The organism is Enhygromyxa salina, assembly GCF_000737335.2.
Classification (GTDB): domain Bacteria; phylum Myxococcota_A; class Polyangia; order Nannocystales; family Nannocystaceae; genus Plesiocystis; species Plesiocystis salina_C.
On sequence record NZ_JMCC02000001.1, the window covers coordinates 115,344 to 173,014 of the forward strand.

Consider the following 57,671-nt stretch of genomic DNA (forward strand, 5'->3'; position numbering starts at 1 on the left):
CAGCCCCACGTGCTCTTGGCCGTCGGCGACTGTAGCTCGTCGCGTCAGCTGACCGCGCTGCCGCGCGGGTTTGGCCACGTCGGCAGCATGAACGCCGTGCTGCTGATCTCGAGCGAGCACCACGGCTCCGACGCGCGCACCGCCAAGACCTTGATGAAGCTCGAGACCTTGACCCAAGCGCCGCGCGTGGTCGCCGAGGTGCTCGATGTCGAGCTCGCGCGACGCCTGCGACGCCGGGGCTCTGGCCGCGAAGCCGCGCGTGTGCGCGTCTACTCGATCCAAGAATTGCGCGCGTTTTTCATGTTCCAGGCCGTGGTCGTGCCCGCCTTCGACATGGTCTACACCGAGCTCATGGGGCCCTGGGGACAGAGCTTCGTGCGCATGACGATCGATCCAAGCGCGGGCCCCATGACCGGGGTGTGTAGCTTCGAGGAGCTGGCCAACCATCTGTCTCTGGAAGACCGCGTGCTGGTCGGCGTGGTCGTGTGTGACCAGAGCACCAGCGACGGATTTCACGAGCACGGCCCTGACTGTCGGACTGTCTTGCACGTCGCTGGGCCGGGTGGCGCACGCGGCGTCGATCTCAGTCGTCTCGTTGACCTGTGGGTCATCTCTTGAGTCGAGCGCGCGAATCCACGCACTTTTGGCCGCGAGGACGGGCCCTTCACCGTACCGTAGCCGCGGTCTGCGGCGACGAATGTGTGGTGTTTAGCCCCACTGGGAATAGTGATAGTGGCGTTTTGGACAATGTGCTGTCCTTAAGGACATGTATTGATTGATCGTTGGTACGGTGCGCGATCTTTAGACCATGATCTGGATGTCACAACCCCACCAGTAGCGTTCTAGCGAGAACTTCAGGTGTGAACGGAAAATCACAATGCAAAAAAGACGTAGGCTGGAAAATGGTCTGAGCGAGGGCTAAAGTCTCGGCGATGGCGGTTGCTGCCACCAGTCCAATGATCACCCAGCTCGAGTCTCCTCATTGCGAGGTGGCGCTCGAGTTGATCGATGATCATTTTCCGCTGTTGCTGGTCCGATGGGCCGGCCGGCTGCAGGCGCAGCACGTGCTCAAGCTGATCCGCTTCTGCGACGTGCACGGCGCGGTCGCGGCCAGTGAGGGCAGGCGCCTGGTCCTCATCCTCGACGCGCGCGAGGCCGCGCTTCCCAACTCGTTGGTCCGCGACATGCTGATCGACTGGCTGAGCGATCGGCCCCGCACAAACGCGGGCGGCAAGCCACGCAGCTACGTGATCGCAACGGACCCACTGATCCGTGGGGTCGTGGCCTCGCTCAAGTGGGCGACCGGCCGCGGCGAGGGCATCCAGGTGGTGAAGACGCTCGAGCAGGCGATCGCGGGCGCGCGCGAGACCTTCGAGGCCTCAGGCGTGGAAGTGCCCGAGATCCTGCGCGACGAGTGATCCCCTACACAGGGACGGGCGCGGTTGCGATCAGCTCGCGGACCAACTCCTGCGCCAGCGCGACCTGGTCACCGCTGCCAGCTTGAGCCGGCACGATCCGGTGCGCGAGGGCAGGCACCGCCAGCTCTTGCAGATCATCAATGCTGACCTGCGCCCGCCCACCAAGCAGCGCCCGCGCACGCGCGGCGGCGACCCACGCGAGGGCGCCGCGGGTGCTCACGCCCAGTCGGATCTCTGGGGTCTCGCGGGTGGCTTGAACCAGCTGCTGCGCGTAGCGGGCCAGATCGGGGTGCAGGTGAACGCCGGTGGCCGCGGCCTGCAGCTCGACCAACGCGGCCGGTGAAGGGACGGGGCTGGCCTCACGCCCGCCGGCTTCGCGCTTGCGCGGCGACGCACCGACGCCGCCGCTGAGCAGCAGCGCCGCTTCGACCTCGGCGTTGGCGTAGCCCATGCTGAGCCGCAGCAAGAAGCGATCGCGCTGGGACTCGGGCAGCGGGTAGGTGCCGTGGTGCTCTTCGGGGTTTTGCGTGGCGATGACGACGAAGGGGTTGGGCAGCGGATGACTCACGCCGTCGATCGACACCTGCGCCTCGCCCATGGCCTCGAGCAGCGCGCTCTGGGTTCGCGGCGGGGCGCGGTTGACCTCGTCGGCGAGCACGAGGTTGGCGAACATGGGGCCCGAGCGGAACTCGAACTGCTCGCGGCTGGCCAGCCACACGTTGACCCCGAGCAGATCCGCGGGCAGCAGATCACTGGTGAATTGGATGCGGCTGAAGCTGCCACCGATCGCGTCGGCGAGCGCGCGGGCCAGCGTGCTCTTGCCGACGCCGGGGATGTCTTCGATCAGCAGGTGGCCGCGCGCGACCAGGCAGATCAACGCGAGATCGATGACTTCGTCTTTACCGTGGATGCGGGTCGCGACTGCGTCGCGGATGCCGGCGAGGGTCTTGGCGTGATCGGCGAGCGTTGCGAGCTTCGCGGCCGGGGGAGGGGTAGTACCGAGCACTGCGTCCACGTGGGCGCGAGCTTAACCAGTTATTGCCCCGGCTGCACGCTCACGCGCGCTTGCGGCAGAACATGATCCCGTCGCGGACTGACAACAGCACCTGCTCGACGCGGGGCTCGTTCTTGACGTGCTCGTTGAAGCGCACGATCGCGCGGTCGCTGTCCGACTGCGGATCGATCACCCGGCCGCTCCACAGCGTGTTGTCGGCCAAGATCACGCCGCCGATCGGCAACATCTCGAGCGCGAGCTCGAAGTAGCGCACGTAGCCGGACTTGTCGGCGTCGATGAACACGAGGTCGAAGCGCTCGTTCGCGGCCGCGAGCTCGCTCAGGGTCTGCTTGGCGTCACCAAGCCGCAGCTCGATCTTGGATCCCCACGGGCTCTCGTCCCAGAAGCGGCGGGCGATCTTGGTCGCGGCGGGGTCCACGTCGCAGGTGATCAGCTTGCCGCCCTCGGGCAGGCCGGCGGCCATGGCCATGGAGGAGTAGCCGCTGAAGGTCCCGATCTCGAGCACCCGCTTGGCCCCGGTCACCTTGACCATGAGCTCGAGGAAGCGACCTTCGACGCGACCCACCTGCATCTGGGGTTCGCTGAGCTTGGCGTAGGTCTCGGCGCGAAGGCGCTCGAAGATCTCGTGCTCGGGCGTTGTGTGATCGTGAATGTAGGTGGTCAGCGCGTCGCTGAGCATGGTCATGTCGGCCATCGCGGGGACTCTACTCGATCGGGGGCTGCACGGTGCGGACCAGCCGACTCGTGTCGTAGCGCTGCGCTTCGAGCCGAGCGAGGATCGCGTCGTAGAGCTCCGGGCTCATGGCTGGCTCGCGGGAGAGGATCCACAGGTACTCGCGGGTTGGATGGCCGACGACGGCGTACTCGTACTCGGGGCCGAGATCGATGATCCAGTAGTCGCCCCAAAATGGCCAAAAGAAGCTGACCTCTAGCTTGGCGTTCGTGGCGGGGTCGACGACGCGGGCGCGGCCCTTGGCTTGGTCGAGGCGGCCGTCGAGCGTGTACTTGCGGCAGCGATTGATCACGTTGACCTGTCCGTCGGCGCGAAGCTCATAGGTCGCGGTCGTGCCCGTGCAGTTTCGCTGAAATTTCTGCGGGTAGCTGGCGATCTCGTACCAGGTGCCGGCGTAGCGCTCGAGGTCGACGTGGTCCACGGTCTGCAGCGGCGGGCGATCCTGCTGGTCCTTCATGGTCCCCGCGCACGCGGAGGTGAACAGGGTCACGAGCAAGGCGATGAGGCGTTTCACGATGAACATGTGATCCACGTTGGGGGTGGTTTCAATCTCGCGATCCAAATCCAACTGAGTTCGATGCCCAGGGTGAACCGGTCTACGAAGGCGTCCGCGAGCGGGCGAGGAGCCCTCGCCCGAGCAGAAGACAGCGCTCGTGCGGACGATTTGTCACACCAGCGCCAAGCGTTCGCCGCCGCGTCACGCAGCCGGCGCTGGGTTGTCGCCAGGACCCGTTCTGCTGCCGCTCTCGAGCGGTCTGGGAGGCCGTGGAGTGTTGGGCACACGGATTGCACAAGGGCCCACAGATGCATGACGCGAACCCTGGTCCAGTTCATTGGTTGCTCTCTTTGATGCGTGGGGGCTCTCCACCAGGCCGGCGCGTGCGTGCGGGCGCGCTGGTGGTTGGTGCTGGCCTGCTGCTCGGGGGGGTGTTCGTGGGCGCCAATGTTTGTTCGGCGGATGGCCCTCCTCCACTGTGGACGGCGGAGGATCTGGACACCGAAGTGGCGGATTCTGACAACGGATGGTCCTTGGTCGTGACCGCGAACGATGTCGAGATTCCAGAGCCGCTGCGTGCGCTGATCGAAGCGAGCGATCACGAGGCAGAACAGTTCTGGGCCGACGCGGATCAGCAGGCAGAGGCGCTCCGTGCGTTCTTGGCCACCGGCACCGCGCGTGACGCTAGCGAGCGCTTTGACCTGGCGCGCTCGCGGCCCGAGTTTGTCGACGTCTGCCCGCTCGGCGATCCGTGTCTGGTGGTCGAGTGGCGCGACTTGCATCGGGTCGCCGTGCTCCGGGCGATCGGGCTGGCGACCGCGGGCGATGCTGCGGATGCGAGCTTGCTGCTGCGGGACTTGATCCGAATGGACGTCGCGCATCTGGACAGCGCTCGCGGGGCGTTCAGCTTCTTGGTCGCCCGCGCGAATTTGCAAGAAGCGTTGACGCAGGCGGACCGGCTCGCGCTTCGGCTTGGACAGCGCGAGAGGTCGGCAGCCACGAGCGCGGCGCTGACCGAGCTCGCGCAGGTCGTCCGGGCGGTGGACATCGAGGCGATCAATCTTCAGCGGGTCGTCATCACCGAGTACCTGTTCCACGTTCGAGCGCTCGAGCGCCTCGAGGGCGGGGACGCCGAGCTGCTCGATCGAGTCGATTCGCCACGAGCGATCGGCTGGGCGTTCGACCGCGGGCAGACGCTGCACAGCTTGAACGAGCGGTTCGAAGCCCGCTACCAAGCGGCAGCCGCCCACGACACCGCCGCGGCGCTCGGGGCTAGCGAAGACTCGCCGAAGCAGCAGTTCATGTGGTGGCTGCGCAACCCGGTGGGCAAGCTGTACCTCGACGCGACGATCATCGACTCCGACTGGAAGATCGACGCAAACCTCGAAGAGCTCGGTCGCACCCAGACACGCTTGCTCGCACGCCCGGTGCTCGCCCAGCTGTGACCTGCCGCGCCGGACCCACGCCTGCGAGATCGGAGCAGAACGCCCGGCGTTGCAGGCGAGCCATGCCCACCGCTTGGATCTTGACCGCCGCGTTGTCGCTCGCACCACCAACCCAGACCGACAAGGCATGCGAGATCGGGGTGTCCTCCAGCCAACGCACAGGGTGGAGGTCACCCCGGCCGACCGCCGGTTGCCCGCGTTGGGTCATAATTGGGGAGGACCTGGATATCGACCTGCACCCCGACGGCTACGGTCTCTGGCGCCGGCATCCGTGCGAGCATGTCCTGCTGTGCCCGCGCGCGGGCTTCATCGAACAACTGGTCGTCCAGGCCGCGGGCGTGTGGGTCGGGTAGGATGCGCGGGTGCGGGACCTCGAACCCACCGACGCGGGCGTGCGGCTGCAGGTGCTGGCCGAGGCCATCGAGCCGAGCCTGCGGGCGATCCTCGACGAAGTCGATCGGCTCGCGCCGCGGCCGACCGGGCCTCACGAGGGTGAGATCGTCGACAACGCGGTCGCGGTTGGCGACGGGACCTTCATCGCGTTGACCCCGACACCGCGCCGCAGCGCGACGCAGCTGGTGGTCAACACCGTCAGCGTGGTGATCGGGCTGGGTCTTGGTGCTGGGCTGATGCTCAACGGGGTCGCGCTCGAGTCGGCGTTCGTTGCGGGGGGGATCACGATGGCCGCGCCGAGCGGGATCGTCAGCTTGTGGCTTGGCGCGCGCCAACGCGCCGGCACCAAGCACACCGGGCTCCTGTGCCTGCCGGACCGATTGGTGATCCGCTATCCCACGTTCATCTCGGTGCTGCCGCGCAGCGCCGTGCTGTCAATCGAGGAGCGCATGCACGAGGAACCGGGCAGCCAGTACGAAGGCCCGTCCACGGTCTACTCTGGCGTCGTCGTGTTCAACAACAGCAAGCGCGAGCGGCAGGAGCTGGCCATCGTCGACGCGCGGGCAAAGGGCGAGGCTGGACTCAGCCTGCGGGCCAGCCACATCGAGGGCCAGTACGTGACCGCCGTCGTGCGGTACTTGGTTCGCCGCTGGCTGAAGAACGACCCCGCCGAGCGCACAAAGCGATGAGGAATCCCCGGCGTGTGTGTGGCCCCCGGGCAGGGGCCGCACGAGGTACGGAGACATTTAGCCAATGTTCGGACACAAGGCGACGGGCAGCGTCGCGTTGTTGTCCTCGATGCACTCGTTGAGCGCGCCCTCACCCATGCCGTCATCGTCGACCGTGACCGTGACCGTGAAGGGGTTGTCGTGCGGCGCGGGCACGGTCAGCAGGACCTTCTCGCAGGTGCCCGCAATGATCGCGCCGTCGGTGAATTCGACCCCGAGCAGCCCGGCGTCCTGGTCGAAGAAGCTGACCGCGACGCCGGGACCGACGCCCAGGCAGCCCTGGTTGCACACGCGCACGCTCAAGGTCAGATCAGGCTGGCAGGGGCCGACCGCCTGGATGTCTTGCGGGACCAGATCGGGCGCGCAGTTCTCCACGCCGCCTTGCGAATTGCGGCGGTAGGAGTTCTCGGGGTTGCCCATGGGCGACAGCCAATTCGACGCTTCGATGAACGGGATGCCGCCCTTCGCGTCGACGTTGGTCACGTGATAGGTGTGCTGATTCCAGATCGGCAAGGTTGCGACCCAGTTGTCGAGGCGATCCTCGAACACCTCGATGCCGGCGTCACCAATGTTGCCTTGGCCGCTCCAGTTGTTGGTCGCAACGACGATCTCGGCCTTGAAGTCGCCGTCGACGTCGGCGACGACGGGATACTCGCTGCGGGTCTGCGACGAGTTGATGTCGATGAACAGGATCTCGGCGTCGGTCATGATCCCGTCGCAGGCGGGGCCCGGCACCATCAGGGCGCAGTCGGGCTCGACGCCCGGGTAGATCCGCAGGTACCACTCGTCGAAGTACACGACCTCCGAGCGGCCGTCGCCGTCAAAGTCGAACACAGAGGAGCCCGTGCGGCTCGACGAGCCGTCCTTGGTGTCGGCGCGCCACAGCTCGGTCAGGGTGTCGAGCCCGTCGTACTGCACGACCACATAGAAGTTGCCGCCCGCGAGGCCAATGTCCGGGAGCCCGTCGCCGTCGAAGTCGGCGATGTTGGGGGGCCCGCCCGCGCCGCCGCCTGGGATCTGGATGCTGGCCACGGTCGTTCCGTCGATCGCGTCGAGCACGTCGATCCAGCCCGAGCGCACGACCACGACCTCGGGGACGCCGTCGAGGTCGAGGTCGCCGAGCCCACAGTAGCCGTCGGCGCCGTGCTCGGTGTTGTTCCACAGCACCGAGCCAACGAAGTCGACGCCGACCGTGCCCGTGAAGTCGTAGGCGGTGCCGCCGGCGATGAGCTCGGGACGGAAGTCGTCGTCGATGTCGGCCACGCACGAGAGCTTGCCGACGCTGCCGTTGTTGCCGTGCGAGTTGGAGCCTTGCCACAACAGCGCGCCGTTGCTGTCGAACACCGCCCGGCCGTAGGCGATCTCGGCGTTGCCCTGGCCGTCGAAGTTGGCGATGCTGACCCCGCCGGACTTGCCCCCGCCCGTGTAGTTGTCGGACTTCCACAGCGGTGTGCCGTTGGCAGCGAACGCGAGCAGGTTGAGGCCCTCACCCGGGGTCACGATCTCGGGGACGCCGTCGTAGTCGAGGTCACCGATCGCCGCGCTCGCGGCCGAGTCGGTCTGCCACGCGGGATCGTCAATCGTCCACACCTTGGCGCCCGTGTCCCCACGAATGACCCGCAGCACCCCGTTCTCGGTGTAGTTGGGCGGCGCAAAAGAGTTGAACACGATCTCTGGGATGCAGTCGCCGTCGAGGTCACCGACCACCGGCGTGGCGACCGACTGCACGGCGGCGGGGAGGTCGTCGGGTCCGGGGTCGAGGTGGGGCCAGGTCACCGCGCAGGTGCCCATGTCACAGATTTCTTCGGTCTGGCAGTCCGTCGCCGCGTCGACGCAGGGCCGGACCTTGCGCGCGCCCCAGGTGAAGCGCGGGACCGGATCGAACACGCCGGTCTCGGGCTGAAACACGCAGGTGTCATCGGCGAGATCCGGGACGCAGGCGCCGAGGTCGGGATCGCAGACTTCTCCGGTGCCGCAGACCGAGCGGGTGTCCGTGGCGCAGCTCGATGGCTGGCAGGGATCCCCCGGAACGATGCAGCCGCCAGCGAAGCAGACTTGGTCGGCGCTGCAGCACTCGCCTGGATCGCTGCCACACACAGGATCGCCGCCGCAGTCGAGCACGCAGGAGTTGGTGTCGAGATCGCAGACCTCGCCGGCATCGCAGCACTCGCTGCCGCAGGTGATCGCACACGGATCTCCGTCGCCGTCTCCGGCGGGGTCGCCGTCGCCGTCGCCCAGCGTCGAGTCGGACTCTGCGGAGCCTGACTGGCTGGCCATCGTGACGCCTGTGCCCTCTTCGTCGTCGACGGCCGGGGAGTTGTCGCTGCAGGCGACCGCGAGGATGGGGAGCAGCAATGAGGACAGGATCAAGGGCGAGCGGCGCATCGTCGCAGCATACGGCGCCGGGTTCGGGCAGGGAACGGTGAACGTCTGGCGTCACCACTCCGGGACGCGATCATCGTAGTCGGTCACGATCGACACATAGCGCCCAAGCACACGCACCGCCTCGCGCAGCTGCTCGGCCCCGCGCTGGGTGATTCCCGTTCGCCACAGCGTCATCCCCCACAAGGTCGAGCTCCCTTGCAGCAGCCCGATCGCCCCTGCGGCGTCGATCTTGGTCCCAAGCAGCGACAGCTCCTCGAGCGCGGGCAGCCGCGCCAACGGCGACAGGGCCTCGCTGTTTAGCGCCGGGTTCTCGTCGAGCACGAGCTGGCGCAGCTTGGGCGGCATCGCGTTGGCCAGCGCGGCGATCCCGGCCGCCCCGATCTCGCAGCGGGACACGAACAGCCGCTTGAGCCCGGCGATCAGCGGCGAGCCAGCCAAGCTCGCCAGCCCTTCGTCGCCGATCGGGTTGTCGTCGAGGCCCAGACACTCGAGCCCGACCAGCGGCGCGGCGCTGGCCAACACCCGCGCCGTCTCGGGACCGAGGCCGGCCTTGCCCGTGATCAAGACTTGGACGTCGACCGACGCGGGATCCAGAGCGATCTCTCGAACGCGCGCAGCCGACAGCGGCTCACGTCTGTGGATCGCATGGTTGATCTTGCGTTGACGGTCGCTCATCCAAGACCCTCGGCCCGAGTCTGCCACGTTTTAGAGCGGTTCGGCGCGATATGGTTGCCAGTCGGCGCTGTAGAACACTTCCGTCTCGAGCACGAACTTGCGACCGCGCAAGACCACGTGATCAACGTGTGTCAGCGAGTGTGGAAACACGCAAACTCGGCCGGTGCGGGCCTGCACCGTGCGTCCGAGCTGGGGAAATTCGACGCTGCCTCCCGTGAAATGATCGTTGAGAAACACCAACACGCTGAGCTGGCTCAGCTGTCCGTCCAAGGTCTCGCGGGGTGGATCGGTGTGGGCGCGTGTGCCTTCACCTTTGCGGTATTCGATGCACCGCAGCAGCGGCTTGAGTCCGGTGAGCGCGGCGCCCTCGCGCGAGGTCGGCAGCTGCGAGAGCAGGCGGTGGTACAGACGCAGCGCCAGGACCGGCAGGTCGAGGACCGCGAAGCGTGGGCGTTCGCGGTCGGCCCCAACCAGGCGGCAGGGGCGGTCGGTATCGTTTGCTCGACGCGGAGGCAACGCGTGGGGACCGTTGGCAGCGCGGAGCAACTCGGCGGTGGTAGTGAGCCAGCGATCTCCGTCGGCCTGCTTGATCAAGTTGCGACAGGTGCCGGGGTCGAGCACCTCGTCGATCACGCATAGCGCGGGCGCGGGCGGGTTGTTGGACTGGTTGTTGGGCTGGTTGTTGGGCTGGGCTGCGAGTTGATTCGAACGGGGGACAAACTCACTGGGCCAGACGGGCATGCCGCCGGGTAAAGCACCTGGCGTACCAAGCACCGGTCGTGACTGATATCACTGATATTGTTGGTGTTTTGGATTGTGTCGAAGCGCGCACCTGGGGGCGGGGCCGACAGCGGGGTCAGGCGGCGATCGGGGTGGCCACTGGACCGTGGATCAACGGCGAGCGCGTGTGCGCGGGTGTTCTTTGGGTATGCTTGCGCCCGTCCACTCTGGAGACCACTCGACATGACCTACCGCATCGACTCGCTCAGCACCGCCACTCGCACCCTCTTGCTCGCACTGCCGCTCGCGTTCCCGCTGTATGGCTGCGGCGACGACACGCCGGCAGATTCAGCCGAGACCAACGCGGACACGACGGGCGACGGTGACGGGGATGGCGATGGCGACGGGGATGGCGACGGGGATGGCGACGGCGACGGCGATAGCGACACCGCCCCCGATCCCGACTTCCCGCTGTGCTCTTGCGATCAGTTTGAAGGCGCCTGCGTCGAGGTCAGCGCCGACGACGAAGAGGGCCTGCAGATCGCCGCAAACTCGCTCGAAGACGACACCACCTTGGTGCTTGGGCTTGGCACCTTCGAGCTCGACAACCAGGTCACGATCCGCGCCAACGGCATCACCGTGTGTGGCCAGGGCATGGGCGTCGAGGGCAGCTTCGACTCCGGCACCAGCCTCGACTTCGCGTCCCAGGCCACCCAGTCCAACGGCCTCGACGTGGTCGGCGACAACTTCAGGGTCATGGACCTCGCGATCGTCGACGCCAAGAAAGACGGCCTGCGCATCGAGGACTCCGACGGCGTGACGATTCAGCGGGTCCGCGCGACCTGGCGGCTCGAGGGCGACTCGAGCAATGGCTCGTACGGGCTGTACCCCGTCAAGGTCTCGCACGTGCTGATCGAGGACTCGGCGGCCTACAACTCGTCGGACGCGGGCATCTACGTGGGTCAGTGCCAGCACGCGATCGTCCGCAACAACATCGCCAAGCAGAACGTCGCGGGCATCGAGATCGAGAACACCCAGTTCGCCGACGTCTACGGCAACCTGGCAGAGGACAACACTGGCGGGCTGTTGATCTTCGATCTGCCGGGCAACCCGGTGATCGGTCGTGACATCCACATTCACGACAACATGGTGATCAACAACAACCGGCCAAACTTCGCGCCGGGCGGCACCGTCAAGGCGATCCCGGCGGGGACCGGGACCTTCGCCATGGCCTCGCGCCGGGTCGAGATCAACAACAACACCTACGCCAACAACGGCACGTCCGACGTTGCGATCCTCAGCGGCTTGGTGATCGAGGGCGACCCCGAGGCGTGGGCGCTGTCGATGGCGGAGCTGGTCGGTGACAACACCGGCCTCGAGCTCCCGACCAACGGCGACACGGTCTACAGCTACCGGACCAACAACATCTACATCCACGACAACAACCACTCGGGCAGCGGCACCAACCCCTACCTGTCCACGATGGATCAGGAGTTTGGCCTGTTGCTCGCTATCGTCTACGGCCAGGATCTGCCGATCGATCAGATCCTGTACGACACGGTCGAGGAGAGCTCGTTCTCGCCAAGCGACGCTATGATGAACTCGAACGACAACCACATCTGCATTGGCACCAACGCGGGCGGGAGCTTCGCCAGCATCAACATCGAGCCGCTGTCGATGAACGGCGGCACCGTCGACGATCTGTTCCGGCCGGAGGCGCCCTACGCCCCGTTCAACTGCAACGACCTCACCGGCGGGCCGATCATCGCCCCGGACATGGAGTAGGCCGCCGTGCGTGCCGCAAAACCAACGCGGGGGCTGCTCGGCGCCCTCGGGCTGACGGGCGCCATCATCACCGGCTGTGGCGACAGCGGGGGTGACGATCAGGCCACCAGCGCAGACACGACGAGCGACTCGGGGTCCGGGAGCTCGGACGAGTCGGCGGGCACCGACACCGAGACCGAGACCGACACGGGCACGGAGACCGGTGACGAGCTGTGCCCGAGCCAGGGCGTTGATCTGGACAGCCCGCCGCCGCAGCTGCTGTCCGAGCTGTGCCTGGTCCGCTGGACCGGGGACCAGCTCGAGTACGAGGACAACGTGTTCGCGTACGACCTCAACACCGTGCTGTTCAGCGACTTCGCGCTGAAGGATCGAGCGATCTACATCCCGCCCGGCGAGACCGCGAGCTACGTCGACAACGGCGTGATCGACTTCCCGGTTGGCACGGTGATCCTCAAGTCGTTCATGTTCCCCGCGGACATGCGCGAGCCCGAGCTCGACATCGATCTAATCGAGACGCGCCTGCTGATCCGCTACCCGAACGAGTGGAAGGGCTATCCCTACATTTGGGATCACGAGCTCGGCGACGCGGTGCTGACCGTCCAAGGTGAGGTTCGGCCAATCGACTTCATCGGGCCCGACGGGATCGAGCGCACGGCGACGTATCTGGTTCCGCAGAAGAACCAGTGCCTCGAGTGCCACGAGGTCAAGGACGAGCTCGACGAGACCGTGGTGGTGCCGATCGGTCCGCGGCCTCGCTACCTCAACCGCGAGTCGCACGTGGTGCCGGGCACCAATCAGATGACCGTGTTCACGGACGCGGGCTGGCTGACTGGGGTGCCGGCGATCGACGAGCTGCCCAAGGCTTGGGATCATCGCTCGCTGGCGAACACGCCCGTCGATCAGATGGACTACGCAACGATCACCACGGCCGCGCGGGACTACCTGGACATCAACTGCTCGTATTGCCACAACCCGCGGGGGGTCAACGGGATCTCGTCCCAGCTGTTCTTGAATTGGGACAACGAGGACCTGTTCCACCTCGGGTACTGCAAGAAGCCCGGCTCGGCCGGGAAGGGCGGGGAGAACCGCGAGTTCGACATCGTGCCGGGCGACGCGGAGGCCTCGATCTTGGTCTACCGAACCGAGACGCTGGACCTTGGCTCGATGATGCCGCTGATCGGGCGCAGCCTGGCGCACGAGGACGGCACGGAGCTGCTGCGGGCGTGGATCGACGGGCTTCCACCCGACGATTGCCAGGAGCCACCAGAGCCCTAATAGGGATCCATTTGGACCCCACTCGAGCGCAGCGAGTGTGTCGTAGCGCGCGGAGGCGAAGCCGAGCACGGTGCGAGTCCGGGGGGACTGGGGTATGAAAGCTAGGGGGGGCGGGGGCCGCGGGGGACGTCGACTTCGCCGTCGGCGGCCCCGCGCATGGGATCGCAGCTGTGGCAGGGCTGGATCGTGGGCGGCTCGCGCAGGCTTGGAAGCGGCTCGGGGTCCAGGGGCAGCTCGATCCCGGCGACCCGCCAACGGCCTGCCCGGCGGGCGTGGATGCGCAGGTGGACGCGCTCGCCCTCGATGATCACCCGCGCGAAGCCGGGGTGTTCGGTCTCGAGATCGGGCAGCAGCGTGTCGCCGCGACTGGTCCGCGGGGTGTGCTTGGGCCCGCCTGCAGATCCGGACACGACCTCGAAGATCGGCTTGCTGACGAAGGTCCGCGCGCTGCGGTGGATCGCGTTGGATAGATCTTCGCTGACCTGTAGGTCGCGCTCGAGGGCCCCGAGCACGCCGACGAACAGCCCGTCGGTGAGCGCCTGCTGCACGAACTCTGGCAGGTAGCGGTAGCCCGTCCGCTGCAGCCGCCCGCCGACACCGTGCGCACCCGCGGACTCGACTGGGATCGGCGACAGCAAGAGGCGAGGGACGGCCGGCGCGGCGGCGAGGGCCTCGAGCAACGCGGCTTGTTGGGACAGCAGCGCGGCGGTCAGATCGTCGCTAGCGAGCGCGGGGTAGTGCCAGAAGCTGAAGTCCAGGGCGACCAGCTCGAGCAGGGTGTCCTCGGCTGGCGGCGCGATCGTGCAGGTGTCGAGCTCGCAGCTCGACACCAGCGCGACCTGGCCGGCCTCGCTCACGCGCAGCACATACGCGACGCCGGGCTGCTCGTAGGGCGTCGGGGTCACGCGCGCCTCGAACCCCGTCATGCCGCAGCGCCACGCGTCGGGCCCAGGCAGGCCCCACACGGCGGCGCCGGTGCTGTGCACGACCCGGGTGAGCTCGGTGAGGGCGGGACCGGCGTGAACGGCGTGGGGGTCGGGGCAGGGGTGAGCGCGATCGGGGCCCGGCCGGCCGAGATCGGTCCCGAGCCACGCGATGATCGGCGTGCGCCCGGCCGCGGCTGCGTTGGCGAGGACCCGCTCGAGCTCACCGGCGACCAAGCGGGTCGCCCGGCTCTCGCGCGGTTGGCCGATCACGATGATCTCGACCCCGGCGGTGACCGGCTGCGCCGGGACAGCCCACGCGGCCCCGCGGTGGCGGCAGCCCGCGCCAACGCCGAGGATCAACAGCAACGCCAGCGCAGCCGCGCGAGACAGACGCAAGGCGAGACCGCTGCGCACGGGCGTCACGCTATCAGTTTGGCGGGCGCAGCGTGCATACTCCCGGCGTGGCGGACCAGACCAGCGAGCGCGAGGCTGCCCGCGGCGCGCCCTCGCGTCGCGCGTACTTGCTGCTGCTTGGCTTGCTGCTCGCGTTCGCGTTGCTGCGGGTCTGGAAGCTCGAGCTGGATCCGCCGATGACCGTCGTGCGCGGCTACAGCGGCCAAGCCCACTTTCGCGACGAGGCAGCCAAGGCCCACGAGGCCCGCAACATGGCCAAGTGGGAGCAGTGGTCGCTCTCGCCGGCCGACGAGTACGGGTTTTGGCGGGCGCAGTCGCCCGCGTGGGTGTGGGGCGAGTGCCTGTGGTTTCGCGGGTTCGGGGTTGGCCTGGTCCAGGCCCGCAGCTTCGTGGTCGTGCAGTCGATCGTCGCGCTGGCGCTGCTGATGTGGCTGGCGCTGGTTCGCCACGGGCTCCCGGCCGCGGTCGCGACGGGGCTGCTGCTCGGGCTCAACTGGGCGTACTTGGTGTACTCGCGGCTGGCGCTGATGGAGGGCGCGCTGCTCTGCTGGCTGCTGGTCGCAACGGTGGGGCTGTCGCAGCTCGAGCGGCGCCCGCGGCAAGCCGGGCGTTGGTCGATGTTCGCCGTGTTTGCGATGTTGGTCGCGTGCACGATCAAGCAGACCGGCCTGCTGTTGGTGCCGGCGTTTGCGGTCGCGCTGACGCTGCTGGGGCTGCGGGCCGCGGCGGTGGCCGGCGGGATCCAAGACCCAGGCGCGCGCTGGCAAGACCGGCTCAAAGCGCGGCTGCGCAGGCGCGAGGCCCGGGTCACGCTGATCGCCGTTGGCACGCTGACGCTCGCGCTGGCGCTGTTGGTGCTGCGCCCCGAGTACCAGCAGCGGCTGGCCTTCAACGCGGTTCACTTCACCGCGGCCTACGAGCAGTCGGTCTGGCAGCGGGCCATGGCCACGCTCGTGCGTGGGTTCTTCAGCATGCGCTTGCAGCTGATGTTCATGCTGCTCGCGCCGGTGATCTTGTGGCTGGCAACGCTGGAGCTGGTGCGCGCGCTGATCTTGGTGTGGAAGCGTCGCCGCGCCCACAAGCGTGGTGAGCCAGCTCCGGCCGCGTCGACTGCCCAGCTCGAGAACCCGCTCGATCGCCAGCTCGACCCGATCGATCTGTGGATGTTGGCGTGGGCGATCTTTGCGTTGCTCGCCAACCTCGCGAGCCCGCACCGGGCGATTCGCTTTCAGTTGGTGTTGCTGCCGCCCGCGGCGTGGCTGGCCGGCGCGGTGATCGGTCGCGCGTGGCTGCACAGCTGGCCAACGGCGCGCTGGGGCCGGGCGGTCCGGGCCGGGCTCGTTGCGATCGCGCTGCTCGGGACCACGCTGACCGGCCTGCGCTTCGTCAACTGGATGCGCGACGGCGACCTCTCGGCCGCGTGGATCGGTGACGAGCTGACCGCGTTGATCGGCGATCGCAAGGCCGTGGTGGTGGGTGAGTTCGCTGCCCAGGCCGTGTTCGAGACCGACTACAAGCACTTCTACGTGCGCCCCAACCAGTTCAATTATCGGCCCGAGATCCTGTATCAGCTGGGCATCACGCACTTGGTCGTTGCTGGCGACGAGGACTTCGTCGAGGAGCTCATGCAGGACCAAGCGCCCGAGATGCTGGTCGCGCGGCGCAAGCTCGGGCAGGTCGTGTTTCGTCGCAGGCAGCTGGACGTGTGGGAGATCGCCGCGCCCGAGCGCCGCGCGGAGTACCGCGAGTGGGAGGCCGCCAACAACGAACGGACGGAGCGCGAGCGCCTGATCCAGCGCCAGCGCAAGGCCAAGGAGCGGCGGGCACTCGAGGCCAAGCGCAGTCGCCTGCAGCGTGCACAGCTGATGTGCGTGCCCGACTCGATGCTCGACCAAGAGGAAGAGCCGATGACGCCGCTGCCAGTGGTCGTCGCGCCGCGGGCTCAGATGATGCCCGCTCGCGGCCGGCCCCCGCACGGCGCGGGCGCGACGTCGCGGCCAGAAGATTGACCCGGCATGCCGGGTTGCGGGTGGCCTACGCGTCTCACCAAGACTCCACGGCATCTTCCGGGATCCCCCGCTCGTGGGGCAGCTCGATGGGATCGCTCCACTCGCGCTGCCAAGTCGAAGACCCGATGACACCGCTGCCAGTGTCTGTCGTACCGCGAGCCCACACGGCAGGTGCACGGTGCTCGACCTGGGCGGCGAGCCTGACGACGACGCGCGTCGGTCGAAGGCCAACGCGCCCCATCGCAGCCCCTGGGAGTCACCGCTGCATCTCGGCGTAGAATTCACCCGACTCGGGGTGAAAGTAGACGTTGAGGACGTCGTGGATCTCGACGTCGAAGCGCTCCTTGGCGAGCGGAAAACGATTGAGCTTGAGGACGAGCTCGTAGCTCTCGGGGGCCTCCATCAAGCCCAGGCTCTCGAAGCCTCCGTAGACCGTGGGGTACCCGCCGAGCTGGCAGTGGCCGCCATCGTTGTTGGTCAGCCGCCGACGGATATTGTCGAGCTCTGCCTCCCACTGCCAGTCACCTAGTCGCTTGTCGTAGGGCAGCTCTTTGCCGTCGTTCACGACCAAGGCTCGTGCGGGAACCACCCGAACGCCGTCGGGCGCGGAAATTGGCGCGAGGTCCTCTCCTGCGTCGTGAGCCCAGATCGTCACGTGATCGGGGTCGCCCCACTCCACGTAACCCTCTGCTTCGTTGAGGAAGACCGTGATCCAGCGAGCCTTGCCCGGCGACCAAGAGTCCGCAGCAAATCCGAACCGGCCTAGACAGGTCATGGCGTTTGGCCAAGCCGTACCCGATGGTGCGAACGGGGTGCCGCCCAGATACGAGGTTGTGGGGTCGACGCTCGCCTCGGCCCCGGGATGGAAGATGGTCACGTCGCGGACCAGAGTGTTCAGTTCTGACTCGTTCGGCATCTTGACTCGCTGGGAGGCTAGCAGTTCGAAGGGAGCGGGAGCCAGTCCCTCACCGAGCCGAGAACAAACCTGCTACATCTTGGTGCGTGACCGGCCGTCAGCCACTCGCCGCCCGGGTTGCGATCTTATCGGTCTTCTACATGGTCCAGGGCCTGCCGTTTGGGTTTCAGGCCAAGGCGCTGCCGGTCTACCTGACGACGCACGGCCTGTCGCTGACCAACATCGGCTTCGCGGGCGCGGTCTCGGCTCCGTGGCTGCTCAAGCCGTTGTGGGCACCGATCGTCGACCGCTACGGCAGCGCTCGGTTCGGGCGGCGGCGCAGCTGGATCGTGCCGTTGCAAGCCGCGCTGGCCAGCACCTGCTTGGGGCTCGCGTTTGTCCCGGCCGAGGCGCTGGGCTTGTTCCTTGGCATGATCGCGCTAACAAATTTGTTCGCGGCGACAATGGACATCGCGGTCGATGGCCTCGCGGTCGACATGCTCGAGGCCGAAGAGCTGGGCTGGGGCAACATCGCGCAGGTCGTTGGCTACAAGATCGGCATGCAGATCGGCGGCGGGATCTTGCTGTGGGCCAGCCAGTGGATTGGCTGGCGCGGTCTGTTTCAGGCCATGACCGCGGTGATCGTCGTGGCGTTGGTCGTCACCTTGATCTGGCGCGAGCCCCCGCGCAAGGTGGCCTCGGACGAGGCCGAGGCCCAGCTGCGCACCAGCATCCGGGCGATGCTGAAGACCCTGGGCAAGGCGCTGGCGAGCCGCGGCGGCGTCGCGTTGTTGGTCGTGATCGCCACCTACAAGATCGGCGAGTCGATCAGCGACGCAATGTTTGAGCCCTTCTTGGTCCGCTACGCCGACTGGGGCGAGTCACGCGTGGGCCTGGTGCTCGGGATCTACTGCATGTTCTTCTCGCTCGCGGGGTCGTTCGTGGGCGGTTGGTTGGCCACGCGGATCCGCATCTTGCGGGCGGTGGTGGGGTTTGCGATCGCGCGCAGCTTGGCGATCGGCGGCGTCGTGTGGCTCTCGACCTTGGCCCCGGGCGAGATCGGCGACGCCCAAGTGGTGCTGGTCAAGGGCCTCGAGGAGCTCGCGGGCGGGGCCCTGACCACGGCAATGTTCGCGTTCATGATGAGCCGCGTCGACAAGCGGATCGGCGCGACTCACTACACGTTGCTCGCGGGCGTCGAGGTGTTTGGCAAGGCCCCGGGTGGCCTGCTCTCGGGGGTGATCGCCGACGCCGTTGGTTTCACGGCAACCTTTGCGAGCGGGCTTGGACTCTCGGTGGTGTGCCTGCCGCTGCTCGCGTTGGTCCGCAGGCGCCCGTACGCGGGCGACTGAGCCGAAGAACTTCCCCGCCGCGCTGCTCTACACTGGCGGCATCGCAGCTTGCTCGGCCGCGAGCTCTTTGCGCAGGCGCAGCTGGTAGAGCGCGCGGTCTTCGGGATCCATGTCCTCGAGCTCGGTGCTGGTCTCGATCCGCAGCGAGTCCCCCGCGCCGCTCTTCTCGTGCACTTCCGTGATCCACGTGCGCCCGGTGTAGGGGTTGTGGTGCAGGGTGCGGACGATGGCAGTGCGCCCGTTGTCGCGTCGGTAGACCTCGAAGCTCTTCACCGACCTGTCCTCTGCCTCGTGCATGCGGGCGGACCCTAAGGGGTTGAACGCCAGGGCGCAACTGGCCTTGCGACCGGTTCGGAGGTTGGGGCGCGTGAGCGCGAAGGTAGCGTCACACTTGCGCGACGAAGAGTGGTCGCTCGAGTTGCGCAGATTGTTCGCAAGCGGTCCGAAACCTGCTCGCATCGGACGGGGTCCAAGTCTGAGCAAAGCACGGGCCTCTGCCACGCAGCGTTATCAAGCAAGTCGCGTGATCGAGGAATTCATACCTCTTGCTGGGCCGGCTCGACCCGCGCAACCCCGTCAACCTTCCGTGAAGTTGTTGCAGGCGTCGTGGATGACCTCGAGCGCGTTTGAAAAGAACGCCGAGTAGTCGTCGGCGCACACGTCACCCATCTGGCCGTAGCTGAACTTGTTGACCAGCTGCGAGATGCGATAGGTGATCTGTGCGCCCTCGAAGGGGACCGCGTTGTTGCACGCGTTGGGCGGCGGGAGCCCGCCGAGCGCGAGCATGACGATGTTGGACTCGATGCCCTTGCGCGCGACCAGCTGCGCGAACCAGTCGGACGGGCCGCCGGGCGAGCCCTGGTCGAACATCGCGCCGTCGTCTTCATCGGTGATCACGATCAGGACCAACAGCGCGTCGTCGCGGATGAAGCCCTCGTTGCAGCCACCCGGCGCGCCAAGCTCGGGGCCGATCGCACGCAGGGCGGCCTCGAGCTGGTGCTCGTCGGTGTCCCCGTTGCCGCCGATGTTGGCGGCGCAGGTGAACGCGGGCGCGAGCTCGTCGGCGAGCGAGATGAACCGGCCCGCCGTCCACGGCCCGCACGAACCACCGGCGCTGCTGGTGACCAGCGCGCCGAGCTCCTGACAGGGCGGATCGTTGAGCGCGTAGGCGTCCGTTGTGACCACGCCGATGTGATAGTCGTTGGCTTCGTCGAGGTTGGCCTGGATGCCGGCGATGAAGCCGTCGAAGCTGGCGATCAAGTTGGCCTGCTCGGCGCTCATGCTGTTCGAGTTGTCAATCACGAACAACAGGTCGACGACGGTGCAGGGGGTGTCCGGCTTGTCGCTGGGGGTGTCGAGCTTGGGTGGGCCGCCGTCGTCCGTGGACTCGTCCGACTCGTCTGACGAGCCGGCGTCTTCGTGGGGCGGTGAATCGTTGCCGCTGTCGGTGTCCTCCCACCAAGGATCTTGGGGCGGCGGCTGCCAGTCGTCGTCGTTGTTGCCTTCGCCGTAGTTGATCTGTTGGCAGCCCGCGCTGACCACCCCCAGCGCCGCGACCACGCTCAGCAGGCCGGCGAGCTGCGCGAGGCGTCGAACGCGGTGAGCGACTACAGGCACCACGTTCAACATAGACGGGTCCCAGAGCTTACGCACGCCTTATCGCGGGTACCTGGGTTGCGAAGCTCGAAGCCGGGCGCGAACCTAGGCCCGATGGCTGAGGCGCTCCTGTCCCTGCGCATAAACGGTGAGTCGGTGCACGCCGCCGCTCCCGCCCACTGGACCTTGCTCGAGGTGCTCCGCTACCGGCTGGATCTGATCGGTAGCAAACAGGGCTGCGACAAGGGTGACTGCGGGGCGTGTACGGTCCAGGTTGACGGAGAGCCTGTGCTGGCGTGCCTGACCCTGGCCTGCGCGGCGGCTGGCCGCGAGGTTCGGACCGTCGAAGGGCTGGGCTGGGCGCCCGAGGCCCGCGACGGCTGCCATCCGCTGCAGGACGCGTTTGATCGGTGGGACGCGGCCCAGTGCGGGTTCTGTACGCCGGGGATCTTGATGAGCGCCGAGGCGCTGCTGCGCAAGGCCGGGCGCGTCGTGACCCGCGAGGAGGTCCGCGAGGCCCTGGCCGGCAATCTGTGCCGCTGCACCGGATACACGAAGATCATCGACGCGGTCGTGGACGCGAGCGCGATGCTGGTGGGTCCGCGCGAGCAGGCCTGAACCGCAAGGAGCGAACGACATGCCAGAGCAAGACAGCACTGACGAAGACGTCGCGCGAGACGAAGTTGGCGAGCAAGCCGAAGTTGGCGAGCAAGCCGAAGCACCGGAGCCGGAGCTGGTCCGGTGGCAGCTCGGCAAGTCGCACCGCAAAGTGGACGCGATGGAGCGGATGCGCGGGATCACCCGCTACACCGACGACATCAAGCTGCCGGGGCTCTTGCACTGCAAGATCCTCCGCAGCCCGCACCCCCACGCGAACATCCTGAGCGTCGATGTCAGCCGCGCGCTGGCGATGCCGGGCGTTCACGCGGTCCTGACCGGCGCCGATCTGCCGGTGCCCTACGGCGTGATCCCCTGGACGCCCGACGAGACCGCGCTCGCCTGCGGGAAGGTCTGCTACGTCGGCGATGGCGTCGCGGCCGTGGCTGCGATCGACGAAGACACGGCGATCGCCGCGTGCGAGGCGATCGAGGTCGAGTACGAGCCGCTCCCGGCCTACTACGATCCCGAAGAGGCGCTCGCGGGCGCGCACAAGATCAACCCCTACGCCAAGCGCGGCAACCTCTCCAAGGACGTGGTGCTCGAGTTTGGCGACGTCGAGGCCAGCCTCGACGGCGCCGACATCGTCGTCGAGGGCGAGTACTACTTCGAGGGCACGACCCACGGTGCGATCGAGCCGCACTGCGCGGTCGCCCACGTCGAGCCCAACGGCCTGCTCACGGTGTGGTCGGCCACCCAGGTCTCGCACTACCTGCACCGCGAGCTCGCCAAGGTGCTCGGGCGTCCGGCCCACACCATTCGCGTGATCCAGCCCCCGCTTGGCGGCGCGTTTGGTGGCAAGTCCGAGCCCTTCGATCTCGAGTTTTGCGTCGCGTTGCTGGCGATCCGGACCGGGCGTCCGGTCAAGTGCCTCTACACCCGCGAAGAGGTGTTCTACAGCCACCGCGGCCGCCACCCCATGCGGATGCGCTACAAGACCGGGTTTCGCCAGGACGGCACGATCACCGGGGTCTCGGCGCGGACCTTCATCGACGGCGGCGCGTACTCGAGCTTTGGGCTCGTCACGACCTACTACTCGGGGCAGCTGCTGTGTGCTCCGTATGCGTTCCCGGCCTACCGCTTTCACTCGACCCGGGCGTACACGAACAAGCCGGCGTGCGGGCCCAAGCGCGGCCATGGCTCGGTCCAGCCCCGGTTTGCGATCGAGGTTCAGCTCGACAAGGCCGCCGTCGAGCTTGGCTTGGATCCAATCGAGCTGCGCCGTCGCAACGACATCGGGCCCGAAGGGGTCACCGTCAACGAGTTCAAGATCGGCAGCAACGGGTTCCTCGAGTGCCTCAGTCGGGTCGAGGCCGCCTCGGACTGGGGCCGACGGGCAACGCTGCCCTATGGGCGTGGGCTCGGGATCGCCGGCAGCACGTACATCTCGGGCACCAACTACCCGATCTACCCCAACGAGATGCCGCAGGCCGCGGTCCAGGTCTGCCTGGATCGCAGCGGTCGCGCGCGGGTGTTCTCTGGGGCCAACGACATCGGCCAGGGCAGCAACACGATGCTCGCGGTGATCGTCGCGCAGGAGCTCGGGCTCGAGCTCGACGACGTTCGGGTGCTCTCGGCCGACAGTGATCTGTGTCCGGTCGATCTTGGCGCCTACAGCTCGCGGATCACCTTGATGGTCGGTGGCGCGTGCTTGGACGCCGCCCAAAAGCTGCGCCGCAAGGTTCGGGCTGCCGTCGCCAAGCGCTGGGAGCTGCCAGCGCGGCGCGTCACGCTGATCGATCGCAAGGCGATGGACCTCGAGGACCCCTCGCGCAGCGTGTCGATCGTAGAAGCCTTCCAGTGGGCCGAGGCCGACCACGGCCTGCTCGGCGAGGTTGGCAACTACAACACGCCCAAGGACCGGCACGGCAGCTACCGCGGCGGCACGATCGGGGCCTCGCCTGCGTACAGCTTCACGGCCCACGTCGCCGAGGTCGAGGTCGACCCCGACACCGGGGTCGTCGAGGTCAAGCACATCTGGGTCGCGCACGACTGCGGGACCGCGCTGTCGCAGCGCATTGTCGAGGGCCAGATGGAAGGCTCGGCCTACATGGGCTTCGGCGAGGCGCTGATGGAGCGCCACGACGTCGACCCCGGTCACAACGGTGTCCACATTGGGCCAAGCTTGCTCGACTATCGCATGCCAACGTTTCTCGATACACCGGAGCTGCACGCCTTGATCGTCGAGGCACCCGACGCCCAGGGCCCGTACGGGGCCAAGGAAGCCGGCGAGGGGCCGCTGCACCCAAGCATCCCCGCGATCGCCAACGCGATCTACGACGCCGTTGGCATCCGCCTGGACTCGCTGCCGTTCGCGCCGCCGCGGGTGTTGACGGCGATTGAGGATCGCCTGGTGCTCGAGCACGCGGGCGAGCTGCCCACGTTCAAGGTTGGCCGCGGTCGGCCCGAGCTCGCCAGCAAGCGCGCGGCGGGGGAGGTGGCCTGATGCTGCGGCTTCCACAGTTTGGGGTCGCGCTGCCCGCCAACGTAGACGCTGTCGTCGCGCTGCTGCGGGACAACCCGGGGGCGCGGATCGTCGCGGGCGGGACCGACATCCTGCCCAACCTCAAGCACCGGCTCGACGAGCCGGGCATGCTGATCAGCCTTGCCCAGGTCGCCGAGCTGCGCAGCATTGCGAAGGTCGAGCACGACGGCCAGGCGTGGGTGGAGATCGGGGCCGGCAACACGCTCACGCAAGTCAGCGAGGATCCGCAGGTCCGCGCGCTGTTCCCCAGCCTCGCAACCGCGGCCGGCCTGGTTGCGAGCCCGCTGATCCGCAACATGGGCACGCTGGGCGGCAACGTGAACCTGGATACCCGCTGTCGCTACGTCAACCAGACCAAGTTCTGGCGGCAGGCGCTGGGTGGCGGCTGCCTCAAGTCCGAGGGCAAGGTCTGCTGGGTGGTGCCGACCGGGCGCAACTGCGTGGCCGCGATGAGCAGCGACTGCGTGCCGGTGTTGATCAGCCTCGACGCGCAGATCGTCCTGGCCGGTCCGCAGGGCCAGCGCGTGGTCCCGGCCGCGAGCTACTTCAAGGCCGACGGCCTGCGCCACACCGTGCGCGAGGACGCCGAGCTGACCACCTCGCTGCGGGTGCCCGTACCCACCACGCCAACGCGCAGCGCCTACGCCAAGTGGACGGTCCGCAAGAGCATCGACTTTCCGCTGGTCTCGGTCGCGCTGCGCTTTGATCTGGAGGCGGACAGCGTGGACGCGCCAGTGACCAAGCTGGTGGTGGTCGCGGGGGTGCTTGGGGCCAAGCCGCGGATCGTCAGCAAGCTCGACGATGCAATCGGGAAGCCGCTGTCGGATCCGGCGCTGTCGCGGATCGTGTGTGCGGCCGTCGCCAAGCAGTGCAAGCCGCTGGAGAATGTGCCCTATGAGGCGCCGTATCGGCGGCGGATGTTCGAGGTGTTCACGCGCCGGGCGATCGCGGAGCTGGTCGCCGCGGGGTAGCGGGGGGGCTCGAGCGCTGACCGCGGCAGACAACGCGGGGGGTCGCGCATCGTCGTGTGTCTAATCGTTCGTTCCTCGCGTTCGCCGGGGCGGATCTTGGCTCGTAGTCTGCTCGGTCGCGGCCCGTTCCTCAGCCAATACCCGCTCGGTCAGCGCTGCCATCTTTCGACGCGCGACTCGCAGCCTGCTGTTGAGCGTGTTCACGTTGACGTGAAGCGCCTCCGCGGCCTCGTTGACGGTGACTCCTTCGATTTCGTCGAGGATATAGATCTCGCGTTGTTCGTGCTCCAACTCGTCCAACATGCTCAACAGCAGGGCGCGGGCATCATACCTCGAACGTGGTTCGTGGACGTTCGAATCCTGGGCGTTGTCGAGTGCGTGGGCCTTGCGTTGGCGACGTATGAGCTGCCGATGGTGTGATTTCGCGCAGCGCGACGCGATTCCAAATAGCCAAGCCTTTACCGATATATTGAGCTCTTTGCGGTCAGCGAGTCGACGAGCCGCCATCACGAAGACATCTTGGGCGACGTCGTCCAAGTCAGACTCGCGCACTCCGAGATGGACGAGGCACCGCCAAACAAAGCTAAAATGTTCACGATAGATGCCCGCTAATTCATCATCGGCGTCTTCGTCGCTGTCATCCGCTCGGGTCTGCTCGAATTCGGCGATTGTGAGCATCACCCGACAAAAATCCCAGGCGACGTCCGTCAAGCTCGCATACGCGGATTTTGCCACCCAGAAGACCACCCGAACATCGAGCAGCGTCGGCATCTCGTCGCGGCGTTGATTGAGATTTGCGACCGCCGACGTACGACGCGTGCGGCCGGTGATATCTGTGACCAGTCGATCCAGACCGACGACAAACAGCACGTCGGCCGCGGCGCTGGTGTCGACCATTCGTTGAACCAGATCTTGGCGGTCGTCGGCGCGCTGAAGCTCCATGGTCGAGACACGCAGGCCCGCCGCCCGCGCCCGCTCCGCCAAGCTCTCGCGCATATCGTTGGCCAGCACAGGATCGGCGTGAGTCGCCATCGCCATTCCGAAGCGTGGGCCCGGTCGAGTCAAGAACCGGAAGAGCCGTTCAATCTCGGCGTCATCATGCGCGGCCACCGAAGCGGGAGCGTCCCGCTTCGGCCCCTCGTACTTCACCGCAACGTCGGTCATCCCGGACTCCGAGCCTCGCGCAGCGCCTCGAGGAATAGCTCGTCGGCTCGAACGCCGGGGTGGACATCCCACCATTCTATTCCGTCATAAGGCAAGATACATGAGTTCTTCAGCATCCGTCGATCCTGATCGGTGTCGAGGATTCGATGGGACTTATGGATCTCGACCGCACGTGCGAAGTCACTGGGTCGCAGCGTCGATGTGCGGCGACCACCCAACCAACGCCCAGCGTTCTCGATATCGGTGACCTCGACCTTGTCGGGCTCGACGTTTTCGACCGCCCGCCGCGCGATCATCATTATATCCCCGATGTGCCCGCCGGACCAATGGGCCAACGCGTGGATGCAAGCCGAAGGGTCGGTGAATACGGCGTCCAGCGCCATGCGGTGCTGCAACAGTTGTGCGATGGCGTTGGCAGCCTCTGGGCGGACGATGTCGGGCGCGTCGCCAGGAAAGCGGACGGGCAGCACCGGCATGTTGATGCACGTGAACGCTCGGCTCGCGGGGGTTGTATACGGCGAGTATTCGCAGCTCGGGTTGAAGAACAGCAGCGCGTTAGTCCGCAGCTGACGAAATTCCGGAGCTCGTGCGAGCAGCGCTCCATCCACCAGCGCCGGGTTCATCTTTTCGAGGTCGTCGAACACGACGCAGAGCTTAGACCTGCGAGGCGCGAGCGCTTTGTGAACCGCATCGAGCAGCAGGTTCAACCGTCGGACCAACGCGGCCGGGTCCCGTTCGGTCCGCCGTCGGATCTCGCGACGGTACTCGTTGTCGGACTTCAACGCGGCGGTCACCTTGGCCGCAAACGCAGCGAGAAACGGAACCGATACCCCAGCGTCGGCGGAGACCTCGAGACTGCCGAGGATCTGCTCGCTGTGTGTCGCAATCAGGATCTCGTCGGCAAACCAGCCCCGGACGGCCTCGAGATGCTCGCCCGCGACTTCTAGCTGGAGGCCGCCGAGTTCACGAATGATCGCTTCGGCGACGACCAGCATCAGATCGGAGAATACGAAGTCACCTTGATCAAATGCCTCGAGCGAACGGATGTAGACCGGCGTGAGTCCGTCGCGGGCGAGCTCGGCCAGCGCGCTGCGTGCGAGCGTCGTCTTTCCCACGCCCGCATGCCCCATGAGTCCGACGTGAACAAACTCGGGGCGCCCGGCGCCAGACGACAGGTGCTTCTTCAGTTTGTGCGCGACCCCGTAGTGCTCGCGCGGCACCAGGCGCTCGAGATCGGCAAACCATGGATCGCCTGGGCGCACGACCGCGAAGGGATCCAGCGTCCAGTACGCCTCCGACGCGTTCCTCGCCTGAATGAGCCGGCTCATGCGACACCAGTCTACCCCTGTTCGCTTCTGTGGCCGAGGAGCACCCCTGTTCGGGCGTGGGGCGCCATGCGCGCTGGCGACGTGAACCGTTCTGACGTTGCACTCCAGCGAGCGGGGCGCCCGCAGACGCCGCGGGGCTGACGAGCTCTCAGCCGCAGCGCCCGCTCAGGTTTTGGTGGCCAACACCGACAAGAACTAGATCTGTGGCCGGGTGCTACTGGCGAGGAGCCCGCGGCGCAAACCTGGGTGCGATTCTCGTGCAGAGTCACCGCGGAAGGTCCCGGCGTTGGCAGTTCGAGGATCTCGCCTCGGCGTCTGCCCCAAGACGGTTTGAGCTGTGTTCGCCGGGTGCTCGCGGCTCTGCTCGATCCCGAGACTGGCATCGAGCTGATCGAACCGGCCCCGGGCAATCCGCAGCACGGACGCGTCGAGCTGCCGAACGCGGGATGCTCGATCATCCCGCCGCCGGGCTTTGTGTTCGTCTCGCGCGAGGTCATGCCAATGGCACCGAGCCTTGCCAGCTTTGTGCGGGTGGGTATCGAGCCCGAGCCCGACGCGATGGTCGATGTTTGGCGGGTCGACGAGTCCGTCCAAGATGCCGGGCAGCTGCGGGCCTTCGCCGACCAGACGGCGCGCGGGTGGGCCAACGAAGGGGCGCAGGACGTCGAGGTCGAGAGCCGGGCCCTCGCGGACGCGCCCCATGCAGCGGCGGTGCGCTGCGAGATCAGCTTCACCGTTCAGGGGCGTTCGCGTCGCTGCCTCTGTTGCTGGTTCATCGCGGCAGACAACGCGGTGACCCGCATCGCTGTGTCGTTTCCTGGGCAGGTGCCATTCGTAGAGTGGGAGTCGCTCCTGAGCGCCGTCGTGAACTCGTGGCAGCCGCTGAAGCCGACGGAGCCCGAGCCCTCCGCGCGCGGGCCCTGGTGGCGGCGGTTGGTGTCCCGCTGAGCCGCGGGCGTGCCCAGTTCACGGTGACGCGGACGGGAGTCGGCGCCAGGCAGGATCGGTATCGGACCACGCGGGATCGCCCGATTCAGGCCCCGGACTCGGGGGTCCATCGATCAGCTCGACCCGGAGTCGCGTGAACTCGCCAAGCTCACCGCGCGTGTTTTGGACAACCGCGAGCGCGTTCGCATCGGGAGACCACGCGACCCACTTCGCACCCTCAAACCCGCGGCCCGAGCTGAGTCCGACCCCGTAGTCCGAGGGCGAGACCGCGTCGAAGTGCCAGTACGAATATGCGAATCGACCACCCAGGGGCGACCACTCGATCGAGCGCACTCCATACGCAGGACTCGAGGCCTCGCGGAAGTTGGCGCCATTTGGGTCGACTCGATAGATCGCGCTGTACACATCTTCGGCGCTGCGCCCAGCCGAGATAAAGGCGATCGTCGAGCCGTCGGGCGACCACTTGGGGCCCGTGTCCGAGGGCAGCGAGGAGGCGTTGGGTGGGTCGGGATCGATGCGCACAGCCTCGCCGGTCTGGGCATCGACGACATACAGCGCGCTGTTCGAGTCGTGCTCCGGCCACAGTCCCGCGACCACCAGCCGCGCGCCGTCGGGGGCCCACGAGAACGACGTGACGTGACCTGTCCCGACGCGCCGCTCGGCTTGGGTCTCGACGTCGATGATCCGCAGCTCGTTCCCGTCCGCCTGCCTGCGCAAAAACCCGAGCTCGAGCCCGACCGGTGACCACGCTGGGCTCGCGCCTTGGGTGAGCGCTCGCGCCTCGCCGACCTCGGGATCGAACAGCTGGATCTGCTCGAGATCGTCGTCGTCGAGCCGCCGCCAGTAGGCCAACAGCCGGCCGTTGGGCGACCAACAAAGACCGCCGATCTGGGCGCCGACCGGCTCAGGAGGCAGCAGCGCCACATCGCGTGATCCTGGTGTGAACCCGCGCAATTGCTGCTGGAGCTCGCCGTCGTAGTGCGTGCGAACGAACGCGATCTCGACATTGGCGGGATCGATGATCGCGTCTGGGCCACAGCCGATCAGCGCCAACACCAGGCCCGCGTGTGAACTTATTCGCAAGTGGGCACCTGCACGATCCGATCTTGCGCGACGCACCGCGCCGTGAGGCCGATCGTCCCGCGCCCGGCAAGCTCCCGCGGGCGCTGGACCACCTCGTGGGCTCAGGGTGGGCCCGGAATCACGAGCTCGATCTCTTGAATCGTAGGCTCGCCCATCTTCGCGATCTTCATCTTTGGCCCAATGAGGATCGTGCCCGGCAGCGAGATGCTGAACGAGCCGCCGCCTTGGTCGACACCAAAGGGGTACCACACGTCCTGCAAGTCGCTGCGCACGACGAGGCCCTTGTGGTTGTAGTTGTTGGTCCACGCCTGCACGTCAGCCAATGTGGCAGGAGAGCCATCGGCCCCCTCGCTGACGTAGGTCAGCGTCATCAGGCCTTGGGAATCGTAAGTGTCAAACAGACCCGCGACCGCGGGTGCCAGCGCCTGGCAAGAGCCTCACCAGAGGGCTACGTATTCGAAATATATAGCTTCATGGCAAAAGTCGTAGAGGCGAACGTTCTCACCAAACTGATCCTGAAGGGTCCAATCGGGCATGATCGTGCCCGCGTAGATGCCACCGGGTGACCAGCCGTTTGGAACGATGTCGTCTTGGCAGCAGCCGATGTCCCAGCCGCCCATGTAGGGGCTGGGGACGTTGCAGCCGACCGGCTCGCTGGTCTCGCCCGTATCGCCATCGCCGTCGCCCGGGTCGCCATCGCCGTCGCCCGTGTCGGCATCGCCATCGCCGGTCGTGTCATCGGCCACACCGTCGAGCGACCCGCCGTTGCCGTCATCCGATTCGCAGCCGATGAGCGTGAGCGATGCAGACAAACCGATCAGAGCCACGGAAGAAAATGTACGGCGCATGACCGTCTATCGTTCCCAGAAACCGGCAAAAATAGCAACCAGAATTGTGAGAACTGCCAAAAACCCCTCGGCCGGACTGAAAAGGGCCTCACAGGCCCCGCGCGGATCTGTTACCTCAGCCCCGTGCCAACCCCCACCGAAGTCATCGAGCAGTTCTACACCGCCTTCGCCAAGCAAGACGCGGAGGGGATGGTCGCTTGCTACCACCCGAAGGTGACCTTCTCGGACCCGGTGTTCGTGGGCCTCGATGCGCGCGAGGCCTGCGGGATGTGGCGGATGTTGTGCGAGCGGGCTCAGGACTTCTCGCTGGAGTTCTCAAACGTGAAGGCCGAGGGCGATCGTGGCTCGGCCCACTGGGAGGCCCACTACACGTTCTCGACGACCGGCCGGCATGTGCACAACGTGATCGACGCGGAGTTTCGCTTCGCGGATGGCAAGATCATCGAGCACCGAGACCAGTTCGACTTTCATCGCTGGTCCCGGCAGGCGCTTGGGATGCCGGGGCTGCTCTTGGGGTGGACTTCCGTGATCCGCAACAAAGTTCGGGGGCAGGCTCGCAAGGGGCTCGAGAACTATCTGCAGAAGCATTCGGGGTAGGGGCCGTCACGCCAGCGGCCAGCGGCGCAGCGCCTCGGCGAATTCGAAGAAGCGCTCGCGGCGAAGATCCGCGCTGCGAAACACCAAGCGAAAGTGATCGCGCAGCAGCTCGACGCTGCGCAGGAGCTGGACCAGTGAGCCGTTGGCGAGGTCGGCCCGGACCATGTACTCGGGGAGCACCGCGACGCCCTCGCCCGCGATCACGCGGCGCCGGATCGCCTCGCCAACCCCGAGGTAGCGGTGGCTCTCGAACCGCATCGCGCCGCGCAGGCCAGGGGCGTCGCGCAGGTAGCGATACAGCGGCAGCTCGGCGTCGACGTCGAGGAGGCGGTGGCGGTTGGCGTCGCGGCGGCGGCGAAACGGGGTGTGCTCGACCAACGAGGCAGCGGCGACGAACACGTAGTTCTCTTCGAACAGCACCTCGCCCTCGAAGCTTGGATCTGGCAGCCGCGCCGAGGTCACGACGCAGTCGAGGGTGCCGTCGCCAAGCCGCGCGAGCAGGTCGGGGCCCGAGCCGAAATACAGGTTGGCGCGCAGCTGGGGGAGCACGCGCTCGAGCTCGGGCAGCAGCGGGAGCAACCATGACAGGCCCAGCTCGAAGCGGGTCCCGACCGTGAGCGAGAGCGGGGTCCCGAGCTCGCCGCGGACGATCCTCGCGCACTCGCCCGCCTCGACCAGGATCTTGCGCGCTTGGGGCAGCAACGCCTGGCCCTCCGTGGTCAGCCGGACCGAACGGGTCGTGCGCAAGAACAACGCCGCGCCGAGCTGATCCTCGAGCTGCTTGATCCGCTGGCCAAACGCCGCAGGCGTGAGCGCGACCAGCTTGGCCGCTGCGCGAAAGTTCTCGGTCCGCGCCGCGGCCTCGAAGCAGCGCAGATTCTCGATTGATGGCAGCGCCTCCACGCGATCAATTATGAAGCGTAGCCTTACGCAACGGAACCGATTATTCCGTTAGCGAAGTTTGCTGCCATGGTGAGGCAGTCTCCGAAGGCGTTCGCAAGCGGGCGAGAAGCCCTCGCCCGAGCTGAAAACAGTTCGCTGCCATGGTGAGGCAGTCTCCGAAGGCGTTCGCAAGCGGGCGAGAAGCCCTCGCCCGAGCTGAAAACAGTTCGCTGCCATGGTGAGGCAGTCTCCGAAGGCGTTCGCAAGCGGGCGAGAAGCCCTCGCCCGAGCTGATCACAGTCGCAAGCGAGCGGGAGGATGGAACGCGGCGACGTGCTACTCGGCGACGAAGCCAGCGGCCTTGTGCGAGCCGTCGCAAAACGGCTTGTTGTTCGAGGCCCCGCAGCGGCACAGCGCGTGCCGGGTGCCCCGCCAGGCCACGCGCCCGGCCCCGGTGACGATCGTGAAGCTGCCGTTGACGAGCAGCGGGCCGTTGGGGACGCGCTTGACCTCGAGCGGACCGCCCTCGGTGATCGAGGCGTCACCCGTGGAGCCGACGGCGCCCGCGTCGTGAAAGGGCTCGACCCCGTCGCTGGCCGCACGGTGGCTGTTGTCGCAAAACGGCTTGTTGGCCGAGCGACCGCAGCGGCACAGGGCGGCGCGGAACCGGACGCCGCCCATGTCCTGCGCGGCGCCGGCGATCTGCAGATCGCCGGTGAAGTACAGCGGCCCATCGTTGGAGACGACGACTTGGTTTCGCGCGGGGGCGCGCTCGACCTCGCCGCCGTCCTTGCGCAGGTAGGTCAGCGCGCCGGTTGGGCAGCGCTCGCACACCTCGGCGACCTCGGCGGCCGAGCCGGCGACGTTGGGATCACACCAAGGATCGCGGCCACCCGTGAACAGCGGACCGTCGGCGCGCCCGCACTCACCCACGTGAATGCACAGCCGCTTGTCCCAGCTGACATCAACGTGGTCACCCGGGTACTCGAAAATATTCGACTTGTCCGACATGGACGCAGCATACCTCAATCGCCCGACTCAATCGTCGCTGGGTTCGGGGTTGGCACGCGCGAGCGTGGCCACGACGGCGTCGCGCAGGCCGGCTTCGGTCTGCTGCTCGGCGACGGCGTCGACCCGGATCCCGAGGGCTTCGATCGCGTCGGCGGTCACGGGCCCGATCGCGATGACCTTGGCCCGCGCGAGGTGAGCCCGGGCCCGCGCGTTCCCGAACGCCTCGCCCGTGGTCTCGAGAAAGTGCCGCGCCGTGCGTCCGCTGGCGAAGCAGATCGCGTCGTAGCCCTCGCCGCCCTCGTCCACCGGCTGCAGCGAGGCGAGCAGCAGGTTGGGCACGGTCGGGCGCACGGTCTGGTAGCCGACGACTAGCTCGAGCTGTCCGCCGGCCTTGGCGATCGCCTGACCGAGCAGCTCGCGGCCCTCGTCGGCGCGGATCTGCAGCCACGCGCGGCCGAGCGCGCCGTGGTCTCGCAGCGCGTTGATCAGGCCCTCGGCGCGGGCGCGGGCGGGCACGATGTCGGGGCGAAGGCCTCGCTCGATCAGGCGCTCGGCCGTTCCGGTGCCGATCGCGGCGACCAGCTTGCCGGCGAAGATCCGCACGTCGAGCTGCGCGCGGGCGAGCGCGTCGAACAGGGCCTCGACGCCGTTCGGGCTCGACACGATCACGCCCGCGAAGTCCGGTCCCGCGCCGTCTTGCGTGGCGCCGCGGGGCGCGAACGATTGCAGCGCCCGATCGAGGGCGGCCTGCTGCTCGGCGGGGGCCGGCCCGAAGTCCAAGCAAGGAAACACGACCGCGTCGGCGCCCTCGGCCGCGAGCAGGTTGACCAGGCCACCAGCTTGGCGCGCGGCTCGGGTCACGACCACGCGACGGCCAAACAGCGGGCGCTGCTCGAACCATTGGATCCGCTCGCGCAGCGCGACCACGTCACCCACAACCATCACCGCGGGCGCCCGGATCGCCGCGGCCGCGATCCGATCCGCGATGTCCCCAAGCGTGCCAACTACGGTCTGTTGGATCCCGCGGGTTCCCCAGCGGACCACCGCGGCGGGCGTGCTGGGGTCGCGGCCGGCGTCGACCAGCCGCTGCGCGTTGGTCCGCGCGTTCTTGACGCTCATCATCAAGACCAAGGTCCCGGCGCTGTTGGCCAGGTGGTTCCAAGCGACGGTGAGCCCGGCCTTCTCGTAGGCTTCGTAGCCCGACACGAAGCTGACCGAGGGCGTGTGGTCGCGATGTGTGATCGGGATCCCGGCCGCCTGCGGAGCGGCGATCGGCGACGACACACCGGGCACGAACTCGAACTTCACCTGGTGCTGCGCGAGGTACTGGGCCTCCTCGGCGCCGCGACCAAACATCATGGGGTCGCCACCTTTGAGCCGCACGACGTAGCGCCCGGCCTTGGCCCGCGCGACCATGAGCAGGTTGACCTGGGCCTGATCGAGCTTCGGGGCGCCGGGCGCCACGTGCTGACCGCGGACGCGCTGCAGGACCTCGGTGTGGGAGGGGCAGTGGAGCAGCACGGCCGGGTTGACGAGGTAGTCGACGATCACCACGTCGGCCCGCGCGAGTCGGTCCCGCGCGGCCAGCGTGAGTAGCTCGGGATCCCACGGACCCGCGCCAACCAGCGAGACGAAGCCCTCAGTCACGCGCTGCCCCGCGGGTGGGGTGTCGGACGTCGGGTTTGGGTCGAGTGGGTCGGGGTGAGCAGGGTTGGTCGGAGTGGCACTCATGCACGTTCGCGCAGGTGGGGGGAGGTGGCTCGCCTGCGCGCAGAGTAGCGGGTGTCACCCGCATTTGGATAGCGGACTGCGTGGGGCTTGTGTGCGATAGCCGGTGTACTCTGGCCCGGGCCAACTTGCAGGGTCGAGGGCAGCAACCTACGCGGAGGCGGGCAGCGTGAGCTTCGCGCTCGATGGCTATCAGACGCCGCGACTGCTGCGCTCGTCACCGTCAACCAAGGTCTACGCGGCGATCCGCGAGCACGATCAGCGCCGCGTCGTCGCCAAGATCTACGAGCTCGCGGGCGACGAGGGCCTCGAGGCTCGGGTCGAGCATGAGTTTCGGCTGATCCATGATCTCGAAGTCGAGGGGGTCGTGCGGGCGCTGGCGCTCGAGCGCGCGGGCACGAAGATCGCGGTGGTGCTCGAGTGGTGCGAGGGCGTGAACCTCGAGCAGTTCTGCGCGGGGCGGCCGTTGGCGCTCGATGTATTCTTCGAGATCGCCCTGCAGCTCACGCGCTCGCTGGCCGCCGTGCATGCGCAGCGGGTGATCCACCGTGACATCAAGCCAACCAACATTCTGATCGACCCCGAGACGCGGGTGGTCTCGATCGCCGACTTCGGGATCTCGGTGCTGCTCGAGAGCGAGCGTCAGCGCATCAACGATCCAGCGGTGGTCGCTGGCACGCTGCCGTTTGTCTCGCCCGAGCAGACCGGTCGCACCCGCCGCGAGGTCGACTTTCGCAGCGACCTGTACTCGCTTGGCGTCACCTTCTACGAGATGTTGACGGCGCGCCGCCCGTTCGAGGCCCGCTCGCCGCTCGAGCTGATCCACGCCCACCTCGCCCGCCGCCCCGAGGCGCCGCACTGGGTCCGCGCCGAGATCCCGGCGCCGCTGTCGGCGATCGTGATGAAGCTGCTCGAGAAGGCGCCGGAGCGGCGCTACCAGTCGGCGCAGGGTCTGCGCGCCGATCTCGTCCGGCTCGACACGGCGCTGCGCGAGGGTCGTGGGCTCGAGCACTTCGAGCTGGGGCTCGACGACGTGCCGATGACCTTGCAGCTGCCGCACCGGCTCTACGGTCGCAGCGTCGAGGTCGAGCTGCTGATTCGAGAATACCGGCGGATCGCGACGGGCGAGCCACGCTTCGTGCTGATCAGCGGGCCGGCTGGGATCGGCAAGTCCGCCCTGATCGCCCAGCTCACCGAGCCGGTCATGGGGCGCCAAGGGTTCTTGGCCCGGGGAAAATTCGATCGTGAACAGAGCGACAAGCCCTACGCCGGCTTTGTGGTCGCGCTGACCGATCTGGTCGAGCAGCTGCTGACCGAGACCGACGAGCAGCTGCAGCACTGGCGGCAAGAGATCCTGAGCGCGCTGGACTCGCTGGCGCCGGCGATGTGTGAGCTGGTCCCCAAGCTGCGCATGGTCGTGGGTCCAACCCCGACGATGGTCGATGTTGGCCCGGCCGAAGCGCACAACCGGACGGCGCTGGCGTGCGCGCGGTTGATCTCGGTGTTCGCTCGCGCGGAGCACCCGCTCGCGCTCGCGCTCGACGACGTTCACTGGGCCGATCGTGCCAGCTGCGAGCTGCTCGCGGCGCTGCTCGCCGAGCCCCGCGGCGCGCTGTTGGTGTTGGCGACGATCCGGTTCGACGAGCTGACGGGCGGCCACCCGCTGCGCGAAGTCATCGACACCTGCGAGGCCGAGCGCGACCAGATCTTGTGGCTCGACCTTGGCCCGCTCGGGCGCCGGGAGATCGCGGCCATGGTCGGCGACTCGCTGGCCCGCAGCCCCGACGACGTCGCCTCGCTCGCGGCCTTGATCGGGCGCAAGGCCAATCAAAACCCGTTCTTCATTCGCCAGTTTCTCGCGCACCTCGTCGACCTGAATTTGTTGCGGGCCACCGCCGAAGGCTGGGCTTGGGATGAGCAGGCGATCGAGCTCGCCGGGATCCCCGACGATCTGCTCGAGATGATGACCGAGAAGCTCGGGCGCCTCGACGAGGGGCCGCGCGAGCTGTTGACGGTGGCGGCGGTGATCGGCACCCGCTTTGATGTTGCGACCCTCGAGTTCACGGCGGGCACCAAGCACCTTGGCCGCGGGCTGGTGCGCCTGGTTGAAGAGGGCCTGCTCACGGCGGTCGGCGCAAGCCGCTACGCGTTCACCCACGACCGGATCCGCGAGGTCGCCTACACCATGGTCTCGCTCGAGCGTCGCTGCACGCTGCACCGCGAGATCGGTCAGTTTCGGCTCGATCGGGTCGGCCTCAACGATCTGGCTGACGCGGTGTTCGATCTCGTCGACCACCTGGATCTCGGCTGCGGCTTGATCCCGCTGTCCGACGAAGATCCGGCCGCGGCCTCGGCTCGGGCCGAGCGGTCGCTCGCCGCGATGGACGAGTTTGCCCGCGACAACCTGGCCGAGCTCAACGCGCTCGCGGGCTACAAGGCGCTCAACGGCGGCGCGGCCTCGACCGCGGCGAGCTACCTCGACGCTGGCGTCAAATTGCTCGAGCGCGCGGGGGTGTTCCCGGAGCCGGGCGATCCAGGGCACACGCTGCGGCTGGCGCTCGAGCTCGGGCTCGCGCAGGCGCTGGCGTTGTGTGGCCAGCGCGAGCGATCGGAGCGACGCTTCGAGGCCCTGCTGCGGCGCCGGGTCGAGCCGTCGGACTACGGGCGGATCGTGTCCAAGCGGATCGAGGTTCACGTCTTGGCCAGCGATCGCCGGACGGCGCTGGCGGCCGGGCTCGCGGGTCTGCGCGCGCTCGGCTACGAGTTCGAGACCTCGCGGGGCAAGCTCGAGGCCGGGGCTGGATTGCTGCGGCAGCTGCCGAATTTGCGGCCCAAGCAGCTGCGCGAGCTGATCAACCGGCCGCGGGCCGACGCACCCAAGGCCAAAGCTGCGATGAGCATCCTGATGATGCTTGGAACCGTCGCCCACGTGGTCGACCGCAAGATCCACGTGGTGTTGGTTGCGACCCACGTGCAGCTGTTGCTGACCCATGGTCGCCACACGTCGGGGCCGCTGGCGCTGACCCAGCTCGGCTTGCTGGTCTCGGTCGCGCAGCGAGATCTAGCCCTCGAGATCCTGGCGATCGCGCAGGAGCTCGCCGAGCTCGAGGGCCCGGCCGCGATGCGGCATCGGATGGACATGCTCCGGTCGCTGGTCGTGAGCTGGCGGTCCGCGTACCCCGACGTGCTGCCGCCGATGCGCGACGCGGGGGCGCGTGCGTTCGAGGCCGGCGATCTCGAGTTTGCTGGGTACGCGACCTCGATGCAGCCTTCGTTGAGCTTCGCTAGCGGGCTGCATCTGCGCGCGCTCGAGCGCGCGACCGAGGTCGCGGTCCACCGCCTGCAGCAGTGGAACGCCCGGGCACTGGTGCCGCCGCCGATGGCATACCTCGACTTTGCGCGCTTGATGCTCTCGGGTGACGAAGAGCTGCTGGCGTTGCCCGATCCGCTTGGGCTCGAGTCGATCTCGAGGACCCCCGAGTTTGCGCGCGGGCGGCTGTCGGTCGTCAAGCTGCAAGCGCAATTGTTCTTCTTGTTTGGGCGCCACCGCGAAGCCATGGCCTCGCTCGACGCCCATGAGCGCGAGCTCGACAGCGACAGCTTGGCCGCGTGGGAGGTGGGCTCGTACCTCCAAGTTCGTGGGCTGTTGGCGGCGGTCTTGTATCCCCGGGCAGGTCGGGTCGAGCGCGTGCGCTTGATGTGGATCCTCGAGCGCTGTCACCGTCGGCTGCGGCGCTACGTGGTCGAGGGAACCGTGGGCTTCGAGGCCGACGCGCTGCTGCTCGAGGCCGAGCTCGTGGCGATCCGCGGGCCGATCATGCGGGCGTTCGAGCTGTTTCGGCGGGCGCGACACAAGGCCGCGTCACAGCGCGCGCTGATGACCGAAGCGATCGCGCTCGAGCGGATGGCCGCGCACGCGCGCGCGCGCGGGCTCGAGGAGCTCGCGCTTGGACCGCTACGTGACGCTCGCGCGCGCTATCACTATTGGGGCGCGTTCACGAAGGTCGCGGCGCTCGAGCGACGCTGGCCGGCGTTGACGCGCGACGACGCCAGCGGCGAGCGCGGCTACGAGGTCGGCGAGCGAACGGGCGAGGGGAGCGGAACCTGGAAGGGGCGTGGCTCGAGCGGGCGGACCGGGTCGAGGCTCGGCGACTCGACCGGGACGCTCCGCCAGACTGGCAGCGGGAGCGGCTCAACGTCCGCGCACGCCCTCGACATGGCCACGATCCTGAAGACCGCGGCGGCGATCTCTGCGGAGATTCGGCTCGACGAGGTCATTGGCCGGGTCATGGCGCTCGCGCTGGAGAACGCTGGCGCGGATCGGGGCGCTCTGTTGTTGCGGGTTGAAGGGCGCACGGCGCTGGTCGCCCTGTGCTCGGCCGAGCAGCCGCTCGAGAGCTTCTTGCGTGATCCCGTGCCGCTCACAGAGGTGGGCAGCCGCGCGCCGCTGTCGCTGCTGCACTTCGTCGAGCGCACCCGTGAGCCCGCGATCTTCGACGACATCGCCACGGATCTGCGCTTTGCCAGCGATCCCTACGTGGACCACCAGCGCGTGCGATCGGTCTTGTGTCTGCCGATCCTCAAGCAGGGGGAGTACGTCGGGCTGCTGTACCTCGAGAACAAGCTCAGCCCCAGGAGCTTCACGCAGGATCGCCTGCAGGTGCTCGAGCTGTTGGTGACCCAGGCCGCGAGCGCGCTGGAGAACGCGCGGCTGTACGAGCAGCTGCGGGCGAGCGAGGTCCGCTGGCGCTCGCTGGTCGAGGGCCTGCCCGACGTGGTGATGCTCGTGGACCGAGCGGGACGCGTCGAATTTCTCAACCACACGGATCACGTCGAGCGCGTCGCCAAGCAGGGCGTCGGCGAGTCCGACCGCCGCGCGAATCGGCTCGCGGGTGAGTTCATCGATCCGGCCTACCTGCCGCAGCTGCGCACGGCGATGGCCGAGGTCATCCGCGACGCCGAGCACCGCGAGCTCGAGCTGCGCGCGCACTTTCTCAGCGGCGAGTCGCGCTGGTACACCGCCCGGCTCGCGCCGATCGTCGTCGACGGCCGGGTGGATCGAGTCATCGCGGTTGGGACCGACATCAGCGCGCGGCGTGAGGCGGAGGCGAGCCACGCCAAGCTCGAGGCCGTGCTGCGCCAGCAACAAAGGCTCGAGTCGATCGGGACCCTGGCCAGCGGCGTCGCCCACGAGATCAACAACCCCGTGCAGGGGATCATGAACTACGCCGAGCTCATCGCCAGCGCGGAGGATGTCAGCGACATGACCCGCGAGTTCGCCGAAGAGATCGGTCATGAGTCGCAGCGCGTTGCGACGATCGTTCGGAACTTGCTGGCGTTCTCACGCCAAGAGGGCGATCGGGCCGCGACCCCGGCCAAGCTCGCGGATGTCGTTGAAGGCACGCTGTCGCTGATCCGCACAGTGTTGCGCAAGGATCAGATCGCGCTGCACATCGAGATCCCCGACACGCTGCCAACCGTGGACTGCCGGGTCCAGCAGATCCAGCAGGTGATCATGAACTTGGTCACCAACGCGCGCGACGCCGTCAGCGGACGCTGGCCGGACTACCACGAGAAGCGGCGCATCGAGATCTTGGGATCGGCCTTCCAGCGCGACGGACAGGGGTGGGTGCGGTTGACGGTCACCGACACGGGGGGCGGCGTACCCGAGGATGTCGTGGCGCGGATCTTTGATCCGTTCTTCACGACGAAGGGGCGCGATCAAGGGACGGGGCTGGGGCTGGCGGTTAGCCATGGGATCGTCGCGGAGCACGGGGGGGAGCTGCGGCTCGAGAATGAGCCCGGGGTCTCGGCGAGCTTCCACCTAGAACTCCCCACAAAGACTATTTAGCCCAAAGCCTGCCCGACTCGGTCCGTACTCGGCTTCGCCTCCGTGCGGATCGACACCCTCGCTTCGCTCGGGCCCAAGGTCGGGTTTGGCTTTGGGAACGCTTCGCTCTCTTTTGCTAATTTGGGTTTTGCCTGCGGGGGGCAGTGGGAGTAGGAGGAGCAGGCCCAAGGTCGGGTTTGGCTTTGGGAACGCTTCGCTCTCTTTTGCTAATTTGGGTTTTGCCTGCGGGGGGGCAGCGGCAGTAGGAGGAGCAGAGGGAGGGCTAGGAAGATGAGGAGAGGGGTGGGGGATATTGGGGTGGTGGTGCAGGTGCAGGGGGAAGAGGGGGCTGGTTGAGGGGGGGCGAAGGAGCAGTCTTCGTTTGGGACGAAGGGGCGGGTCGGGGTGCGGGGGGTTGCGTGCCACTCGACGACGACGGTGTCTTCGAGCTCGCCCAGTTGGGCGCGGACGATCGCTTGGCGGTGTTGAGGGTGGTCGGGCGGGGGCTGACAGCGGGTGTCGACGCTGGCGTACTCGCGGGTCCTGGCGTGGTTGCGCAGCGAGCCGGGGGTGATCGCCAGCGCGCCCTCGGTGACGCTCCACTCGATGGGGGCGGCGTGGAGGCGGTGGCCGGCGGCGTCGCGGACGTCGGCGAACAGGTGGGTGTCGACGTGGAGCAGGTCGAGGCTCGCGGCGTCGTGGATCGTTGCGGCGATCAGCGGGGGCGAGTTCAGGGTGTCACCGCTTGGCAGGGTTGCGCGAATGTGGCCGCTCGCCCCTGGCGCGAGGCGGACGGCGAGCTCGCCGGGGGCGAGGTGCTCGGACGCGAGGGTGGCGATGCCAGCGCCGATCCCCCGGAGCTTCACCTCGGGCGCGGTCCAGTAGACGGTGCCCTTGGCGTTGCTCATGCGCATCAGGGGTACGTCGATCTGGTTGGCGAAGACCCGGCGTGCGGTGTCGTCGGGCTCGAGCAGATCAGCGGCTTCGCCTCCCGGTGGCAGGCCTTCGACCTGCAGGCCAAACCCGGCGTCCTGTGCCAGCGCCAGCGCGCGCAGCTGCCACTCGTCGAAGCCAAGCTGCATGTGCGCGGTGCTGTCGACAATCGCGAAGCTCAGCCGCTCTGCACGCTCGCCGCACGCGCTTGGCGTCAGGGCCCAGATGAACTTGGATTTGACCTCGCCGATGCCTTCGAAGCGCAGACAGCCGTCCGCGTCGAGCCAGCCGGGGCCTGTCACGGTCTCGCTGAAACAGCCACGGAACTGGGCGCGATCTTCGATCCACTCGCTCTCCGCCATCACGATCTGGGGGCAGATCCGCGAGCCAAACAGGATCTGATCGCCGCTGTGAAGCTCGATCAGCGGGTCGACCAAGGGGTCGAGGTCAAACTTCAGATAGCCAAATTCACCCTCGTGGTGACAGGCGAGCGACGCGAGCAGCGACGACAGCAGCACGGTTTGCACACGCGTACGCACAAACTCACGCTAGCTGTGTTCGCGAGGTGGGCTCGCGCCGAGCTTGCGCGATGGTTGCGGGAGTGTCTTCAGCTTGGGCGAGGGCTTCTCGGCCGGTTGCGGACGCCCTGGGCAGCGAACTCATTGTTCGCTAGATTCCGCCAGGGCGCGCGGCACAGCACACTGCAATGCAACTCTCTTCCGCATCCAGGCGAGTCATCGTTGTCGGCGCGGGCCATGCTGGGCTCGAGGCCGCGTTCGCTGCAGCGCGCGTTGGGGTGCCGGTCACGGTTGTCACGGGCACCCGCGCGACGATCGGGCAGACGCCCTGCAACCCCAGCGTGGGGGGTGTCGCCAAGGGCCACCTCGTTCATGAGATCCATGCGCTCGGTGGGTTCATGGGTCGGGCCGCAGATGCCTGCGCCATCCATGGGCGGGTGCTCAACCTCAGCAAGGGTCCAGCCGTCCACGCGACCCGGCTTCAGGTCGACAAGCTTCGCTACGGTCAATACGCGCAAGCCAGCCTGCTCGGGCACCCGGGCATCACCACGATCGAGGGTCTGGTCGAGGCGGTGTGCATCGATGACGGCGGCCGCGTGCGAGCGGTGCGGCTGGCGGACGGCAGCGAGCTCGAGGCGGCGGCGGTGGTGATCACCACGGGCACCTTTCTTGGCGGGGTGCTGCACACGGGCGCGAGTCAGACCCCCGGCGGTCGCGTGGGTGAAGCGCCAGCCACCGCGCTCTCGCAGCAGCTGCGCAGCCTGGGGTTTCGCTTGGTCCGGCTCAAGACCGGCACGCCGCCCCGGCTCGCGCCGCAGGGCATCGATTGGGCTGCGCTCGAGCCCCAGGGCAGCGACGATCCCTTCCCGCGCTTTTGTGCAGCAGACGAGCCCGACGCGCCCGCGCGGCTGCCCGAGGTTCACTGCCACATCACGTACACGAACGAGGCGGTGCACGAGCTGATCCGGGCCCACCTGCACGAGTCGCCCATGTACTCGGGGCAGATCGAGGGCATCGGACCGCGCTACTGCCCCTCGCTCGAGGACAAGGTCGTGCGCTTCGCCGACAAGTCGCGCCACCAGATCTTTCTCGAGCCCGAGGGGCTCGACGCCGACGCGCTGATCTACCCCAACGGGATCTCGACCAGCTTGCCGGCCGCGGTGCAGGCCGCGTTCGTGCGCGCGATCCCGGGGCTCGAGCACGCGCGGGTGGTTCGGCCCGGCTACGCGGTCGAGTACGACGCCGTCGACGCCCGCGCGCTCACCCATGAGCTGGCCAGCAAAGATCACCAGGGCGTGTACTTTGCCGGGCAGATCAACGGGACCTCGGGCTACGAAGAGGCCGGCATTCAGGGTCTGCTAGCGGGTGCCAACGCGGCGCTGTGGCTGCGCGAGCGAGCGCCGCTGCGCATCGCTCGGGACCAGGGCTACGCCGGCGTGCTCGTGGATGATCTGGTCACCCAAGGTTGCGACGAGCCGTACCGCATGTTCACGTCGCGGGCCGAGTACCGCTTGTTGCTGCGCGAGGACAACGCCGACGCGCGGCTCAGCGACCTGGCCCACGCGCATGGGTTGCTCGAAGATCATCGCCACGAGCAAGTCATGCGCCGGCTCGAGCAGGTCGAGCAGGCGCTGGCTGAGCTCGCTAAGCCCGGGGCCAAGTCCGGGACCCAGGCCAGCGGATCGCAGCTCCCCGCGTGGATCGTCGCCAAGGCCCGCGCGCGCCAGACCTACGCCGGATATCTAGATCGCCAGCGCCGCGAGGTCGCGCGCCTGCGTGGTGAGGGGGGCAACATTCAGCTGCCGCTCGACATCGACTACTTCGCGCTCGACGGGCTCACCCGCGAGGCGGCCGAGCGCCTGGCCCAGGTCCGACCCACCGACACCCATCAAGCCGCCCGGATCCCCGGCATCACACCCGCGGCGCTGTCATGCGTCTGGGCCCACGCCCGCATCCTGAATCGCCGCGCCTCGGCCCGCGGCGCTGCACAGCAGTAGCGCTACCGTATTGAATGGAGCCGGCCGGGGGTAAAGGTTACGACCTGGAACGCTTGATCAGATCCGCCAGCAGCATCTCGTCGAGGTCCGACAGCTCGGTGAAGCGGATCGCAATTCCGCGCTGACGCCCGCCATCCGCGAGGCCCGAGCGGACGACCTCGGCGTCGAGCATGAGCGGGTTGCGATCGCTCCCGCGGTTGAACGAGACCGTGACGGGTGCACCGATCGGCAGCGGACGATTGGTGCGGACAAATGCCCCATGCGTCGAGAGGTCGATCGTGCGCGACATCAGCATGTAGTGGTGCTCAGGCGCGTGCAGCTTGATCTCGATGGCTACCGAGATTCGCGGACGCGTTCGACGATCGGCTCCCGTTGATTGCTCGGTCACGGCGGCTTCCACGGTAGAGCTATAACACTTTCGGTCTGCCAGGAAAAACGGTTAGATGGATGAATCCGGCACTTTTGGGTCGGATGGACAGGGTGTCGCACACCCCATGAGTAGATTCCTGGCTCGCGTATTATGCGCTAAATCTGGGTCGTTTCGAGCGGCAATCCCGGTGGATATTCGTGAGTGTGAGCTAAACACCCGACGTCCGCGGATATAGCGCCGCTCGGCCTCGGGATTCGCGCAGGCTCGGTGGAGGGCACCGCGGCCCATTCAAGGAGCAAAGCGAGCGAATTCGGCACGCCAAGGGCGATCCGTCCCGCGCTTGACCAAAGTTGCCGTCTGAGCACAATGCACCGCCTTGGCCGGGAAGATCCACGACCAGAACGCGCAGCGTACGCGCCACGTGCGCGGAGCGACGCGTCCCCTTGGTGTCGCCAACCCGCGCGTCGCGGTGCGATCTCTAGAGACACCTCATGAACGAGAGTGTCCGCCGCGTGGGGGGTCGAGGTGAAGGTTCACTTCATCGGGATCGGCGGTACCGGCATGGGCGCGCTCGCCGGTCTGTTGAAGGCGGCCGGGCACGAGGTGCGGGGGTCCGACGGCCCGCTGTACCCGCCCATGTCGACCCAGCTCGCGAGCGCCAACATCCCGGTGTTCGAGGGCTTCGCCGCCTCCAACCTCGAGTGGGGCCCAGACTGCGTGGTCGTTGGCAACATCTGCCGCAAGGATCACGTCGAGGTGCTCGCTGCCCGCGAGCGGGGCGTGAGGCTCGAGAGCTTTCCGAGCATGCTGGCCGCGAGCCTGCTCGAGAAGCGGCGCGCGTTGGTGGTCGCCGGGACCCACGGCAAGACCACGACGTCGAGCTTGCTGACGTGGATGCTGCGGGTTGGCGAGCGTGGGCCGTCGTGGCTGATCGGCGGTGTCCCGCAGAACCTGACCCAGGGCTTTCACCTTGGCGAGGGTGACCTGATCGTGCTCGAGGGCGACGAGTACGACACCGCGTTCTTCGACAAGCGGTCGAAGTTCCTGCACTACCGGCCAACGCGGGCGATCATCACCAGCGTCGAGTTCGACCACGCGGACATCTTCGACAACTACGAGCAGGTCCGCGACGCCTTCGTCGACTTCGTCCGCTTGATCCCCGCCGATGGGCTGCTGGTCGTCGACGCAGGCAACGAAGGCGCGCTCGAGGTCGCGCGCGCGGCCGCCTGCGAGATCGCAACCTACAAGGTGCTCGAGCGGGGCGAGACGCCCAGCGCCGAGCGGGCAACTTACTGCGTCGAGCTGACGAGCCGGCCCGGCGAGCGTCGGTCTCGGTTCGAGCTGTACGAGCGCGGCGAGGCCCTTGGTGAGTTCTCGACGCTGCTCACGGGCCACTACAACCTCGCCAACATCGCGGCTGCGTTTGCGATCGCGCGGGCCGAGGGCTGCGAGATCGATCGGCTGCGCGAGGCGATTCGCCTGTTTCGCGGGGTCAAGCGGCGCCAAGAGCTGCTGGGGGTGGTCGCGGGCGTGCGCATGATCCAAGACTTCGCGCACCACCCAACCGCCGTCGATCTCACGATCAAGGCGACCCGTCGGCGCTACCCGGATCACTCGCTGCATGTCTGCTTCGAGCCGCGGTCCAGCTCATCGCGCCGCGACGTATTCTTTGCCGGCTACGCCAAGGCCTTCGACGCGGCCACGCGGGTCTACATCGCGCCGGTCTACGCACCCGAGCGGGTGCCAGACGGCAAAGTGTTGGACGTGGCGGGGCTCGGCGCGGCCCTGCGCGAGCGCGGCATCGATGCCAGCGCCTTCGATGCGATCGACGACGTCGCAACGGCGGTGCTCGAGCGCGCGGCGCCGGGCGACACGGTGTTGCTGCTCTCGTCGGGCAGCTTTGGGGGTCTGGCGGATCGCCTGCTCGAGTCGCTTGGGGACGCCGTCACCTTCGCGCAGCCCGAGGACATCGAGGCGATTGATCAGCTGCTGGTCGCGTGCGGCATGGCCACGCTGCGTGACCCCGACCAGATCGAGAGCCTGGTGATCCGCCCCAGCCGCGAGCGCCAAGAAGCCGGGGGCGCGCCGTTGCCAGCGTTGATCGGCTGCGTCCAGCTGCAGCTCATTGATGACCGCGCGTTCTTGTTTGGGCTCGCGGTCTCGCCCGAGTGCCGGGGTGAGGGGCTGGGCTGGGTTCTCGCCGACAGCATCATGCGACGCGCCCGGACCCTGGGTGCGCGCTGGGTCCACCTGATCGCCGGTGAGACCGCCGACTTCTTCACCGACAAGCTGGGCTTCGCCGAGGTCAGCGCCGATGAGCTGGATCCTGTGTTGCGCGGGCTGTCCAACTTCGAGGCGGCGTACCACGAGGGCGCGACGTGCATGGCCTTCGAGCTCGTCCGCGAAGGACAGTAGATGATCCCCACGCAGACCTCCGCACTTCGCCGACAGTCGCTTCGCTTCTCGGGGCCCTGCAATGAGCGCGACATCGTTTAGCTTCTTCGCCGCGGCAGCGGTCGCCTTGGGTGCGGCGTTGATGGCGATGGTTGCCCGGCAGCCGCGAGCTTCGCTGGCTGGATTTGCGATCGCGCTGGCGGCGTTGATCGTGCCCTTGGTGCAGCTGCGCGCGCCGATCGTGGCCGCGATCGTGTTGCTGGCGAGCGCGCTCACCGTTGGGTTGCTGGCTGGGCTGACGGGCGTGAATGGACGGCCCGATGCGCCCTCGGTCGCCCGTGGCGGACGCCTGCCGTTGGCGTTTTGGGTGCCGGCGGGCTTGGGTCTGGCTGGCTTCGCGTGGGTGCTGCTGGCGACCGGCTCGCGCCAGGTCGTCGAGCATGGCCCGCCGATCGAGCGCGGCGCCTCGTTCGGCGATGGCAACGTGGTCCTGCTGCAGATCGCGGCCGACCACGTCGTTCCGGCGCTGGTCGTCGCCTTGCTGGCGCTTTGCAGCGTGATCGCGGCGGTGCTGACCTTGGTGGTCGAGCGCCCCGGCGCGAGCGCGCAACCTCCCCTCGACGCACCTTCGTGATGCTGCCGATCACCCACTACCTCTACTTGGCCTTGGCGCTGTTTGGCGTCGGGTTGGGCGGGGCTCTGCTGCGGCGCTCGCTGGTCGTGGCGCTGCTGGGGATCCAGCTGATGTTGGTGGCGGTGGCCCTGTGCTTTTGTGCCTACGCGCGGTTCTTCGCTGACCCCGGGGGGCAGATCGCGGCGCTGCTGATCATGCTGGTTGGCCTGTGCGAGCTCGCGGTCGCGATCGCGGTCGCGCTGCGGGTGCTGCGAGCCGACAGCGCCCGCGCGGCGACCTTGCTCGATGACTGGCCGGGCACGCTCGACGTGCTGGACGCGGCTGGCACACCCGATCGGTCGGGGACGAAAGGCCAGGCTGGCTGATGGCGCGCGAGTTTCCCTTGTGGGTGATCGTGGTGCTGCCGTGGCTTGGCGCGCTGGGCTGTTTGCTGACGGCGCGGCCGGGGGCGCGGTTGCTGGGGTCCGAGCGGGCCCGGATGCTCGCGCACTACCTCGGGCTCGGGGCCTCGGCGCTGGCGATGCTGTTCACGCTGCAGGCGATTCAGCTGCTGTTGGCGCCCGAAGATCCGCGGGCGCTCGCCCACACGCCGCTGCGCGACGTGATCGAGCCGCTGATCATCGGCGAGGTCCGCATCGACCCGACCCTGGTCGCGGATCGGCTGTCGAGCAGCGCGGCGCTGTTGTTGCTGGGTGTGTTCGTGCTCGCGCGGATGTTCGTGCCTGGCCCCGCGGGCCAGCGGGCGCTTGGGCTCGAGCCGCTGCCGGCGCCCACAGCAGACGGATCGCCGGCGCGGGCGGAGTCGCCCGAGCAGCTGGCGCAGACCATGAACGGGCTGCGTCGGCTCGCGTTGATCGGGCTGCTCGAGGGCGCGGCGCTGCTTGTCGTGCTGGCCAGCGACATCGGGCTCGCGGCGTTTGGTTGGGCGCCGCTCGGGGTCGGGGCGGTCGTGTTGGTCGCCCGCGAAGTCGGCGACGAGCGCCGGGCGAGCGCGGCGACGCGGGTGCTGGCGCTGAGCGTGGGCGGGGATCTTGGGCTTGGCGCGGCCGCGATCGCGTTGCTCGTGAGCGGCATCGGCCTGTCTCACAACAGCCTGTGGGCGCCGCTGACCGGCGAGCAGCTGTACGCCGCCGCGATCCCGGGGGTGTCGTTCGCGGATCTGATCGCCTTGTTGCTGGTGGGCGCGGCGTTCGTCCGGCTGTCGAGCCTGGCGTGGGCGGGCAACTCGCTGGCCGAGGCGTTGCTCGACGCGGTGCTGATCCCGGTCCCCGCCGTGTACCTGCTGCTGCGATACCTGCGGGTGCTGTCCTATGCGCCCAGTGTGCTCGCCGCGTTGCTGGTGCTGGGCATGGTGTTGGCGGTCGTCGCTGGGGCGATCGCCTTGGTCCGGCCCGAGCGGGGCCACGCGCACCACAGCGCCCGCGCCGGGGGCGAGATCGGGCTGGCTGGAACTGGCGTGGCGTGGGTCGCCGTCATGATGATGGCGATCGGCGTGGGCGCGTGGCGGACGGCGGCGCTGCTGTTGCTCGCCCACGCGCTGGGTCGGCTGGGTCTGCGGCTGGCGCTGCTCGTGGCCGACGGCGCCCACCTGCCAACTTGGTCCGCGCGGATCGGTCGGGTGCTGTGTTGGGCGGTCGCCGGGGTCGCGCCGGGCCTGGGCTTCGTCGTGCTCGCGCAGGTGCTGATAGACGTGATCGCGCGCAACAGCCTGCTGGCGCCGTGGGTCGCGTGGCCTGCCGGCTGCGCGATGGTGGTGGTCGTGTTTCTGCATGCCGCCAGCGTCGCGCGGATCTGGTACGAGAGCCTGAATCGCCAACCGGGCGCCAGCGCGAACGAGACCGACGAAGACGGCCTGGACTTCGCGCCGCTGCTGGTCGTGGTCGTGGGGCTGTTTGGGCTGGGCGTGGCGGTGCTGGGATCGTGGTTTGGCCTGGTCGACTCGCCGCTGGTCTGGCTCGACAAGGTGCTGCCGCTCGCGGGCGGGCACGAGTCCGCGCCGACGGGCCTGCGCGAGTCGATGCGCGACGGGGCCGAGGTCGCGCGCGCGTGGGTGGCCGGCAGCGCCATGGTGGTCGCGCTGGTGTCCGGGTTCGCGTGGATGTGGACCCGCGAGCGCTTCGTGCGGGCGCACGGCGGCGAGCTGTCGGGCTACGCGCGTGCGCTCGAGCCAGTCCTTCGCTGGCCGCGAGCGGCGGTGGGGGTCTGCGCGCTGGTCTTGACCGGGCTGACGGAGCTGGCGGCCCGCGGGATCGGCCGCGGCGTGTTCGAAGAGGGTCCACGCGTGGCCCGGAGCTTGGCGTGGGACGTGGGGGCCTCGGTCGCGCCGCGTCTGCGTGGGCTCGCGCCCAGCGGCGGTCGCCAGGCGCTCGTTGGGATCATCGTTGGGTTCGCGGTGCTGCTGGGGTGGCTGTACGCCAAGCCCGAGGTCTCGAGCGCGCTGCCAAGCGATCACTATGAATTTGGCGGCCTGCGACCGCAGTTGATCCGCGCGGGCGGCAAGGCGACCAGCGCGGACGAGCAGCCGGCCGAGCCAGCCGAGCCAGCCGAGCCAGTTGGGGCACCCGAGTCACCCGTGCAGCAGATCCAGCAGCCGCTGCGGCAAGACGGCGCCGAGCCGCCCCGCCCCGTCGGCCTCGCCCCTGACCCAGCCGCGCCGGAGTCTTCGCGATGACGCTGACGTGCATGGTCGTGTTGGTGCCGCTCGCGGTCGCGGTCATGGTCGCCGCGCTGCCGCGCAGTGAGCCGGCCCTGGCCCGCGCGCTGGCCCTGCTTGGCGCGCTCGTCGAGCTTGGGTTGATCGTGCTGCTGATGTCGCGCTTCGATCCGAACGGCGCGGCGCTGCAGCAGCCCTTCGTGCGCCCGTGGCTGCCGGCCTACGGGGTCGAGTGGTCGCTGGGGGTCGACGGCAGCGAGCTGCCCATGTTGTTGCTGATCGGCCTGGTGGTCCCGCTCGCGCTGGTGATCGGCACGCCGCCGCGGCCCGGTGAACCACCGCTGCTGGTCGGGATGTCGAGCCTGCAAGCCGCGTGGGTGGCGGTGGTGCTGGCCCGTGATCTGATCACGCTGGCCGCCGCGTGGGAGCTGGCGGCGGTCGCCACGGTGATCTTGTTGGGCGAGCGCGGCGACGGGAAGATGGGCGTGCCGGGCCGAACCGCGGCGGCGCGGCGCTACGCGGCGTACGTGTTGCCGGGCGCCGGTGCCCTGATCGCGCTGGTGATCCTGGTCGGGGTCGCGCACGCCCACGCGACCGGGGGCGTGTGGAGCTGGAACCTAGACGTGCTCTCGCAGCTGACGCTCCCGCCCGCGACCCAGTACTTCGGGTTTGCGCTGGTGATCGTGGTGGTCGCCACGGCCCTGCCGATCTGGCCCCTGCACGCGCCGCTCATCTCGATCTGCGTGAGCGGGCCAACCCAGGTGGTCGCGGCGGTGCTCGGCGTCGGCGGTGCTCTGGCCCTGTTCGTGCTCATGCGCGTGGGGCTGCCCATGTTCCCGCTCGCGGCTGGCGAGTGGGCGGATCCGATCGCGGCGGTGGCCGTGGTCGGGGCGATCTATGCGGCGCTGGTGTGCTGGGCCGAGCGCGACCCCGGCCGGCTGCTGGGCCACGTCGCGCTGCTGCACCTGTCGCTGGCGATCGTCGCGGCGGTCTCGGGCAGCGCGGGGGCGCGGGTTGGCCTTGGGCCCTACCTGCTCGCCCACGGCCTCGCGCTGACGGTGCTGACCGCGGTCACCCACTCGCTGCGCCGCGACGGGGTCGGCAACCTGGGCGAGCTCGCTGGGTGGGCGGCCGTGGCCCCGCGTGCCCTGGTGCTGGCGATGCTCGCGGGGCTGTTGCTGGTGGGTCTGCCTGGCTCGGCTGGGTTCATTGGCGAGCTCGGGATCGTCGTGGGGGTGCTGCGCGAGGGTGAGCTGGCGCTGCTGCGTCCCGCGACCTGGGGCCTGCTGGCTGCGGCCAGCGTCGGGCTTGGTGGGCTGGGACTGCTGCGTAGCTTGTGGCAGGCCGGGCGTGGCACCCCGCGGCCCGGGCTGGCCTCGCGCTCGAGCGAGCTGGATCTGCGCGAGACCTGCGTGTGCGTGGTCGCGCTGGGACTGGCGTTGGTCATGGGCCTGGTCCCTGGGTGGATGGTGCGGCGCAGCGAGCCGGCCCAGCGCCGCGCGGTCGAGCAGCTGGTGCTGGGTCGCTGCCTCGCGATCGAGGCGAGCGGGCAAAAGAGCGGGCAGGGTCGCGCCCGCACGCACCAAGACTTGGGCGACGAGCTTGGCGCGGTGTGTCTCGATCCCGCCGCCCGGGTTCGCCAGCACTACGGGCTGCCGGGCGCCGGCTCGGTCGAGCACACGGACACCGAACCACCCGGGGAGGCCGCGCCATGATCATGCTGGGCCTGATCGCCGACAACGCCCCCACGCTGGTCGAGCAGCTCAGCGACACGGCGCCGATCTGGATCTTGCTGGTCGGCGCGCTGGCGCTGCTGCTCAGCAACGCGTTCGCGCGCGAGCGTGAGCCGGGCTTCCTGCGCATGCTGGCGCTGCTGATCGTCGGGGTCGCAACCATCGCCGCGTGGCTGCGGATCGGGAACCCGATCGACGATCTGGGCCGCTTCGTGCTGTCGAGCACTCTGGTCACGGATCACCTGACGGCGGCCTGTGATCTGCTGGCGCTGGTGGCTCTGGCCGGCGTCGTCGGGCTCGCCCGCGAGCGCGGGACCACCCGCGAGACCACCCGCCGGGCGTTTGGCGAGCGCGAGCCCCTGCTGCTGCTGGCCGGCGCTGGCGCGTTGATCTGCATCCATGCTGGCGACTTGCTGGTCGTGTGGTTGGGCGTCGAGCTGCTGAGCATCGCCGCGCTGCTCACGATGTTCGCCGGGCACGACGCCGTCGGCGATCCGGCCAAGCGTAGCGCCCTGCTGATCCAGCTGATCCCCGGGGCGATCGTCTCGTGTCTGTTGCTGCTCGGGGTCGCGCTGATCTACGCAGCGCTCGGGACCACCAGCCTCGACGGGTTCGCGGGCGCGGCGACCCGGGTGTTCGCGCAGTGGGGTGGGGTCCAGCGCTGGGTGATCGTGCTCGAGCGCTACGGGGCCGAGATCGCCAGTCAGGATCCGGCTGCGCACCAACAAGCCCGCAACGAGATCGTCCGCGGCCTGGCCCCGGCGGCGCTGTTCTTGCCTGGGCTGCTGCTGCTGCTTGGGGGCCTACTGACCAAGCTGGGTCTGCTGCCCTTCGCGCGCCGCCGCGAGCTGGTGGAAGAGGCGCCGCTGCACGTGACGGCGCTGTGGTCGACGGTCGTCGTGGTCGCGCTGGTGGCCGTGCTCTTGCGGGTGTTCGTGGGTGCGCTGCACAGCCCGCGCCTGGCCAACGAGCCCTACGGCTGGACCGGCGCGCTGCCCAGCGTCGCGTTGGTCACCGGGGTCTGGGCGTCTGTCGTGGTCCTGCGTCAGCGCCGGTTGTCGCGGGTCGTCGCGCTCTTGGCCCTCGTGCAGCTGTCGTTGGTGCTGCTGGCGATCGTCGCGGCCGCCAGCTTTCACGGGCACATTGGCGTGGGCTCGCGCTACATCGCGCCCACCTACGAGATCCTGTGGTCGCGGCTCGCGGGGGACGAGGCCTACACCGCCGTGTTGGTGCTGCTGGTGTCCCACGTGATCGCCACGGTTGGGTGCTTCGCCGCGATCGGTGCGAGCCGGGGCTTTCGCGGGCCCGAGGTCCGCATGCAGCACTGGGCTGGCATGGCCGCGCGGCGACCTGGGTTGGCGGTCGCGTTTGCGATCTGTCTGCTCTCGCTGGTCGGGCTGCCGCCGCTGGCCGGGTTTGTCGGCAAGCTTGGCGTGCTGCGGGCGCTGGCCGAGCACAGCGCCATGCGCTGGATGATCATCGTGGTCGCGCTCGAGCTGGCCGTGTGCGCGTGGGTGGTCTTGCGGATCATCGCCGCGATGTACTTTGGCGACGAGACCGTGAGCGAGCCAGGCGAGCGCGCCGAGCCAAGCCTGTGGCCAGCCCGAATCGCAACGGCGGCGGCGCTGCTGTCGGTTGGGCTGGGGTTGTTTGGTCAGCAGCTGCTGGTGTTTGCCCGGCTGCCTGCCGCTGGCGGATCGTTCGAGCCGGGCGACGACGATCGGCTCGAGTGGCTCGAGCAGCGCCGGGTCAGCTGGGCCAGCGAGGGCCAGCGAGCGGTCGTCGGGGACGAAGCTGCCGAGCTCGAAGCCGCCGAGCTCGAAGCCGAGACTGAGTCGGAGTCGCAGCCGGAGTCGCAGCCGGAGTCCCAGCCGGAGTCGGAGCAGCGCAGCATCGCGCCTGCGCCCGCTCCCGAACCTCCGGCCGAACCTCCGGCCTAACCGACACGCCGCCGTGAGGGGTCCGGTCCCGCACTCAGCACTTCTTCCACTGCCACTGGAATTGCTTCGTGAACACGCCGTCGACATCCGTGGTGTTGAAGATGCCGTAGCCGTTCTTGTTCTTGATCGCGTTGAGGTTCAGCGAGGTGTTGACCGCGAAGATCGCCGACGCGCCGCACTTCGACCACACGACCGACTGAAACGGCACGCTGTCGGAGAACACGTAGAAGTCGTCGAAGTAGCCCTTCAGCTGGGTGTGGGCGCTAAACCCGATCGGATCACCTGCGAAGAAGTAGTTCGAGGTCTGGCGCGCCGTGAGCCCCTTCTCGAGGAACGCGTAGCCGCGGGTGTTCACGGTCGCCACGGAGACCTGCCAGCCACCGGGGACATGCAGCTGGACGCTGGCGAGACAGTTGGTCGCCTTGATCGGCGGGCCGGGTGGGTTCTCGAGCAGCATGTCCTTGAAGATGAGGATGAAGCTCTTCTTGTCGGTGGCGATCTGCGTCACGACCGACCCAGGCTGGTCGCTGGGGCAGCCCGCGCCGTTGGCCACGATGCCCTCGATGTAGACTTCGTTGGGGTCGGGCGCCGCTGCCAATTTGCCGGGCGGCTCGAGCACCGGGAGCGCTTCGCTGGTGTCGCCACTGTCGACGCTCGACGCCGGCGACAAGTTGATCGTGTTGGGGCTGTCGCCCTCGCCCTGCTCGAGCGCCGCGATCTGCTCGAGCATGGCGTCGGACATCGCGAGTTGATCGACATCGGGGCTATCGTCGAGCTCCCCCGGATCGCAGGCGGTGGCAAACACCGCCACGCTAGCGAGGTAGCCCAATGACGTGAAGATGCGCTTGCGCGCGTGGAGTTTGGTTTGGGTGTTCATGCTCCGACCGGTAGCAAGCCACGTGCCCGCCCAAACGAGGCTGCGAGCGCTGTTGCTTGCCCCTGTCGCGGGCTCGGTTGGCCGCCGCGTCACTCGAGGACGCGCATCGACGCCGCCGCGGACGCAGCACCGAATGTCAGCATGCTCGCGCCGGCAACCATGCTGGCAGCGGCGCGCTGGTTCGCTACTTGCCGAGCAGTCGGGCGAGCTGGCTGGCGCCGCCCTGCACGGCCACGCGCTGCATGTACAGGCTCATCCCGTGGAGCCCGCCAAGCTCGGCGCCCCCGCCCGCGCGACCCGGACCGCCGTGGTTGGCGACCGGAAACACGCAGCCCGGAGACATCGAGGCGTTGGCGATTTTCTCGTTGGCGACCACCAAGCGCCCAAGGTAGGGCCCGAGCTCCGCGACCGCGCCTGCGAGCCACTTGCGATCATCGGTGTACACGGTGGTCACCAGGCTGCCGTTGCCAAACCCAACGATCTTCGCGGCGCTCTCGAGCTCGCCGTCGTAGGGCAGCAGGGTTGTCACGGGCGCGAACACCTCGTGCTGGTGGAAGCTGGCGTTGGCGCTCATGACCGCGCTGGGCTTGGCCTGCAGCACGATCGGCTCGAGGAAGTAGCCCTTGCCGGCTTCAACCCCCACGAAGCCCTCGCTGCGCGCGGGGTCGCCGTGCACGAGCTCTGCGTCGGCGAGCAGCTTGGTGATCCCGGCGCGGGCGTCGGCGAGCTGGTCCTTGGAGGTCAGCGGGCCCATGCGCACGCCCTTGTCGGCCGGATCACCGGTCTGGCTGGCGATCGTGCTCAGGCGATCGAACAGCACCTCGCGCACGGACTCGAGCGCCGACTCTGGGACCAGCACGCGGCGGGTGGCCGTGCACTTTTGCCCGGCCTTTTGGGTCACCTCGGTGACCAGGTCGCGGATCACCAGATCGAACAGCTCGCTGCCGGACTCCACGTCGGGGCCGATCACGACGGCGTTGAGGCTGTCCGCTTCCAAGTTGACGCGGGTGCCCGCGGCGATCACCTGCGGGTGGGTCTTGATCGTGGTGCCGACCCCCTGCGAGCCGGTGAACGCGATCACGTCTTGCGGCCCCACGTGGTCGAGCATGTCGCCGGCCGAGCCCATCAACAGCTGGAAGCTGCCGGCTGGGAAGCAGTTGGCGTCGAGCAGCAGGGTGAAGATCCGGTGGGCCAGCCACGCGGTGCTGGTTGCGGGTTTGCACAGCACGGGCATGCCCGCGAGCAGCGAGACGGCGGCCTTGCCGAGCATGCCCCAAGCCGGGAAGTTGAACGCGTTGATGTGGATCGCCAAGCCGCGCCGGGGGACCAGCACGTGCTCGGCCCGGATCTTGGCGCCGCGGTAGATCTCGACCGGCTCGTCATCAATGATCCACGCCTGCTCACCAAACTGCTTGGCGAGGTAGGCGTAGTGGGCCAGGACCGCGGTCCCGCCGTCGATGTCGAATTTGGCGTCCTTGCGGGTGTTGCCGCCGTTTTGGATCGCAACCTCGATCAGCTCTTCGCGGGCGTCGTGGAGCACCTTGGCCATGGTCTCGAGCAGCTCACCGCGGGCGGCGAACGAGAGCTTGCGAAGGTTGGCGCCGCCGAGCTCGCGACCGTGGGCCATCGCATCGCGGAGCGAGGCACTGATCGACACGATCTGCGCGAGCTCCTGCTCGGTCGTTGGGTTGATGAGGCTGCGGGGGGCGCCGTCGCCGGACTTCCAGGCACCTTCGAGGTAACTATCGAGCTGGACAGACATGGGGCGCGGCGACGGTAGGACGGGGGTGGCGAGGCGGACAAGGGGCGGGGGCGCGCTGGCAAGCACGGGCGCGTGAGCTAGGCCGCTTTCCTTGACCCCCACATGGAGCTTGGACTTCGCCGACTGCAGCCGCTGGCGCGTCTGGTCGCTTCGCTCCTCGGGGCCGTTTGTACGCATCCGCATGTGTGGCCCCCTAGAAGGGGGCTCTGAACGCATTTCCCGTGTCCATGGGACGCACGATGTGCGGAAGGCACTACGAAGGCGTCCGCAAGCGGGCGAGAAGCCCTCGCTCGAGCTGAAACCCTCGCCCGAGCTGAAAACAGTTCGGTGCCCAGGGTGAACCGGTCTACGAAAGCGTCCGCAAGCGGGCGAGAAGCCCTCGCCCGAGCTGAAAACAGCTGGTTCTGCTAGCGTGGTGCCGTGACGTTGCTCGAGCAGCTCGACAGCATCGTTGGAGCGCTCGACGCCGCGGGTATCGAGTATGGCTTGGTCGGGGGGTTGGCGGTCGCGGTATGGGGCGCGCCGCGGGCCACCCAAGACATCGATCTGCTGGTTCGGCCCGAGACTGTCGACGCCATCATGACGACGGTCGAGCCGCTTGGGTTTCGGCTTCGCGCGCTGCCGATGCGGTTCAAGGACGGCATGCAGCTGCAGCGGGTCAGCAAGATCGATGGTGGCGCGCTGTTGACTCTCGACTTGATCATAGTCGACGACAACCTCGAGTCGGTGTGGGCGTCTCGCCAGCCGCTCGAGGTCAGCGACCTCGGTGGTCGGTCGATCTGGGTGATCTCCCGCGCGGCGCTGATCCAGATGAAGGCCGCCGCTGGACGGCCGCAGGACGCGCTCGACATCCAGAACCTCGAGGAGCAGGATCGGTGAGCCCGGTCTCGATGGCACCCGAGGATGTGCGCGCCCGGCTGCGGCGTGCGAGTGATCTCGCGGATCTACGTCCGGAGCACCGGCTCGATGCCAAGCTGGACATGAGCCCGCGTGGAGTGAGGCGACGGCTGCAGATCGCGTCCGAGCTGCGGGATCTTTGCAACGCGTTGGCCCGAGCCGGGCGCGGTGAGCCGGCACCCACCCGCGGCGAGGCTGACACCGAACGCGATGGCGAGCCGGGTCCGACGTGACGGGCCCGGCCCTGGTTCAGGCTGGATCAGCCTGGTTCAGTTGGCAGGGCTGTTCGTGAAGTCGACGTGGTCGCGGCACGGCTGCCCGCGCAGCGAGGGGCAGGGCGGCAGCACGGTCGGGATCACCTGACCGGGGATCACCGGAAGCAGGATTGAGCTCTCGGCGCCGCCGAAGTGGCCGATGTCGATGCGCGCGTCGTCGGTCTGACTGGGGTCGAGCACGAAGAGCCACTCGGCGCGGCTGGATCCGGGGGTGTCGACGGAGATGCGAATCCGCGAGCCGGCCCGGAACGCGTGGGCGAAGGGGAACACGCTGAGGCGCGCGAGCACGTAGTCGTCAGCGGGCACGTCTTGAACGTCGACCTCGGCGTGGGTCTGGATCGGGGCGAGATCTGTCGAGTCCGCGGCGAGCGAGCGCTCGCTGGCACGCAGCCAGCCGCTCTGCACGTACATCTCTTGGCCGTCGGGGCGGACCTCCGAGATGTTGACCTCGAGATCGGCCTCACCCACGTTGCTGCGGATCCACAGATCCGCGCTGGCCGGGCCAACCATCACGACGTCGGTGGGGAACTCGGCGCTGAGGAACACCGCGGCGGTGTCGGTCTCGTCTTGCTTCCAGTTCCACGGCGGCAGCGGGGTGTCGATGTCGCCGTCGGGCAAGGTGCTGGTGTCGGCGTCGTTGCTGTCAATGTGGAAGCTGGAGCCGCCGCCATCGGACGGCGGGGGCATGGTCGACAGCGAGCCGTCGGGCTGGAAGTACCAGCGCTCGGGCACGACCTCGGCGGGCGGCCACTGGTTGAAGCTCAGCTGCCACGCGCTCTGGGGGATGCCGGTCTCGTAGTCGGTCGAGTTGCCCATCTCGAACTTGACGGTGATCGGATCCTCGCCCTCGAACGCGGCGAGCGCCTCGTCGTACGACCCGTACATTGCGTAGGGAT

47 protein-coding genes (2 of these 47 cut by a window edge) are annotated in these 57,671 nt (G+C 68.1%); 24 read left to right on the forward strand and 23 right to left on the reverse strand.

Features of this window, described 5'->3' with window-relative positions; genetic code table 11:
• Window positions 1–618: the final stretch of an ion transporter gene (locus tag DB30_RS00495; protein ID WP_052545943.1), read on the forward strand. Its footprint begins 2,406 nt before the window's first position; the window shows 618 of its 3,024 coding nt (coding positions 2,407–3,024); the start codon falls outside the window, past its left edge; it ends in the stop codon at window positions 616–618.
• Window positions 619–932: 314 nt separating this feature from the next.
• Window positions 933–1,418, forward strand: a complete 486-nt coding sequence (locus DB30_RS00500) for a hypothetical protein (RefSeq protein WP_146657739.1) — start codon at window positions 933–935, stop codon at window positions 1,416–1,418.
• Between the two features lie 4 nt (window positions 1,419–1,422).
• Here DB30_RS00500 and DB30_RS00505 read toward each other — a convergent pair whose 3' ends face one another.
• The 3 genes from DB30_RS00505 to DB30_RS00515 are packed head-to-tail and all read right to left on the reverse strand — an operon-like array spanning window position 1,423 to window position 3,689.
• Window positions 1,423–2,433 (reverse strand): AAA family ATPase, encoded by a 1,011-nt coding sequence (locus tag DB30_RS00505; protein ID WP_146657740.1) that lies wholly within the window; start codon window positions 2,431–2,433, stop codon window positions 1,423–1,425.
• A 40-nt stretch (window positions 2,434–2,473) separates the two neighbouring features.
• On the reverse strand, window positions 2,474–3,127 hold the full coding sequence (locus DB30_RS00510; RefSeq protein WP_052545945.1) for an O-methyltransferase: 654 nt from the start codon (window positions 3,125–3,127) through the stop codon (window positions 2,474–2,476).
• 10 nt (window positions 3,128–3,137) lie between these two features.
• Window positions 3,138–3,689 (reverse strand): lipocalin family protein, encoded by a 552-nt coding sequence (locus tag DB30_RS00515; RefSeq protein ID WP_420870620.1) that lies wholly within the window; start codon window positions 3,687–3,689, stop codon window positions 3,138–3,140.
• Window positions 3,690–4,201: 512 nt separating this feature from the next.
• On the opposite strand from DB30_RS00515, the gene DB30_RS00520 reads away from it, so the two are divergent.
• From DB30_RS00520 to DB30_RS00530, 3 genes are all read left to right on the forward strand, one after another.
• A complete protein-coding gene (locus DB30_RS00520; RefSeq protein ID WP_146657741.1) occupies window positions 4,202–5,107 on the forward strand; it encodes a hypothetical protein in 906 nt (301 codons plus the stop codon).
• A 62-nt stretch (window positions 5,108–5,169) separates the two neighbouring features.
• Entirely contained in the window at window positions 5,170–5,460 is a 291-nt protein-coding gene (locus DB30_RS00525; RefSeq protein WP_052545947.1) for a hypothetical protein, read from the forward strand.
• A gap of 9 nt (window positions 5,461–5,469) precedes the next feature.
• A complete protein-coding gene (locus DB30_RS00530; protein WP_052545948.1) occupies window positions 5,470–6,189 on the forward strand; it encodes a hypothetical protein in 720 nt (239 codons plus the stop codon).
• A 57-nt stretch (window positions 6,190–6,246) separates the two neighbouring features.
• On the opposite strand, the gene DB30_RS00535 is transcribed toward DB30_RS00530, so the two are convergent.
• Genes DB30_RS00535 through DB30_RS00545 form a run of 3 tightly spaced genes read right to left on the reverse strand, consistent with a single transcriptional unit; the run spans window position 6,247 to window position 10,029 of the window.
• Window positions 6,247–8,613, reverse strand: coding sequence for an FG-GAP repeat domain-containing protein (locus DB30_RS00535; protein WP_052545949.1), 2,367 nt, complete (start codon window positions 8,611–8,613; stop codon window positions 6,247–6,249).
• Between the two features lie 51 nt (window positions 8,614–8,664).
• Window positions 8,665–9,288: a leucine-rich repeat domain-containing protein gene (locus DB30_RS00540; RefSeq protein WP_052545950.1), complete on the reverse strand. Its 624-nt coding sequence runs from the start codon at window positions 9,286–9,288 to the stop codon at window positions 8,665–8,667.
• 30 nt (window positions 9,289–9,318) lie between these two features.
• Window positions 9,319–10,029, reverse strand: a complete 711-nt coding sequence (locus DB30_RS00545; RefSeq protein ID WP_052545951.1) for a 2OG-Fe(II) oxygenase family protein — start codon at window positions 10,027–10,029, stop codon at window positions 9,319–9,321.
• A 222-nt stretch (window positions 10,030–10,251) separates the two neighbouring features.
• On the opposite strand from DB30_RS00545, the gene DB30_RS00550 reads away from it, so the two are divergent.
• Both DB30_RS00550 and DB30_RS00555 read left to right on the forward strand, forming a co-directional pair.
• Window positions 10,252–11,793 carry a parallel beta-helix domain-containing protein gene (locus DB30_RS00550; RefSeq protein WP_052545952.1) on the forward strand — a complete coding sequence of 514 codons (1,542 nt, stop codon included), beginning with the start codon at window positions 10,252–10,254 and terminating at the stop codon, window positions 11,791–11,793.
• Window positions 11,794–11,799: 6 nt separating this feature from the next.
• Window positions 11,800–13,068, forward strand: coding sequence for an SO2930 family diheme c-type cytochrome (locus tag DB30_RS00555; RefSeq protein ID WP_052545953.1), 1,269 nt, complete (start codon window positions 11,800–11,802; stop codon window positions 13,066–13,068).
• 101 nt (window positions 13,069–13,169) lie between these two features.
• Here DB30_RS00555 and DB30_RS00560 read toward each other — a convergent pair whose 3' ends face one another.
• On the reverse strand, window positions 13,170–14,408 hold the full coding sequence (locus tag DB30_RS00560) for a hypothetical protein (protein ID WP_146657742.1): 1,239 nt from the start codon (window positions 14,406–14,408) through the stop codon (window positions 13,170–13,172).
• Window positions 14,409–14,455: 47 nt separating this feature from the next.
• On the opposite strand from DB30_RS00560, the gene DB30_RS00565 reads away from it, so the two are divergent.
• The gene (locus tag DB30_RS00565; RefSeq protein WP_052545955.1) at window positions 14,456–16,417 is read left to right on the forward strand and encodes a hypothetical protein; all 1,962 of its coding nucleotides are present in this window, start codon (window positions 14,456–14,458) and stop codon (window positions 16,415–16,417) included.
• A 256-nt stretch (window positions 16,418–16,673) separates the two neighbouring features.
• On the opposite strand, the gene DB30_RS00570 is transcribed toward DB30_RS00565, so the two are convergent.
• Entirely contained in the window at window positions 16,674–17,294 is a 621-nt protein-coding gene (locus DB30_RS00570; protein WP_146657743.1) for a YwqG family protein, read from the reverse strand.
• A gap of 125 nt (window positions 17,295–17,419) precedes the next feature.
• Between DB30_RS00570 and DB30_RS00575 the strand changes: the two genes are divergently transcribed.
• Window positions 17,420–18,664 (forward strand): MFS transporter, encoded by a 1,245-nt coding sequence (locus tag DB30_RS00575; protein ID WP_240480131.1) that lies wholly within the window; start codon window positions 17,420–17,422, stop codon window positions 18,662–18,664.
• Between the two features lie 27 nt (window positions 18,665–18,691).
• Here DB30_RS00575 and DB30_RS00580 read toward each other — a convergent pair whose 3' ends face one another.
• Window positions 18,692–18,961 carry a hypothetical protein gene (locus tag DB30_RS00580; RefSeq protein WP_052545958.1) on the reverse strand — a complete coding sequence of 90 codons (270 nt, stop codon included), beginning with the start codon at window positions 18,959–18,961 and terminating at the stop codon, window positions 18,692–18,694.
• A gap of 279 nt (window positions 18,962–19,240) precedes the next feature.
• Window positions 19,241–20,281, reverse strand: coding sequence for a hypothetical protein (locus DB30_RS00585; protein WP_146657744.1), 1,041 nt, complete (start codon window positions 20,279–20,281; stop codon window positions 19,241–19,243).
• Between the two features lie 93 nt (window positions 20,282–20,374).
• On the opposite strand from DB30_RS00585, the gene DB30_RS00590 reads away from it, so the two are divergent.
• Genes DB30_RS00590 through DB30_RS00600 form a run of 3 tightly spaced genes read left to right on the forward strand, consistent with a single transcriptional unit; the run spans window position 20,375 to window position 24,373 of the window.
• The gene (locus DB30_RS00590; RefSeq protein ID WP_052545960.1) at window positions 20,375–20,878 is read left to right on the forward strand and encodes a (2Fe-2S)-binding protein; all 504 of its coding nucleotides are present in this window, start codon (window positions 20,375–20,377) and stop codon (window positions 20,876–20,878) included.
• 19 nt (window positions 20,879–20,897) lie between these two features.
• Window positions 20,898–23,363 carry a xanthine dehydrogenase family protein molybdopterin-binding subunit gene (locus DB30_RS00595; protein WP_052545961.1) on the forward strand — a complete coding sequence of 822 codons (2,466 nt, stop codon included), beginning with the start codon at window positions 20,898–20,900 and terminating at the stop codon, window positions 23,361–23,363.
• A complete protein-coding gene (locus DB30_RS00600) occupies window positions 23,363–24,373 on the forward strand; it encodes an FAD binding domain-containing protein (protein ID WP_052545962.1) in 1,011 nt (336 codons plus the stop codon). The genes DB30_RS00595 and DB30_RS00600 overlap by 1 nt, the downstream gene beginning before the upstream one ends.
• 60 nt (window positions 24,374–24,433) lie before the next feature.
• On the opposite strand, the gene DB30_RS00605 is transcribed toward DB30_RS00600, so the two are convergent.
• Window positions 24,434–25,537 carry an RNA polymerase sigma factor gene (locus DB30_RS00605; RefSeq protein ID WP_052545963.1) on the reverse strand — a complete coding sequence of 368 codons (1,104 nt, stop codon included), beginning with the start codon at window positions 25,535–25,537 and terminating at the stop codon, window positions 24,434–24,436.
• Window positions 25,534–26,757, reverse strand: a complete 1,224-nt coding sequence (locus DB30_RS00610) for an AAA family ATPase (RefSeq protein ID WP_165703564.1) — start codon at window positions 26,755–26,757, stop codon at window positions 25,534–25,536. The genes DB30_RS00605 and DB30_RS00610 overlap by 4 nt, the downstream gene beginning before the upstream one ends.
• Before the next feature lie 456 nt (window positions 26,758–27,213).
• On the opposite strand from DB30_RS00610, the gene DB30_RS00615 reads away from it, so the two are divergent.
• A complete protein-coding gene (locus DB30_RS00615) occupies window positions 27,214–27,813 on the forward strand; it encodes a hypothetical protein (RefSeq protein ID WP_052545965.1) in 600 nt (199 codons plus the stop codon).
• Window positions 27,814–27,831: 18 nt separating this feature from the next.
• On the opposite strand, the gene DB30_RS00620 is transcribed toward DB30_RS00615, so the two are convergent.
• From DB30_RS00620 to DB30_RS00630, 3 genes are all read right to left on the reverse strand, one after another.
• A complete protein-coding gene (locus DB30_RS00620) occupies window positions 27,832–28,896 on the reverse strand; it encodes a TolB family protein (RefSeq protein ID WP_165703565.1) in 1,065 nt (354 codons plus the stop codon).
• A gap of 101 nt (window positions 28,897–28,997) precedes the next feature.
• Complete coding sequence (locus tag DB30_RS00625; RefSeq protein ID WP_052545967.1) at window positions 28,998–29,267, reverse strand: hypothetical protein; 270 nt, start codon at window positions 29,265–29,267, stop codon at window positions 28,998–29,000.
• Between the two features lie 66 nt (window positions 29,268–29,333).
• Window positions 29,334–29,723 carry a hypothetical protein gene (locus tag DB30_RS00630; protein ID WP_052545968.1) on the reverse strand — a complete coding sequence of 130 codons (390 nt, stop codon included), beginning with the start codon at window positions 29,721–29,723 and terminating at the stop codon, window positions 29,334–29,336.
• Window positions 29,724–29,867: 144 nt separating this feature from the next.
• Here DB30_RS00630 and DB30_RS00635 point away from each other — a divergent pair, with 144 nt between their 5' ends.
• Window positions 29,868–30,341: a nuclear transport factor 2 family protein gene (locus tag DB30_RS00635; RefSeq protein ID WP_052545969.1), complete on the forward strand. Its 474-nt coding sequence runs from the start codon at window positions 29,868–29,870 to the stop codon at window positions 30,339–30,341.
• A gap of 6 nt (window positions 30,342–30,347) precedes the next feature.
• Here the strand turns inward: DB30_RS00635 and DB30_RS00640 are convergent, their stop codons facing one another.
• The 3 genes from DB30_RS00640 to cobA form a co-directional block, all read right to left on the reverse strand.
• The gene (locus tag DB30_RS00640; RefSeq protein WP_240480132.1) at window positions 30,348–31,244 is read right to left on the reverse strand and encodes a LysR family transcriptional regulator; all 897 of its coding nucleotides are present in this window, start codon (window positions 31,242–31,244) and stop codon (window positions 30,348–30,350) included.
• Between the two features lie 315 nt (window positions 31,245–31,559).
• A complete protein-coding gene (locus tag DB30_RS00645) occupies window positions 31,560–32,234 on the reverse strand; it encodes a CDGSH iron-sulfur domain-containing protein (RefSeq protein WP_052545970.1) in 675 nt (224 codons plus the stop codon).
• Window positions 32,235–32,261: 27 nt separating this feature from the next.
• Complete coding sequence (gene cobA, locus DB30_RS00650) at window positions 32,262–33,881, reverse strand: uroporphyrinogen-III C-methyltransferase (protein WP_052545971.1); 1,620 nt, start codon at window positions 33,879–33,881, stop codon at window positions 32,262–32,264.
• A 250-nt stretch (window positions 33,882–34,131) separates the two neighbouring features.
• Here cobA and DB30_RS00655 point away from each other — a divergent pair, with 250 nt between their 5' ends.
• Entirely contained in the window at window positions 34,132–39,813 is a 5,682-nt protein-coding gene (locus DB30_RS00655; protein WP_052545972.1) for a trifunctional serine/threonine-protein kinase/ATP-binding protein/sensor histidine kinase, read from the forward strand.
• Between the two features lie 206 nt (window positions 39,814–40,019).
• Here DB30_RS00655 and DB30_RS00660 read toward each other — a convergent pair whose 3' ends face one another.
• A complete protein-coding gene (locus DB30_RS00660) occupies window positions 40,020–41,264 on the reverse strand; it encodes a hypothetical protein (protein WP_146657750.1) in 1,245 nt (414 codons plus the stop codon).
• A 167-nt stretch (window positions 41,265–41,431) separates the two neighbouring features.
• Here DB30_RS00660 and mnmG point away from each other — a divergent pair, with 167 nt between their 5' ends.
• Window positions 41,432–43,240, forward strand: coding sequence for a tRNA uridine-5-carboxymethylaminomethyl(34) synthesis enzyme MnmG (mnmG, locus tag DB30_RS00665; RefSeq protein WP_052545974.1), 1,809 nt, complete (start codon window positions 41,432–41,434; stop codon window positions 43,238–43,240).
• A gap of 37 nt (window positions 43,241–43,277) precedes the next feature.
• Here the strand turns inward: mnmG and DB30_RS00670 are convergent, their stop codons facing one another.
• Window positions 43,278–43,628 (reverse strand): PilZ domain-containing protein, encoded by a 351-nt coding sequence (locus tag DB30_RS00670; protein ID WP_165703566.1) that lies wholly within the window; start codon window positions 43,626–43,628, stop codon window positions 43,278–43,280.
• A 483-nt stretch (window positions 43,629–44,111) separates the two neighbouring features.
• On the opposite strand from DB30_RS00670, the gene DB30_RS00675 reads away from it, so the two are divergent.
• The 6 genes from DB30_RS00675 (at window position 44,112) to DB30_RS00700 (ending at window position 52,964) form a co-directional block, all read left to right on the forward strand.
• A complete protein-coding gene (locus tag DB30_RS00675) occupies window positions 44,112–46,025 on the forward strand; it encodes a GNAT family N-acetyltransferase (RefSeq protein WP_052545976.1) in 1,914 nt (637 codons plus the stop codon).
• Between the two features lie 61 nt (window positions 46,026–46,086).
• Window positions 46,087–46,638: a hypothetical protein gene (locus tag DB30_RS00680; RefSeq protein WP_052545977.1), complete on the forward strand. Its 552-nt coding sequence runs from the start codon at window positions 46,087–46,089 to the stop codon at window positions 46,636–46,638.
• Window positions 46,638–47,003: an NADH-quinone oxidoreductase subunit NuoK gene (gene nuoK, locus DB30_RS00685; RefSeq protein WP_052545978.1), complete on the forward strand. Its 366-nt coding sequence runs from the start codon at window positions 46,638–46,640 to the stop codon at window positions 47,001–47,003. The genes DB30_RS00680 and nuoK overlap by 1 nt, the downstream gene beginning before the upstream one ends.
• The gene (locus DB30_RS00690) at window positions 47,003–49,309 is read left to right on the forward strand and encodes a hypothetical protein (RefSeq protein ID WP_052545979.1); all 2,307 of its coding nucleotides are present in this window, start codon (window positions 47,003–47,005) and stop codon (window positions 49,307–49,309) included. The genes nuoK and DB30_RS00690 overlap by 1 nt, the downstream gene beginning before the upstream one ends.
• Window positions 49,306–51,006: a proton-conducting transporter transmembrane domain-containing protein gene (locus tag DB30_RS00695; protein ID WP_052545980.1), complete on the forward strand. Its 1,701-nt coding sequence runs from the start codon at window positions 49,306–49,308 to the stop codon at window positions 51,004–51,006. The genes DB30_RS00690 and DB30_RS00695 overlap by 4 nt, the downstream gene beginning before the upstream one ends.
• On the forward strand, window positions 51,003–52,964 hold the full coding sequence (locus tag DB30_RS00700) for a proton-conducting transporter transmembrane domain-containing protein (RefSeq protein ID WP_052545981.1): 1,962 nt from the start codon (window positions 51,003–51,005) through the stop codon (window positions 52,962–52,964). Before DB30_RS00695 ends, DB30_RS00700 begins: the two co-directional genes overlap by 4 nt.
• A gap of 34 nt (window positions 52,965–52,998) precedes the next feature.
• Here the strand turns inward: DB30_RS00700 and DB30_RS00705 are convergent, their stop codons facing one another.
• Both DB30_RS00705 and DB30_RS00710 read right to left on the reverse strand, forming a co-directional pair.
• Window positions 52,999–53,841, reverse strand: a complete 843-nt coding sequence (locus DB30_RS00705; RefSeq protein WP_052545982.1) for a DUF4360 domain-containing protein — start codon at window positions 53,839–53,841, stop codon at window positions 52,999–53,001.
• 184 nt (window positions 53,842–54,025) lie between these two features.
• A complete protein-coding gene (locus tag DB30_RS00710) occupies window positions 54,026–55,603 on the reverse strand; it encodes a 3,4-dehydroadipyl-CoA semialdehyde dehydrogenase (protein WP_052545983.1) in 1,578 nt (525 codons plus the stop codon).
• Between the two features lie 420 nt (window positions 55,604–56,023).
• On the opposite strand from DB30_RS00710, the gene DB30_RS00715 reads away from it, so the two are divergent.
• Window positions 56,024–56,482, forward strand: a complete 459-nt coding sequence (locus DB30_RS00715) for a nucleotidyltransferase domain-containing protein (protein ID WP_052545984.1) — start codon at window positions 56,024–56,026, stop codon at window positions 56,480–56,482.
• Complete coding sequence (locus tag DB30_RS00720; RefSeq protein ID WP_052545985.1) at window positions 56,479–56,733, forward strand: hypothetical protein; 255 nt, start codon at window positions 56,479–56,481, stop codon at window positions 56,731–56,733. Before DB30_RS00715 ends, DB30_RS00720 begins: the two co-directional genes overlap by 4 nt.
• A 36-nt stretch (window positions 56,734–56,769) precedes the next feature.
• Here DB30_RS00720 and DB30_RS00725 read toward each other — a convergent pair whose 3' ends face one another.
• Window positions 56,770–57,671: the end of a CocE/NonD family hydrolase gene (locus DB30_RS00725; RefSeq protein WP_052545986.1), read on the reverse strand. The gene runs 1,468 nt beyond the window's last position; the window shows 902 of its 2,370 coding nt (coding positions 1,469–2,370); the start codon falls outside the window, past its right edge; it ends in the stop codon at window positions 56,770–56,772.

Coding starts and splice junctions, on each gene's coding strand:
- DB30_RS00500 (WP_146657739.1), top strand. CDS start 933: ATGGCGGTTGCTGCCACCAGTCCAATGATCACCCAGCTCGAGTCTCCT.
- DB30_RS00510 (WP_052545945.1), bottom strand. CDS start 3,127: ATGGCCGACATGACCATGCTCAGCGACGCGCTGACCACCTACATTCAC.
- DB30_RS00515 (WP_420870620.1), bottom strand. CDS start 3,689: ATGTTCATCGTGAAACGCCTCATCGCCTTGCTCGTGACCCTGTTCACC.
- DB30_RS00525 (WP_052545947.1), top strand. CDS start 5,170: ATGCCCACCGCTTGGATCTTGACCGCCGCGTTGTCGCTCGCACCACCA.
- DB30_RS00535 (WP_052545949.1), bottom strand. CDS start 8,613: ATGCGCCGCTCGCCCTTGATCCTGTCCTCATTGCTGCTCCCCATCCTC.
- DB30_RS00540 (WP_052545950.1), bottom strand. CDS start 9,288: ATGAGCGACCGTCAACGCAAGATCAACCATGCGATCCACAGACGTGAG.
- DB30_RS00545 (WP_052545951.1), bottom strand. CDS start 10,029: ATGCCCGTCTGGCCCAGTGAGTTTGTCCCCCGTTCGAATCAACTCGCA.
- DB30_RS00550 (WP_052545952.1), top strand. CDS start 10,252: ATGACCTACCGCATCGACTCGCTCAGCACCGCCACTCGCACCCTCTTG.
- DB30_RS00580 (WP_052545958.1), bottom strand. CDS start 18,961: ATGCACGAGGCAGAGGACAGGTCGGTGAAGAGCTTCGAGGTCTACCGA.
- DB30_RS00590 (WP_052545960.1), top strand. CDS start 20,375: ATGGCTGAGGCGCTCCTGTCCCTGCGCATAAACGGTGAGTCGGTGCAC.
- DB30_RS00595 (WP_052545961.1), top strand. CDS start 20,898: ATGCCAGAGCAAGACAGCACTGACGAAGACGTCGCGCGAGACGAAGTT.
- DB30_RS00600 (WP_052545962.1), top strand. CDS start 23,363: ATGCTGCGGCTTCCACAGTTTGGGGTCGCGCTGCCCGCCAACGTAGAC.
- DB30_RS00605 (WP_052545963.1), bottom strand. CDS start 25,537: ATGACCGACGTTGCGGTGAAGTACGAGGGGCCGAAGCGGGACGCTCCC.
- DB30_RS00625 (WP_052545967.1), bottom strand. CDS start 29,267: ATGACGCTGACCTACGTCAGCGAGGGGGCCGATGGCTCTCCTGCCACA.
- DB30_RS00645 (WP_052545970.1), bottom strand. CDS start 32,234: ATGTCGGACAAGTCGAATATTTTCGAGTACCCGGGTGACCACGTTGAT.
- mnmG (WP_052545974.1), top strand. CDS start 41,432: ATGCAACTCTCTTCCGCATCCAGGCGAGTCATCGTTGTCGGCGCGGGC.
- DB30_RS00680 (WP_052545977.1), top strand. CDS start 46,087: ATGAGCGCGACATCGTTTAGCTTCTTCGCCGCGGCAGCGGTCGCCTTG.
- nuoK (WP_052545978.1), top strand. CDS start 46,638: ATGCTGCCGATCACCCACTACCTCTACTTGGCCTTGGCGCTGTTTGGC.
- DB30_RS00690 (WP_052545979.1), top strand. CDS start 47,003: ATGGCGCGCGAGTTTCCCTTGTGGGTGATCGTGGTGCTGCCGTGGCTT.
- DB30_RS00695 (WP_052545980.1), top strand. CDS start 49,306: ATGACGCTGACGTGCATGGTCGTGTTGGTGCCGCTCGCGGTCGCGGTC.
- DB30_RS00700 (WP_052545981.1), top strand. CDS start 51,003: ATGATCATGCTGGGCCTGATCGCCGACAACGCCCCCACGCTGGTCGAG.
- DB30_RS00705 (WP_052545982.1), bottom strand. CDS start 53,841: ATGAACACCCAAACCAAACTCCACGCGCGCAAGCGCATCTTCACGTCA.
- DB30_RS00710 (WP_052545983.1), bottom strand. CDS start 55,603: ATGTCTGTCCAGCTCGATAGTTACCTCGAAGGTGCCTGGAAGTCCGGC.